The sequence below is a fragment of the Spirillospora sp. NPDC052269 genome (assembly GCF_040679435.1).
Classification (GTDB): Bacteria; Actinomycetota; Actinomycetes; order Streptosporangiales; family Streptosporangiaceae; genus Spirillospora.
The window spans coordinates 228,588-284,201 of record NZ_JBFAUU010000002.1 but is presented as its reverse complement, the minus strand read 5'-3'; the positions used below and the strand labels follow the sequence as shown (position 1 = coordinate 284,201).

General features: G+C 71.2%; 54 protein-coding genes. 29 read left to right on the top strand and 25 right to left on the bottom strand.

Going from position 1 to position 55,614, the window contains the following annotated elements:
* Positions 1-981: 981 nt before the first annotated feature.
* Positions 982-1,395 carry a VOC family protein gene (locus AB0L06_RS04690; RefSeq protein ID WP_500229554.1) on the bottom strand — a complete coding sequence of 138 codons (414 nt, stop codon included), beginning with the start codon at positions 1,393-1,395 and terminating at the stop codon, positions 982-984.
* Positions 1,396-1,573: 178 nt separating this feature from the next.
* Here AB0L06_RS04690 and AB0L06_RS04685 point away from each other — a divergent pair, with 178 nt between their 5' ends.
* On the top strand, positions 1,574-2,467 hold the full coding sequence (locus AB0L06_RS04685; RefSeq protein ID WP_500229553.1) for a LysR family transcriptional regulator: 894 nt from the start codon (positions 1,574-1,576) through the stop codon (positions 2,465-2,467).
* 1,279 nt (positions 2,468-3,746) lie between these two features.
* Here AB0L06_RS04685 and AB0L06_RS04680 read toward each other — a convergent pair.
* Positions 3,747-4,172 carry a MarR family winged helix-turn-helix transcriptional regulator gene (locus AB0L06_RS04680; protein ID WP_500229552.1) on the bottom strand — a complete coding sequence of 142 codons (426 nt, stop codon included), beginning with the start codon at positions 4,170-4,172 and terminating at the stop codon, positions 3,747-3,749.
* 91 nt (positions 4,173-4,263) lie between these two features.
* Between AB0L06_RS04680 and AB0L06_RS04675 the strand changes: the two genes are divergently transcribed.
* Positions 4,264-4,995 carry an SDR family NAD(P)-dependent oxidoreductase gene (locus AB0L06_RS04675; RefSeq protein WP_500229551.1) on the top strand — a complete coding sequence of 244 codons (732 nt, stop codon included), beginning with the start codon at positions 4,264-4,266 and terminating at the stop codon, positions 4,993-4,995.
* Positions 4,996-5,242: 247 nt separating this feature from the next.
* Here the strand turns inward: AB0L06_RS04675 and AB0L06_RS04670 are convergent, their stop codons facing one another.
* Both AB0L06_RS04670 and AB0L06_RS04665 read right to left on the bottom strand, forming a co-directional pair.
* Positions 5,243-5,851 (bottom strand): DUF6879 family protein, encoded by a 609-nt coding sequence (locus tag AB0L06_RS04670; protein ID WP_500229550.1) that lies wholly within the window; start codon positions 5,849-5,851, stop codon positions 5,243-5,245.
* Positions 5,844-6,113 (bottom strand): hypothetical protein, encoded by a 270-nt coding sequence (locus AB0L06_RS04665; RefSeq protein WP_500229549.1) that lies wholly within the window; start codon positions 6,111-6,113, stop codon positions 5,844-5,846. The genes AB0L06_RS04670 and AB0L06_RS04665 overlap by 8 nt, the downstream gene beginning before the upstream one ends.
* Positions 6,114-6,391: 278 nt before the next feature.
* Here AB0L06_RS04665 and AB0L06_RS04660 point away from each other — a divergent pair, with 278 nt between their 5' ends.
* From AB0L06_RS04660 to AB0L06_RS04640, 5 genes are all read left to right on the top strand, one after another.
* Positions 6,392-6,628: a hypothetical protein gene (locus AB0L06_RS04660; protein ID WP_500229548.1), complete on the top strand. Its 237-nt coding sequence runs from the start codon at positions 6,392-6,394 to the stop codon at positions 6,626-6,628.
* Positions 6,609-7,127: a DUF6879 family protein gene (locus tag AB0L06_RS04655; protein WP_500229547.1), complete on the top strand. Its 519-nt coding sequence runs from the start codon at positions 6,609-6,611 to the stop codon at positions 7,125-7,127. Before AB0L06_RS04660 ends, AB0L06_RS04655 begins: the two co-directional genes overlap by 20 nt.
* A 19-nt stretch (positions 7,128-7,146) precedes the next feature.
* Positions 7,147-8,016: a helix-turn-helix domain-containing protein gene (locus AB0L06_RS04650; protein ID WP_500229546.1), complete on the top strand. Its 870-nt coding sequence runs from the start codon at positions 7,147-7,149 to the stop codon at positions 8,014-8,016.
* 195 nt (positions 8,017-8,211) lie between these two features.
* Positions 8,212-9,351 (top strand): adenosylhomocysteinase, encoded by a 1,140-nt coding sequence (locus tag AB0L06_RS04645; RefSeq protein ID WP_500229545.1) that lies wholly within the window; start codon positions 8,212-8,214, stop codon positions 9,349-9,351.
* A complete protein-coding gene (locus AB0L06_RS04640) occupies positions 9,348-9,893 on the top strand; it encodes an NUDIX hydrolase (RefSeq protein ID WP_500229544.1) in 546 nt (181 codons plus the stop codon). Before AB0L06_RS04645 ends, AB0L06_RS04640 begins: the two co-directional genes overlap by 4 nt.
* A 683-nt stretch (positions 9,894-10,576) precedes the next feature.
* Here AB0L06_RS04640 and AB0L06_RS04635 read toward each other — a convergent pair.
* Positions 10,577-11,200, bottom strand: a complete 624-nt coding sequence (locus AB0L06_RS04635) for a 2'-5' RNA ligase family protein (RefSeq protein WP_500229543.1) — start codon at positions 11,198-11,200, stop codon at positions 10,577-10,579.
* 144 nt (positions 11,201-11,344) lie between these two features.
* Between AB0L06_RS04635 and cutA the strand changes: the two genes are divergently transcribed.
* Positions 11,345-11,665, top strand: a complete 321-nt coding sequence (gene cutA / locus AB0L06_RS04630; RefSeq protein ID WP_500229542.1) for a divalent-cation tolerance protein CutA — start codon at positions 11,345-11,347, stop codon at positions 11,663-11,665.
* 606 nt (positions 11,666-12,271) lie between these two features.
* On the opposite strand, the gene AB0L06_RS04625 is transcribed toward cutA, so the two are convergent.
* Positions 12,272-13,543, bottom strand: a complete 1,272-nt coding sequence (locus AB0L06_RS04625) for an NsdA family TPR-like regulatory protein (RefSeq protein ID WP_500229541.1) — start codon at positions 13,541-13,543, stop codon at positions 12,272-12,274.
* A gap of 1,127 nt (positions 13,544-14,670) precedes the next feature.
* Between AB0L06_RS04625 and AB0L06_RS04620 the strand changes: the two genes are divergently transcribed.
* From AB0L06_RS04620 to AB0L06_RS04605, 4 genes are read left to right on the top strand one after another with little or no spacing between them, the layout of a single operon-like run.
* Entirely contained in the window at positions 14,671-15,033 is a 363-nt protein-coding gene (locus AB0L06_RS04620) for a hypothetical protein (RefSeq protein ID WP_500229540.1), read from the top strand.
* A complete protein-coding gene (locus AB0L06_RS04615; RefSeq protein WP_500229539.1) occupies positions 15,030-15,344 on the top strand; it encodes a hypothetical protein in 315 nt (104 codons plus the stop codon). The genes AB0L06_RS04620 and AB0L06_RS04615 overlap by 4 nt, the downstream gene beginning before the upstream one ends.
* A gap of 1 nt (position 15,345) precedes the next feature.
* Entirely contained in the window at positions 15,346-16,230 is an 885-nt protein-coding gene (locus tag AB0L06_RS04610; protein WP_500229538.1) for a radical SAM/SPASM domain-containing protein, read from the top strand.
* An 11-nt stretch (positions 16,231-16,241) separates the two neighbouring features.
* Positions 16,242-17,462 carry a methyltransferase domain-containing protein gene (locus AB0L06_RS04605; RefSeq protein ID WP_500229537.1) on the top strand — a complete coding sequence of 407 codons (1,221 nt, stop codon included), beginning with the start codon at positions 16,242-16,244 and terminating at the stop codon, positions 17,460-17,462.
* Positions 17,463-17,547: 85 nt separating this feature from the next.
* On the opposite strand, the gene AB0L06_RS04600 is transcribed toward AB0L06_RS04605, so the two are convergent.
* Complete coding sequence (locus AB0L06_RS04600) at positions 17,548-19,149, bottom strand: alkaline phosphatase D family protein (RefSeq protein ID WP_500229536.1); 1,602 nt, start codon at positions 19,147-19,149, stop codon at positions 17,548-17,550.
* Positions 19,150-19,407: 258 nt separating this feature from the next.
* Between AB0L06_RS04600 and AB0L06_RS04595 the strand changes: the two genes are divergently transcribed.
* Positions 19,408-19,890, top strand: coding sequence for a cupin domain-containing protein (locus AB0L06_RS04595; RefSeq protein ID WP_500229535.1), 483 nt, complete (start codon positions 19,408-19,410; stop codon positions 19,888-19,890).
* 232 nt (positions 19,891-20,122) lie between these two features.
* Here the strand turns inward: AB0L06_RS04595 and AB0L06_RS04590 are convergent, their stop codons facing one another.
* The 6 genes from AB0L06_RS04590 to AB0L06_RS04565 form a co-directional block, all read right to left on the bottom strand.
* Positions 20,123-22,000: a Vgb family protein gene (locus AB0L06_RS04590; RefSeq protein WP_500229534.1), complete on the bottom strand. Its 1,878-nt coding sequence runs from the start codon at positions 21,998-22,000 to the stop codon at positions 20,123-20,125.
* Between the two features lie 306 nt (positions 22,001-22,306).
* The gene (locus tag AB0L06_RS04585; RefSeq protein ID WP_500229533.1) at positions 22,307-22,819 is read right to left on the bottom strand and encodes a hypothetical protein; all 513 of its coding nucleotides are present in this window, start codon (positions 22,817-22,819) and stop codon (positions 22,307-22,309) included.
* Positions 22,820-23,045: 226 nt separating this feature from the next.
* The gene (locus AB0L06_RS04580; protein WP_500229532.1) at positions 23,046-24,362 is read right to left on the bottom strand and encodes a dicarboxylate/amino acid:cation symporter; all 1,317 of its coding nucleotides are present in this window, start codon (positions 24,360-24,362) and stop codon (positions 23,046-23,048) included.
* 201 nt (positions 24,363-24,563) lie between these two features.
* The gene (locus AB0L06_RS04575) at positions 24,564-24,650 is read right to left on the bottom strand and encodes a putative leader peptide (RefSeq protein WP_407920909.1); all 87 of its coding nucleotides are present in this window, start codon (positions 24,648-24,650) and stop codon (positions 24,564-24,566) included.
* Between the two features lie 91 nt (positions 24,651-24,741).
* Positions 24,742-24,966: a hypothetical protein gene (locus tag AB0L06_RS04570; protein ID WP_500229531.1), complete on the bottom strand. Its 225-nt coding sequence runs from the start codon at positions 24,964-24,966 to the stop codon at positions 24,742-24,744.
* Entirely contained in the window at positions 24,963-26,312 is a 1,350-nt protein-coding gene (locus tag AB0L06_RS04565; RefSeq protein ID WP_500229530.1) for a PspC domain-containing protein, read from the bottom strand. Before AB0L06_RS04565 ends, AB0L06_RS04570 begins: the two co-directional genes overlap by 4 nt.
* 123 nt (positions 26,313-26,435) lie before the next feature.
* Between AB0L06_RS04565 and AB0L06_RS04560 the strand changes: the two genes are divergently transcribed.
* Positions 26,436-27,647: an ATP-binding protein gene (locus AB0L06_RS04560; protein ID WP_500229529.1), complete on the top strand. Its 1,212-nt coding sequence runs from the start codon at positions 26,436-26,438 to the stop codon at positions 27,645-27,647.
* Positions 27,647-28,291, top strand: a complete 645-nt coding sequence (locus AB0L06_RS04555) for a LuxR C-terminal-related transcriptional regulator (RefSeq protein WP_500229528.1) — start codon at positions 27,647-27,649, stop codon at positions 28,289-28,291. The genes AB0L06_RS04560 and AB0L06_RS04555 overlap by 1 nt, the downstream gene beginning before the upstream one ends.
* An 18-nt stretch (positions 28,292-28,309) precedes the next feature.
* Here the strand turns inward: AB0L06_RS04555 and AB0L06_RS04550 are convergent, their stop codons facing one another.
* From AB0L06_RS04550 to AB0L06_RS04535, 4 genes are all read right to left on the bottom strand, one after another.
* Complete coding sequence (locus AB0L06_RS04550) at positions 28,310-29,473, bottom strand: FAD-dependent monooxygenase (RefSeq protein WP_500229527.1); 1,164 nt, start codon at positions 29,471-29,473, stop codon at positions 28,310-28,312.
* Positions 29,474-29,584: 111 nt separating this feature from the next.
* Positions 29,585-30,034 (bottom strand): SRPBCC family protein, encoded by a 450-nt coding sequence (locus AB0L06_RS04545; protein ID WP_500229526.1) that lies wholly within the window; start codon positions 30,032-30,034, stop codon positions 29,585-29,587.
* A gap of 100 nt (positions 30,035-30,134) precedes the next feature.
* Positions 30,135-31,085, bottom strand: coding sequence for a nucleoside hydrolase (locus tag AB0L06_RS04540; RefSeq protein ID WP_500229525.1), 951 nt, complete (start codon positions 31,083-31,085; stop codon positions 30,135-30,137).
* 84 nt (positions 31,086-31,169) lie between these two features.
* Positions 31,170-31,898 carry a PIG-L deacetylase family protein gene (locus AB0L06_RS04535; protein ID WP_500229524.1) on the bottom strand — a complete coding sequence of 243 codons (729 nt, stop codon included), beginning with the start codon at positions 31,896-31,898 and terminating at the stop codon, positions 31,170-31,172.
* A gap of 83 nt (positions 31,899-31,981) precedes the next feature.
* Here AB0L06_RS04535 and dhaK point away from each other — a divergent pair, with 83 nt between their 5' ends.
* From dhaK to AB0L06_RS04500, 7 genes are all read left to right on the top strand, one after another.
* The gene (gene dhaK, locus AB0L06_RS04530) at positions 31,982-32,977 is read left to right on the top strand and encodes a dihydroxyacetone kinase subunit DhaK (protein WP_500229523.1); all 996 of its coding nucleotides are present in this window, start codon (positions 31,982-31,984) and stop codon (positions 32,975-32,977) included.
* Positions 32,974-33,612, top strand: a complete 639-nt coding sequence (dhaL, locus tag AB0L06_RS04525; RefSeq protein ID WP_500229522.1) for a dihydroxyacetone kinase subunit DhaL — start codon at positions 32,974-32,976, stop codon at positions 33,610-33,612. The genes dhaK and dhaL overlap by 4 nt, the downstream gene beginning before the upstream one ends.
* On the top strand, positions 33,612-33,992 hold the full coding sequence (gene dhaM, locus AB0L06_RS04520) for a dihydroxyacetone kinase phosphoryl donor subunit DhaM (RefSeq protein WP_500229521.1): 381 nt from the start codon (positions 33,612-33,614) through the stop codon (positions 33,990-33,992). The genes dhaL and dhaM overlap by 1 nt, the downstream gene beginning before the upstream one ends.
* A gap of 89 nt (positions 33,993-34,081) precedes the next feature.
* A complete protein-coding gene (pcrA, locus tag AB0L06_RS04515) occupies positions 34,082-36,343 on the top strand; it encodes a DNA helicase PcrA (protein ID WP_500229519.1) in 2,262 nt (753 codons plus the stop codon).
* 95 nt (positions 36,344-36,438) lie between these two features.
* On the top strand, positions 36,439-37,074 hold the full coding sequence (locus AB0L06_RS04510) for a hypothetical protein (RefSeq protein WP_500229518.1): 636 nt from the start codon (positions 36,439-36,441) through the stop codon (positions 37,072-37,074).
* A 54-nt stretch (positions 37,075-37,128) separates the two neighbouring features.
* Positions 37,129-37,752: an ABC transporter ATP-binding protein gene (locus AB0L06_RS04505; protein WP_500229517.1), complete on the top strand. Its 624-nt coding sequence runs from the start codon at positions 37,129-37,131 to the stop codon at positions 37,750-37,752.
* Positions 37,749-39,248 (top strand): DUF6297 family protein, encoded by a 1,500-nt coding sequence (locus AB0L06_RS04500; RefSeq protein WP_500229516.1) that lies wholly within the window; start codon positions 37,749-37,751, stop codon positions 39,246-39,248. Before AB0L06_RS04505 ends, AB0L06_RS04500 begins: the two co-directional genes overlap by 4 nt.
* Here the strand turns inward: AB0L06_RS04500 and AB0L06_RS04495 are convergent.
* From AB0L06_RS04495 to AB0L06_RS04480, 4 genes are all read right to left on the bottom strand, one after another.
* On the bottom strand, positions 39,187-39,792 hold the full coding sequence (locus AB0L06_RS04495; RefSeq protein WP_500229515.1) for a pentapeptide repeat-containing protein: 606 nt from the start codon (positions 39,790-39,792) through the stop codon (positions 39,187-39,189). The two genes, AB0L06_RS04500 and AB0L06_RS04495, sit on opposite strands and share 62 nt — an antisense overlap.
* A gap of 9 nt (positions 39,793-39,801) precedes the next feature.
* Positions 39,802-40,704 carry a sigma-70 family RNA polymerase sigma factor gene (locus AB0L06_RS04490; RefSeq protein WP_500229514.1) on the bottom strand — a complete coding sequence of 301 codons (903 nt, stop codon included), beginning with the start codon at positions 40,702-40,704 and terminating at the stop codon, positions 39,802-39,804.
* A gap of 97 nt (positions 40,705-40,801) precedes the next feature.
* Complete coding sequence (locus AB0L06_RS04485) at positions 40,802-41,650, bottom strand: sigma-70 family RNA polymerase sigma factor (protein WP_500229513.1); 849 nt, start codon at positions 41,648-41,650, stop codon at positions 40,802-40,804.
* A 78-nt stretch (positions 41,651-41,728) separates the two neighbouring features.
* The gene (locus AB0L06_RS04480; RefSeq protein WP_500229512.1) at positions 41,729-42,292 is read right to left on the bottom strand and encodes a TetR/AcrR family transcriptional regulator; all 564 of its coding nucleotides are present in this window, start codon (positions 42,290-42,292) and stop codon (positions 41,729-41,731) included.
* Positions 42,293-42,398: 106 nt separating this feature from the next.
* Between AB0L06_RS04480 and AB0L06_RS04475 the strand changes: the two genes are divergently transcribed.
* Positions 42,399-42,818, top strand: coding sequence for a DUF3291 domain-containing protein (locus AB0L06_RS04475; RefSeq protein WP_500229511.1), 420 nt, complete (start codon positions 42,399-42,401; stop codon positions 42,816-42,818).
* Positions 42,819-42,848: 30 nt separating this feature from the next.
* Here AB0L06_RS04475 and AB0L06_RS04470 read toward each other — a convergent pair whose 3' ends face one another.
* A complete protein-coding gene (locus AB0L06_RS04470) occupies positions 42,849-43,697 on the bottom strand; it encodes an amidohydrolase family protein (protein WP_500229510.1) in 849 nt (282 codons plus the stop codon).
* A 65-nt stretch (positions 43,698-43,762) separates the two neighbouring features.
* On the bottom strand, positions 43,763-44,350 hold the full coding sequence (locus tag AB0L06_RS04465) for a TetR/AcrR family transcriptional regulator (RefSeq protein WP_500229509.1): 588 nt from the start codon (positions 44,348-44,350) through the stop codon (positions 43,763-43,765).
* Positions 44,351-44,431: 81 nt separating this feature from the next.
* Here AB0L06_RS04465 and AB0L06_RS04460 point away from each other — a divergent pair, with 81 nt between their 5' ends.
* Together AB0L06_RS04460 and AB0L06_RS04455 are read left to right on the top strand one after the other, a co-directional pair.
* Entirely contained in the window at positions 44,432-44,980 is a 549-nt protein-coding gene (locus AB0L06_RS04460) for a GNAT family N-acetyltransferase (protein WP_500229508.1), read from the top strand.
* Positions 44,981-45,211: 231 nt separating this feature from the next.
* Positions 45,212-45,979: a TSUP family transporter gene (locus tag AB0L06_RS04455; protein ID WP_500229507.1), complete on the top strand. Its 768-nt coding sequence runs from the start codon at positions 45,212-45,214 to the stop codon at positions 45,977-45,979.
* A 19-nt stretch (positions 45,980-45,998) separates the two neighbouring features.
* Here the strand turns inward: AB0L06_RS04455 and AB0L06_RS04450 are convergent, their stop codons facing one another.
* Positions 45,999-47,768: a glycoside hydrolase family 15 protein gene (locus AB0L06_RS04450; RefSeq protein ID WP_500229506.1), complete on the bottom strand. Its 1,770-nt coding sequence runs from the start codon at positions 47,766-47,768 to the stop codon at positions 45,999-46,001.
* 371 nt (positions 47,769-48,139) lie between these two features.
* Between AB0L06_RS04450 and sucC the strand changes: the two genes are divergently transcribed.
* From sucC to AB0L06_RS04435, 3 genes are all read left to right on the top strand, one after another.
* Entirely contained in the window at positions 48,140-49,318 is a 1,179-nt protein-coding gene (gene sucC / locus AB0L06_RS04445; protein ID WP_500229505.1) for an ADP-forming succinate--CoA ligase subunit beta, read from the top strand.
* Position 49,319: 1 nt separating this feature from the next.
* Positions 49,320-50,207: a succinate--CoA ligase subunit alpha gene (sucD, locus tag AB0L06_RS04440; RefSeq protein ID WP_500229504.1), complete on the top strand. Its 888-nt coding sequence runs from the start codon at positions 49,320-49,322 to the stop codon at positions 50,205-50,207.
* 170 nt (positions 50,208-50,377) lie between these two features.
* Positions 50,378-52,012: a Coagulation factor 5/8 type domain-containing protein gene (locus AB0L06_RS04435; protein ID WP_500229503.1), complete on the top strand. Its 1,635-nt coding sequence runs from the start codon at positions 50,378-50,380 to the stop codon at positions 52,010-52,012.
* A gap of 52 nt (positions 52,013-52,064) precedes the next feature.
* Here the strand turns inward: AB0L06_RS04435 and AB0L06_RS04430 are convergent, their stop codons facing one another.
* On the bottom strand, positions 52,065-53,222 hold the full coding sequence (locus tag AB0L06_RS04430; RefSeq protein ID WP_500229502.1) for an alpha/beta hydrolase: 1,158 nt from the start codon (positions 53,220-53,222) through the stop codon (positions 52,065-52,067).
* A gap of 243 nt (positions 53,223-53,465) precedes the next feature.
* On the opposite strand from AB0L06_RS04430, the gene AB0L06_RS04425 reads away from it, so the two are divergent.
* Positions 53,466-55,472 carry a cell division protein PerM gene (locus AB0L06_RS04425; RefSeq protein ID WP_500229501.1) on the top strand — a complete coding sequence of 669 codons (2,007 nt, stop codon included), beginning with the start codon at positions 53,466-53,468 and terminating at the stop codon, positions 55,470-55,472.
* Positions 55,473-55,614 lie beyond the last annotated feature (142 nt).

The window sequence follows — 55,614 nt, the reverse complement described above, 5'->3', positions numbered from 1 at the left end:
CCACCCGAGCGCCCGACTCCAGTTGACCAGCCGGATTTCAGCGACACACCGGGCTCGACCGCACGACCAACGGATCGCTGAAGAACCCGCTTCCGGAAGGCCCCCCTTCCACCAACGCACCTGCAGCTTTACTCTGGGGTCCTCATCGCCCCTACGAGGGTTCGCAACAACCCCATGCGGGTCAGCAGGCCCCACATCGCCGAGTCCTCATCGCCCCTACGAGGGTTCGCAACTACGTCTGCACGCTCGGGGCCTTCGGTCCGTTGCGGGTCCTCATCGCCCCTACGAGGGTTCGCAACACGGCGCCCGCCAGGTCCGGCGCCACCTGCGCGAGTCCTCATCGCCCCAACGAGGGTCCGCAACCCGCAGCGACCCGCTCGTCCCCCCGGGGCCGAGCCGTGGTCCTCAGCGCCCCTACGAGGGTGGCACGGTCATCCACGTGGCCAGCCTGCCAGTTGGTCGCGGCAGTGGATTGGCCACTCGACGCGGACAGAGCCATTCGCTGTCTAGAAGCACGCGATGCGTATCTGTGGGGGCCTGCGGCCTTCGGCCAGCGAGTCGGCGCAGCACTGAAACGAGGACAGCCGCTGTGGCGAGTGCGGCGCCAGCCAGCAGCCATGGTGTTCTCGCCTCTGTTTCTTCGGACTCCTCGTTGGCCGGGAGCTGCGCAGTGTGGCGAGAGGCGTTGACCCGTACTTGACCGTGTCACCCGGGCCACACCGCCTCCCGAACTCGACGTACCACCTGCGCCATCGGGCGCACCCGTCCTAGAGCAGATGGTGCGGACGCGGTACGCGGCCGGTGATAGCCAACGAGCTATAGCCCGTGAGCTGGAGATCGATCGCCGCAAAGTCAAACGAATCGTCGAGTAGAGAGCGTGAGGACATGCTCTGCACCATGGCACGGTGCAGAGCATGTCCTCACGCTGACTGCGTGATGCGCGGCCGGCGTGGATCGGACGCCCCGAGGCGACGACCGCGACTACTCCGCGTAGGGCTGGTCGGTGCTGTGACCGCTGTAGCCGACGCTCCAGATGTAGCCGTCCAGGTCGGCGAAGGCGCCACCGTAGCCACCCCACGGCAGGGCGTCGGCGGGCTTGAGGACCGAGGCGCCGGCCTTCTCGGCCTCCGCCATGATCTCGTCGACCCGGGTCTCGCTCCGGACGACGTAGGTCAGGACCAGCCCGCTGAAGCCGCTGCCCTCCGCTTCGGTGCCCACCATCGCGGCCAGTCCTTCGCGGCTGTAGAAGCCGACGGGCGAGGCGCCGTCCGAGGCGAAGAACACCGAGACGCCGAAGTCGCTCTGAACCTCCCAGCCGAGTCCCTCGGTGTAGAAGCGCTTGGCCCGGTCCATGTCGCGGACGCCCAGAAGGATCGAGCTGACGTGTGCCTTCATGGCATGACTCCCATTAGCGAATGATCGTTTCGCGTGTGCGGCTCCAGCCGCCACGCCGCCGCGGCCAGGTCGTTTACCCCTGTCTGCGTCGTGGTCCAACCCTCGGGCAGGGACGTACGATCATCAACGCCGGGTCAGCGCATGATCCGATCACTCGTACTTATGTTGGGGGGACGGAGTGGACTTCCGGGATATCGAGATCTTCCTGACCCTCGCCGAAGAGTTGCACTTCGGCCGCACCGCGGACCGCCTCCACCTCTCCCAGGCCCGGGTCAGCCAGGCCATCGCGCAGCAGGAGCGTCGGCTCGGCGGCACTCTGTTCGACCGGTCCAACCGCCGTCGGGTCCGGCTCACCGCGCTGGGCGCCTCGCTCAGGGACGACCTCCTGCCCGCCTATGCCAGCCTGCTGGACGGTCTGGAGCGGGCCCGGCGATCGGCGCGAGGTATCACGGAGCGCCTGACGGTCGGCATGATGCCGTTCAACGGTCCGGACCTGCACCACGTCTGGGAGGCCTTCCGGGCAAGTCACCCGCAGTACGAGCTCGTCCTGCGGCACACGTCGTTCGCCGACCCCTTCGGCACGCTCCGCGCCGGCGACATCGACGTCCTCATCACTTGGCTGCCGGTCGAGGAACCCGACCTCACCGTCGGCCCGGTCCTGTTCACCGACTCCCGCGTGCTCGCCGTCTCCGCCTCCCACGACCTCGCCGGGCTCCAGTCGGTCTCCACCGAGGCGCTCGCCGACTTCGCCCACATTCGCGTGTCCGGCAAGCCCGAGGCGTGGGAGGACGGATACCTCCCCTTCCACACCCCGCGCGGCCAGACGATCCCCCGCGTCCAGTCCGTCGCCCACACCGACGAGATCCTGCACCTCGTGGGCACGGGCGAGATCATCCACGCCTTCCCCGCTCACGTCACCCGCTACTGGGCGATGCGTGACATCCGGTTCCTGCGGCTTCCCGACATGGCGCCCCTCGTCTACGCGCTCGTCTGGCGCACAGAAACCGAGAACGACCACATCCGCGCCCTGGCCAGCACCGTCGAAGCCCTCTCTCCGCTCAAGCCGCGCTGAACCGGGTGATGATCAGCCCGCCGTTTCGGAGGGGCGTAGCAGGCTGCCGGCTGTTCGCGCCAGGACGGCGTCGATCACCGCGCCAAGCCCGACCTTCGGCCTCGCTCGGCGAACCCCCATGCCGCAGAAGCAAGAAGCACCAGATTGGAGACCTGGTGCTTCATCAACCCGTCAACCATCGAAGGTCCGCCGAACCGCAGCCCATCCTGCACCGGCACCTTGTAGCCTCATCGCCAAACCGAGCATCCGAGACAAAGGTGATCAAGAGCTTTCAGCGACACGCCGGGCTCGACAGCACTACCGGCGGATCGCTGAAGAAACCGCTTCCAGCGGATGCCTCTTCCACCAACGCACCTGCAGCTCTACCCTGGGGTCCTCATCGCCCCTACAAGGGGTTCGCAACGCGCGGCACGACCCCTCCTAATCCAGTCCCAGGACGTCCTCATCGCCCCTACAAGGGTTCGCAACTGGGTGGGATGCAGGTCCACGGAGGTGACCCGGCCCGTGTCCTCATCGCCCCTACAAGGGTTCGCAACGGGAGGACGAGAAAGGACACGAAGGGCCTCCGGGCATGGGTCCTCATCGCCCCTACGAGGGTTCGCAACCGGTCGAGGTGGATGTGCCCGGCCTCCATGCTCAGGTCCTCATCGCCTCTACGAGGGTTCGCAACGTCGCCTGGTCGTGTCACCCCAATTTGCGGGCGAGGACGGGTCCTCATCGCGCCTGCGAGGGTTCGCAACTCCAGCGCCAGCGTCAGCGGCGGGTCCAGCCGGCCGGTCCTCATCGGCCCTACGAGGGTTCGCAACAGCGGGACCACGTTCTCGGCCGGGGCGTAGTCGGCGGTCCTCATCGCCCTAACTGCGCCGCGCTCCAAGACACCCCCGCTCGGCACCCACTGCCGGGCGGGGCGTCCGCATGCGTCCGGCCGCGTGCCGGTTGCGCGGGCATCGAGCCCACGCAACCGAGCTGCCGCCCGCCAGTACAGCACTGCGCCTATCCACCGTGCCCGTCGCGCGGTAGGGGACCGCCCGCCATCGAGGAATACAGACGCCCCTGCTCGCCTAGCATCTGCCGAGGTAGACGGCGTTAGACGCGTGCCAGCGGCAGTCCCCGATCGCCGTTGTCGCCGTCACCATTGCCGTCGGCGGTGGCGTCCGAGGTCCGGTGTAAATCGGGGACGTGGTTCCGGTTTCCTGGTGAGGCTACGCAGTGCGGTGGCGGTTCGGTGTGACCGGCTTGGGGGTTGTGGCGTGTTGGGGTCGGAGCTGGGCCGCTGAGATCAGAGGCGTAGTGCTGTGGTGGCGGACTGGAGCAGATGGACGAGGCTGTCGCGTTGAGTGCTGGGCCAGGAGCTGAAGCGGGTGGCCAGTGTGGTGTTGATGGCCTGCTGGAACTGGCCGGTGACCGCCTCGCCCTCGGGGGTGAGGTGGACGCGGGACATCCGGCGGTCGTTGGCGTCGGGTTGGCGGGTGAGCAGGCCGCGTCGCTGAAGCCGGTCGACCAGGCCGGTGATGTTGGTCTTGTCGCAGTGCAGCAGGGTTGCCAGCTCGCCGAAGGACGGCTGCAGATGTTGTGCGAAGCACAGCAGTTGCGCTTGCTGGGGGGTTAGTCCCAGGCGACGGCTCGCCGTGCTGAACAGGCCGTCGATCTCCATGAAGGCGCCGATCAGCGTCTCGACGAGTTCGTCATCGGATGCAGTGGCCATGGCAGGCAGGTTACTACCTGGACAGTTGACACCCTCTACCAAATTAGTCGATGCTATGGACTGTCCATAGAATCGACCAATTGGAGGGGTTGTGCGTATCGAGGATCGGGTCGCGGTCGTCACCGGCGGATCACGCGGCATCGGACGGGCGATCAGCGACCGGCTCGCCGCGGCGGGAATGCGCGTCGTCATCGGCTCCCGTGACCAGGAGACGGCCGCGCAGGCGGTGGACCAGATCAAGGACGCGGGCGGGCAGGCCACCGCGGTCCGCACTGACATCACCCGCCCCGAGGCGGTAACGGAGTTGTTCGATGCGGCCGAGAGTCAGTACGGCCGGGTGGATGTGTGGGTGAACAACGCGGCCATGGCGACCGCTGGGCCGCTGGCCCGCGCCACGGACGAGGACTTCGACCAGTACCTGCACACCAACGTGCGGGCCACGTTCTTCGCCCTGCGCGAGGCCGCGCAGCGCATCAGCGATCACGGCCGGATCATCTTGATCTCTTCCGCCCTGACCGTGTCGCCGCTGCCCGGCATGGCGTTGCTGGCCGCCAGCAAGGCCGCCGGTGACCAACTCGCCCGTACGCTGGCCTGGGAGGTGGGCTCCAGATCCGTCACGGTCAACAGCGTCCTGCCCGGCCTGACCCGCACGGACGTTATCGCCACCGTGCCTCCGCACGTCATCGACGACGCCAAGACCCGCACGCCGCTGGGCCGCCTGGGCGAACCCGCCGACATTGCCGACGTCGTCGCGTTCCTGGCCTCCGACGCCGCCCGCTGGATCACCGGCCAGACCATCAACGCCGCCGGAGGCATGATCTAACGGAGTTGGCGGCGGGCCAGGGCCGGATGCGCACAATCCCGGAGACCTGGTATCCGTTGGCAAGCGGGCCCGGGCGCCGGAAGCCGCGCGGCGCCTAGTGGGACCAGCGAGCCTCGAACCACAGCAGCGCTCTGCGTTCGCGAGGGCTGATCTGATCGAGTGCTGCGACGGCCTCCACTGCCGCGGTCACGTCCGGGGAGCCGGGGGACAGTTGATCGCGCCAGGGGGCCGCTATGCGACAGGCTCCTCAGGCGTGCCCTCCGGGCGCGGGCAGCGGCGCGATCTCCCGTTCGAAGTAGGTCGGCAGTCGCTCGCCCGCGTCGTGCAGTTCGACGAGCTGCCCATGGCAGGCGTGGATCACTTCCGGGTCGTCGTGGCGGCGGCCGCCCGAATGCGTGCCGTCGCTGTCGTAGAGGACCTCGTACATCACTGCACTGCCAAGGAACACAAGCTCAGGTAGCTGATGTTCGGCCTCCAGGGGGCTGACCTCCGCGGCGTCCAAGATCCGAATGTCTTGGACGCCCGCTTCGGCTCTCACCTGAAGCACGTGCAGTTCCCACTGGAGGTAGGGGCTGACCGGCTGTTCGACGATCCGGAGCCGGTGGCTCTGCCGTCCGCTTACCGTTGCGGGCGTTGCCCCAGTGGCGGATCGCTGCTCCTCGATTAGGGAGAGTGCGCGTCCCCAGTCGCCGCTGCTCATCGCGACCCAGCCGGGTTCGTCGGGCTCACGGAAGGACTGACGCCGCTCCAGTTTCCAGAAAGCACCCTCGGTACGTTCGTGGTACCGCCAGAAATCATTGAGATATCCCTGGGCGTCCAGTTCGACGGCGGGGAGATCTCGAACGCGATCAAGCATCGGGGATGTCAGGCTTGGCGGCGATCACCATGCTTCGGAGAAGCACGACGAGCCGTTCGTTTTCCCCAACCGATACATCGGCCGGTAGCCGCTCGGAGTGCTGCTCGGTGAGGTCCCGGCCGATCACCGCGACGTCACCGTTGTCCAGCTCCCAAATATCCGGACACGTCGGATCTGCATTGGTGCCCCCCAACTCGACTGCGGACTTGCCGAGCCTGCGCTTGAACCCGGTCGTCGGGTCGGCCTCCCACGGTCGAGGCATCGTGAGACTTCCCTACCGGAAACGAGGACGTTCAAAAACGGTCTCACGCGGTCTGAGGGCAGGCAATCCTCCGCGCAGTGCGACGCTGCTACCGGATGCCCAGGGGCCAATGTGCCTGCACACGGACGGGCGTAACGCTTACCCCCCGAGGCGCGTCCCCGCCCTCGTGAAGCTGCGGGGTAAGTCTTGTGCCCAGGTACCTTGCTCACGTGGCGCACTAGTAGCGAGGCTTGCTACACGCGCGCAAGCCAGCGCAGTCCCCCTCGCTGGAGGAGACCATGCGGATACGGTTCGTTGGCATCGACCCCGACACCGGGGGCAACAACTGCCCGGCGGTGTTCGTGGACGAGGACACAGGCGACATCTGGTTCCAGGGCGACGCGGTCACCGACCCCGCCGCTTTGGCCGAGGTTGCCAAGCACAGTCCGCTCGGGGAGTCGGAGGTGGTCGTCAAGCTCCCTCCTCGCATGGCAGCGATCATCAGGGAGGCGGTAGATGACCACGGATCCGAATGAGGTCTGGAATCGGCTGATCAAGTCGACCGCCTCCTCGGCCGTTCACCTGGAGATGCGGGACGCCTACACCCCCGAGGATCCGGTGTTCTTGGAGTGGAAGGCCGGGAAGCTGGACCTGAGCAGACCGGCCTACCCCGAGTGGTTCGCAGAGGTGCGCGAGCACATGGCACGCGGGGTGGAGTTCCGCAGAGCGCGGATCGTGTCAGAGCCGGTCACCGACTTCATCCGGTTCGAGTACGAGATCACCTCGGCGCTGAACGTGGCTGCGGGAGAGCAGGTGCGATGGCTTCAGCGCAGACACGCTTCGGATATCAGTCTGCCGGGGAACGACTTTTGGGTCTTCGACGACCAGGCCGTGAGGTTCGGGTACTTCGCGGGCGACGGAACCTACATCGATGACGAGGCCGTGGAGGAGCCGTCAACCGTCGCACTGTGCGCCTCGGCGTTCGAGGCCGTGTGGGAGCGCGCCATCCCGCACGAGGTGTACAGGCCGCGCTGAGACCGGTTGCCGATCCTCAATGCCCTCGAAACCGTCGCCGTCGTCTAGCGTCCAGCGCGCCAGGGAGGAACTGGCCACACGCCTGCGAGAGCTCCGGCTCGATGCCGGGCTGACCGGGCGGGCGCATGCGACGGCGGCGGGGTGGCATGAGTCCAAGACCTCGCGGATTGAGTCTGGCAAGCAGGCTCTCACCGATACCGACATCCGCACCTGGTGCCGCGTGTGCGGTGCTGACGAGCAGGCCACCGACCTCATCGAGGCTAACCGGGTAGCCGACTCCATGTATGTGGAGTGGCGGCGTCTGCATAGGGCTGGGATGAGGAGAGCGCAGGAGTTGCGCATCCCGCTGTACGAGCGGACCCGGTGGTTCAAGGTCTACTGCTCCACCGTCATACCGGGCTTCTTCCAAACCCCCGGATACGCAACAGCGCTCATGACCGCGATCACCCGGTTTCAGGACACTCCAGACGACGTCGCCGATGCGGTCACGGCCCGGATGGCCAGGAACCACGTTCTTCACGGTGGTGAGCGGCGTTTTGCTGCGATCGTCGAGGAGTCGGTTCTCCGCGCCAGGCACGGAGACGCCCAGGTCATGGCAGCCCAGCTCGGTCATCTGCTCGCGGTGTCCGGTCTGCCCGCGGTCTCGCTCGGCATCGTCCCTCTCGCCGCGCCAGATCGGCCCATCTGGACGCTGGAGGCGTTCAACATCTTCGACGACACGCGCGTCGAGGTTGAACTGCTGTCTGCGCAGGTGACCGTGACACAGCCGAGCGAAGTGGCCGTGTACGTGCGCGCGTTCGAGCAACTCAGCCACATGGCCGTCTACGGTTCCTCCGCAAGATCCCTGATCACTCAGGCGATCGAGGCCCTCGACCAGCCCCGCGACTAGGGCGCAAACCGGCGCAAGGTTGTGGCCGGTTGCACGCACCGCTTCCTAGCGTGCTTGCAGGCACAGGCACTCGGTAGGGGGCGTTCAGATGGGGTCGTTGGGCAAGTCGTGTGAGGCCGACACCGAGCAGGCGGACGACCCGCGTGGCGCGGCGTTCACGGCCGCACTGCGCCGGGTGACCGGGTGGGTGGGATCATGACTGCGCTGGAGGACTTCGAGATCTCACGCACCGAGGCGTTCTTCCGCAAGATCACCGCTCGCTACCCGGCCGACGACGCCGTGTCAGCAGTCGTGATCACGCATCTGCTGGGCGAGCGCCCCGCCTTCCTGCGTGCGGTCGGGCGGGTGGCCGAGGTCGCCGCCGTGCTGCCCAAACCCAAATCGATCGACCCGGCCGCGCTGGAGGAGATCACCGGCCTGATGCCGGTGGACGAGTTGGACCGCGCCGCGTTCGCCGACCCTGCCCGCGCGCTGGAGTACCTGGAATCGCGGGCGGCGGGCCGGCCGGTAGTGCTGCTGGACATCGGCGGGTACTTCGCGCCCAGCCTGGAACACGTGTGCGGGCGGTTCTCCGGCCAGATCGTGGGGGTGGTCGAGGACACCGAGAACGGACACCAGCGATACGCGGCTGCCGGCAAACTGCCGTGCCCGGTGTTCAGCGTCGCCCGCTCTCCGCTCAAGGACCCCGAGGACTACCTGGTGGGCCAGTCGGTCACCTTCTCCGCCGAGGCGCTGATTCGTTCGCGCGGCGACATCTTGCAGGGCCGTCCGGCGGCGGTGATCGGGTACGGCAAGCTCGGCCGGTCGATCGCGGCGATGCTGCACGCCAGGCACGTCAGTGTGACCGTGTTCGACTCCGATCCCGTGCAGCGCACGCAGGCCATGTCCCAGGGGTTCCGCACGGCCTCGACACTGGCGCAAGCCATCGCGGGGGCTGGGCTGATCGTGTGCGCCACGGGCAACCTGGCGCTCAAGGAGGAGGATTTCGCGCGGGTCGCCAACGGTGCGTACATCGCCAGCGTCACCAGCAGCGATGACGAGCTGGAGTTGGACGCGCTGGACGAGCTGTACACGCGGACGCCCAGCGGGCCGCACGTCACCCGATACGCCCGGACCGGACACTACTTCTACCTGCTGGCCGACGGCAACGCCGTCAACTTCCTCCACGGCGCGAGCGTGGGTGCTTTCATCTTCCTCGTACAGGCCGAGATCCTGGCGGCGCTGAGCACCCTGGTCACCGCCGACAGCCACGAGCCCGGCCTGCATGAGTTGAACACGACCGAACGCAGCCTGATCGCCGCGACCTGGTTGCGCTACTTCGATGGGACGCCATGATCAGCAGCGACGAGATCCGCACGACTGTCACCCGCTACCTCGCCCAGCACCCTGCCGAGGCCGACCACCTCAAACCGCTCACGGACGCGTTGGCGAGCGGAGCCGACCTGACCTCCCGCAAGGAGTTCAACGGCGGGCACGTCACCTGTGGCGCGGTCGTCATCGACGACACACGTCGCCTGCTGCTCATCCAGCACATCGCGCTCGGCCGGTGGCTGCTGCCCGGCGGCCACCTGGAGCCGGAGGACACCGCGCTGCCGCACGCGGCGCTGCGCGAACTCGAAGAGGAGACCGGGATCTCCTGGCACGGCGCGGTCTCCCCTCCCGGACACGACGTCACCCCGGTGGACATCGACGTCCACACCATCCCCGCCAACCCGGCCAAGGGCGAACCCGAACACTGGCACGCCGACTTCCGCTGGGCGTTCTGGGTGAAGGAACCCAAGGTCGTGCTCCAAGCCGAGGAAGTGGAGGGCTACGCCTGGCGGGCACGTGACAACGCCCCCACTCCCAAGCTCGCGGCCAAACTCACCGCCTTGTAGGGGTGAGGTTGCGCGGTGCGAATGCTGAGGTGTCCGTAGCCGTCCCAGCTTGGCCATGCCAGGCCCCGAGTACGGCGGTGGCCCGGCGCGCGGACACGCGTCGCCCATAGGCTTGGCCGGGCCACCGTATCCAGGCCCGGATAGTGAGGTGCCTCGGATCTTCCGAACGCCACCCGAGTGGTCCGCACCAAGTTGAAGGAGCGGATTTCAGCGACACGCCGGGCACGACAGCGCTACCGGCGGATCGCTGAAGAAACCGCTTCCAGCGGATGCTTCTTCCACCAACGCACCTGCAGCTTTACCCTGGGGTCCTCATCGCCCCTACGAGGGTTCGCAACTGCACCGTCAGGTCCCCCGCCTGGAGACCCGCGCGGTCCTCATCGCCCCTACGAGGGTTCGCAACGCGAACAGACCGTTCGCCGCGCGTTGGTCGACGAGGTTCTCATCGCCCTACGAGGGTTCGCAGCTCCCAGGCTCCTGGCGTGACCCGCCAGACGGCGGCGGTCCTCTCGCCTTATCAGGATTCGCAATAGTCGAAGTAGCGTCCGTGCCCTGCTGGCGTGATGGGTCCTCATCGCACCTATAGGGGTTTGCAACCTGGCCTGGACCATGTACCCCGCACGACGGACGGCCGGTCCTCATTTCCCTGCGAGGGTTGCACCGATGGGTGGACGCCTGTTGAGCTAGGCGCCGAGCACCGTCTCAGTGAGTTGGTCCCACCTGTACAAGCGGCCTACTCTCTCCTGACTGACCAGGTGCACCGAGCGGACGGTGAACGGGTGCTGTGGGGATGGCTCGCTGAATGCCTGAATGATTGGTGCTGCTGGGCCGGACGAGTTGCTGTAGGCGACCGAGACGTGTGGCGTCCACTCGGGCTCGTCGGCGAGCTGGTGGTGGGTGACCGTCCCGGCGACCGCCGAACGTATTGCTTGCCGCACAGGATCAAGCGCACGACCCGGCCGGACGCCGAGCATCGCGGCCTCGCTGTGGAACCACAGCCTGCCGAGATCCACACTGATCGGGTCAAGGCATCCCAGCCGTTCCCCGGCCGCCGCGATCATCGCGCCCACCTCGGTCTCGGGGATCTCATCGGCGAACCCCACGATCTGCGTCGTCATGTGGAGCCACGCCTCGGGCACCAGATCGAGCCCGCCCACATGCGCCAGGGCGCTCTGGCACCTGGCCACCGGAGCGCGGGCGTCCGGCTGGTCGTCCAAGAGGACGTGCCAGACCAGTAGGTGACGTCCAGGACGCATCCCCGGACGCCGCCACCAGTGGTCGGCCAAACGCTCGGGCGACGGACTCATGACACCTCCGAGGTGGTGGTCTTGGGGGCGGGGTGTGGGCTTCGATCAGGCGATCGGTCCCGGAGCCACTCCCGCGCTGTTGCGGCACGTCAACCGAACGGGCACGCCTTCCGTTGCCCGAGCCGCCAACATAGAGTCACGCCCATGACCGATGTGTTGCAGGTCTCGACCACCGCTGAAAGCCGGGAGGTCGCGCTGCGCCTGATGCAGTCGGCTGTCGCCGCCAAACTCGCCGCCTCCGGACAGGTCAGCGGTCCCGTTGAGTCCGAGTTCTGGCATATGAACAAGCTTGGCTCTGGGGAGGAGTGGCAGGTCCACCTCCGCACGACGAGGGATCGCTACGAAGAGTTGGAGAAGCACCTCATCGAGCAGCATCCCTGGGACAACCCCGAGGTGACGTACACGGTCCTCGCCGGTGGGGCCCCGAGCTATCTCGCTTGGGTCAGGCAGGCGACCACCGCCTAATCCGTCAACCATCGAAGGTCTGCGGAAGCGCAGCCCATCTGCACCGGCATCTTGTAGCCTCAACGCCCAACCGAGCGTTCGACCTCAAGTTGATCAGGCGGATTTCAGCGACTCGCCGGGCTCGATAGCGCTACCGACGGATCGCTGAAGAATTCGCTCCCGGCGGATGCGTCCTCCACCTACACACCTGCGGCTTTACCCTGGGATCAGTCCTCATCGCCCCTGCGAGGGTTCGCAACCGGAAGTGCCTGCGCAGGTCGAGCGTGATGTCCGCCTGTCCTCATCGCCCCTACGAGGGTTCGCAACACAGCGACGGAACCGTCCGCGCCTTCCGGGCCGACAGGGTCCTCATCGCCCCTACGGGGGTTCGCAACCCGGTGGGGGTTTTGGACAGGCTGCTGCGGGAGCGGTCCTCATCGCCCCTACGAGGGTTCGCAACGGCACTCTCGCCGCTATCCGGCACCGCGTCACCTCGGTCCTCATCGCCCCTGCGAGGGTTCACAACCCATAGGCGTGCCACCACCCCTTGGCCTTGGTCTCGCCCTCATCGCCCTTGGAGATGGCGTGATGGATTGCGGGGGCGCTGGGCCTTGATGCATCGGGAGCTCAGCGTTGCTTTGGGTTTCCCGTTCTGGTGGCCTGGCGCAGGAGTTCGGCTACTGGCGGGGACGACCTGTATGGCCTGAGGCGTTCGAGGACGACCTGGGCGCGCTGTGCGGTTCGGTCGCTGGCGACGTCGGCTGACAGGTCCAGCATTCTGTTGGCGACGGTGGCCGCTTCCTCTGGTTCGTTGGCGTCCGCTAGGGCCACTGCGAGCCACGACAAGTACAGCGCGAGTTCGCGCGCATGGGTCGCGTCGTACCGGCCGAGGACTTCCGCCAGGAGTGGGACGGCACGTAGTGGACGGTGCAGTTCCGTATATGCCCGTGCCTCCATCACCTGCAATTCGCCTGCGTCCACCCAGTAGAGGTAGCCGGGATCGTCCTCGGCTTGGTCGTTCTGGGCAAGAGCCGTGCTGGCCTCGCCGAGCGCTTCGATGGTGGCGGGCGCGTTCTGGGTGCGCGCGGTCGCCCACGCAATGCGATCCCACGCGAGCGCCCGGGCGCGTGCTGGGGCGTCGGGGCCTGAGACGTCGAGGGAGGCGCGGGCGAGGTCGACGCCTTCGGCGGCGTCGCCAATATTGGCGACCTGGTAGGCCAGCGACCCCAGAAGGTTGCCCTCCAAAGTGCGGTCGCCGGCTTCGCGTGCGGCGTCGATCCCGAGCCGGTAGATCTCCTCGGCGCGGGCGTGCTGTCCGGCGTCGCTGGCGATCCATCCGGCGATCTGGGCGTACTCGCCGATGAGGGCGAGCAGGGCCCTGCCAGTGCGGTCGTCGTGGCTTGACCCGCGGTAGACGCGTCGGGCGTTCTCCAGTTCGCGGACGGCTGGGACGAGCAGATCCCTGCCCGCGAGCACGTCGTCCGCGAGACGGAGACCGTGGACGCGGGCGGCGAGGTCGGCGACGATCCCGGTTCCTACACGTCGTCCGGAAACTTTGGCGAGCCGCGCCGTGAGTTCTTCCCCGGCCAGCGGGGCGGTCCCCGGCAACGGGTAGTGCTCGGGTGCGGGTTGGGTTCTCGTCTGTGTGCCGAAGAGGTCGTCCTCGGGCTGGTTGGTTGCGGTGGCGTACAGGCGTCGGTAGCGGGCTCCCGGGGCGTGCTTTCCCGCCTCCCACTCTTTGATCATGTGTGTGAGGGCCGGGACGTGCGGTAGGCCCGGGAGATCGCGGGGATCGGCGGCGGCCCGGAGTCGTCGTGCCATCTCGGGCCGCGACCAGAATGGCGGTGCTTCTCGTGCGGCGCGCAAGCGCGCGCCCAAAGCTCGCTTTTCGGCGGACATGTTGCGATGCACCTCTCGCCGGGGAGGGGGAGACGGCGACCGCCACCCCTGATAGCCCCCATTCTCCCCGTTCCTATGCGCCACGGCTCTGGCTTCACTGGAAAAGCGGGCGTGCACTCACTGCTGAGATTTCCTCGCGTTATTTGAGTCGCACCATTCGATGCCGGAGTGCGCGCCCACGCAACCCGAACGCGGGTGGTGGGCGTGGTCGTCTTGGGGCTTCCTGGTCCTCGGCTGCGCGCCCGCCGAATACGCGTTGATCGCGGCGATGTGTTGCCTTCGGGCGTCGCGTCCTGCGGCCAGCGTGCCTTCGCAATATCAGAGCGGCCCCGGCCCGCTGCGCTAACAGCGGGGGACCCGGGGCCTTGATCGGACGTGGAGGTCCGACCCAATGGGAGAGCCTAGGGGCAATCCGGGCGTATCTGGGCTGAACGAGCAGGAGCGCAGAGAACTGGAACTCCTGAGTGAGGAGTTCTCTGCCGGGAGGGGGCGGTACTCCGCTGGGCGGCCTGCCCTGGAGTGGGGTGCGCGGCGTAAAGCGGGCGCGGGGTGGGGCGCGAGTGCGGGTGGCGTGTGCGCGCTGATCGCGGTGGACGCTCGCGGGGTGCGGTGGATGCTCGGTCAGGCGGACGCCTGGGGCACCACGGCCGCTGGGGCGTGTACGTCATGAGCCTTGTTGTGGAGGCCGATCCGGACGTTCTGTTGGCGGCGCTGCAGCGTCAGTATCCGGGAGTGCCGTCGTGGCGCGGTGAGTTCACGGGGACCTGGTGGGCGCTGCTCGGCGACCGTCTGGTCGAGGCCCCGACGGCGAGGGAGCTCGCCGCGTGCATCCGGCAGACGCTTCTTCCGTCATGGCCTCCGCGTCGTCCGCAGATGGACGTCCGTCGCGTCCGGGAGGTGGCGCCGGGGCCGCCGCTTGTCACGGTGGGGGCTCGGCTCATGTCGGCGGACGTGCCTTCGGGGTCTCGGCCGGTGGGGGTGGTTCGGGCTCGGGCGGCGCGCCACTGCGAGGTTCGTCCGTCGCGGAGGTCTGGGCGGCAGCGGTTCGCAGATCGGGTGTTGGTGCTGCTGGCGGTTGCTGTGGCTCTGGTCGGCGTGGCGTGGGATGTGGTGAGTCTGCTGTGCGGATGACTCGGGCTTCTTCGCGCGAGCGGTATCTGAACGAGCTGGCTGAGCTGCTGACGGCGGCGGGGTGGACGATCACGCCTCGGTACGAGCTGTCGCCGCCGCTGGTGCGGGTGACTCATCCCGCTCTGGATCGGACGGGGCTGTCGGTGCACGTCGAGCCGCTGCTCTGCGGGGACGGCGAGGTCGCTTGGTTCTGCGACTCGTCCGGACGGTTCCTCGGCACTCGTTTCCAGTTGCCGCACGTGCTTGCGGCCGTCCATGACGCCTTGGGCCCGCTCGTCGCTGATGCGGGGTGGCCCGTTCCGTCCGACGAACCGCCGGTGCGACGTCCTCGGCCACGGCTCAGGAGGAGGGCGTGGTGACCGACTTCGGGAGCCCGGGTAGGCGGGCGCTGGCAGGGCTGAAGCCGCAGCTCTCCGTCCACGGATTCGCGACCGAGTGGGGCGACGACGGCTTGCGCGTCATGGTCCGTCCTGCCAAGTCCGATGCCCTCGATCAGCCTGCGGAGGTTCTCGCCGAAGGCTTGGTCACGTGTGCGCGCCGTGAGGACGACGGCGATCGGTGGTGGTGGCACCTGGACGGCGTCCCCCTCGCCGAGATCGACCATCCGTACGAGGCGATCACCGCGCTCAAAGGCGCGTTCGCCACCCGACTCGACGCCGCAGGAGCGTGAGATGACCGTCCCCGCAATCACTCCGACGTCCACGTCCCGAACGGGATGGGATCGGCTGTGGCTGGAGATCACCCGCCGCTGCCAGCTGGCCTGTCACCACTGCTACAACTCGTCCGGGCCTCGTCAGACAGCCGGGACGATGACGTCGGCCGACTGGCATCGCGTCGTCGATCAGGCTGCTGAACTGGGTGTTCGGGAGTTGTGCGTGATCGGCGGCGAGCCGACCATGTACCCGGGACTCGCCACGTTGATCAACCACGCCATAAGTCTCAGTCTCGGCGTCGAGGTGTACTCCAACCTCGTCCACATCAGCGACGACCTGTGGCGCGTCCTCGCCCAAGACGGCGTTCGGCTGGCGACGTCCTGGTACAGCGACGATCAGGACCAGCACGTCGCCATCACTGGACGCCCGACCTGGCGGCAGACCCGCGCCAACATCGACCGCGCCACCGAGCTGGGTATCCCGTTGCGCGTCGGGATCATCCGCGTACTGGACGAACAGCGCGTCGATCAGGCTCGCGACCAGCTTCGCCTTATGGGTGTCGCGAACATATCGACCGACCGAACTCGGCACATCGGACGCGCCGCACAGCCGAACATCGACCCGTCCACCGAACTCTGCGGACGGTGTGGGGACGGACGTGCCGCCATTGGCCCCGACGGCGAGGTCTGGCTGTGCACGATGGCTCGCGCCATCTCCGCAGGCAACGTCCGTGACCACGCCCTCCGCGACGTCCTGACCGGGCAGGCTTGGCGTGAGCTGCGCGAACGGCTACCGCGCCGAACCACCGACGCTAACCGCTGCAAGCCGAACGACGACAGCAACGACTGTGCGCCCGCCGAGACCGAGTCCTGCAACCCGTCCTGCTGCAACCCCGACAGCTAGGAGGACAGCCGATGCCGACCACCTGGGAAACACACGCCCAAGCCCTCGCCGCCAAGGTCACTCACCCGGGTTCGCGCTGGTGGGGCGCGGTGTGCTCGACGCCCCGCCACCTGCTGGTCCCGCGCTGGTGGGAGGACGACGACACCAGTTGGACGCTGCGCGACGACACCGACGACGAGCCCGCATGGCTCCGGACGGCCTACAGCGACCGCACCCTCGTCACCAAGGTCGGCCTGCGCCACGCCGACCACGCCGCCCCGGACGGCACGACGACCGGCCGTCCGACCTCGTCCTCCACGCTGCCCAGCCTCCTGCTGACCATGTACCGCCACGCCCACCTCTACAGCGGCGCGGACGTCCTGGACGTCGGCGTCGGGTCCGGCTACGGCACCGCCCTGCTGTCCGCCGCGCTCGGCGGCCGCACGCTCACCGCCATGGACGTCGACCCCTACCTGGTCGAGGCCGCCGCCGAACGGCTCGGCAACCTCGGAATCAGGGCCCGCCTGATCAGCGGCGACGCGACCGGCCCTCTCCCCGACACCTACGACCGGATCGTGTCCACGGTCGCCGTCCGTCCCATCCCACAGTCCTGGATCGAGGCACTCCGCCCCGGCGGACGGCTCGTCACGACCCTGACCGGCATCCGCGCGATCCTGACCGCGACCAAGACCGGCGACCCGAACGCGATGCCCGCCGAAGGACGCATCGAATGGGACCGTGCCGGTTTCATGTCGACCCGCCACGGCCCGGACTACCCGCCCGAACCCACCGCACAACCGGAAGGCGAAGGCGACGAGACCCAAGGCCGCTATCCGATCGTCGACGTCGAGGAGTCCTGGGAGCTGCGCTCGATGCTCGAAATCGACCACCCCGGCCTCACCCACCGCTTCGAACGCGACGGCGACCGCCGAACGGCCTGGATGATCCATCCCGACGGTTCCTGGGCCCGAGCCACCGCAACCGCCGATGCCGCCCCGCGAGTCCACCAGGCAGGCTCTCGCCGCCTCTGGGACGCCCTGGACGATCTTCGCCACCGCTGGCTCCTCGACGGCGAACTCCCGCTCTACGGCGCCCGCGCCTGGATCTCGTCCACCGGCACGATCCACCTGGCCCGCGGCTCCTGGCGCGCCCGCATCGGCACGGCCGAAGCCGCGCGCATCGGCACGGCCGAAGCCGCCCGCATCGGCACGGCCGAAGCCGCCCGCATCGGCACGGCCGAAGGAACGAGCTGACCCCCGTCCGCGCATCGCGGTCGGGGGTCAGCCCTGGAAGGTCCACTGGCTCGCAGCCGGGAGACGGGCCCGATGCTGCGGCGGCCTAGCGGACCGGGCTCAGCGGCTTCGTGAACAGAGCCTTGCCGTCCAGATCACGCAGCGTCACGGTCAAGGTCTCGGACGCGGCGTCGATGGCGACCTGGCCGAAGAACTGGAAGCCCTCGGCCGGGGACGTGTTGGCGTGCGGCGGCGCCGACTGGAACTTCAGCGTCGCGCCGAACGTGGAGTCCAGCGCGTTCGGCCCGAAGGCACCCGCGTTCAGCGGCCCGGACACGAACTCCCAGAACGGGTCGAAGTCCGAGAACGAAGCCTTCGCGGGGTCGTAGTAGTGCGCCGCCGTGTAGTGGACGTCGGCGGTCAGCCACACCATGTTCCGGACGCGGTGCTTCTTCGCGAAGCTCAGGATGTCGGCGAACTCGCGCTCGCGGCCCAGCGGCTTGCCGTTGTCGCCCTGCGCGACGCCCTCGATGTTCGGCTTGCCCTCCGTGCCGTCCGGGACGATCAGCCCGAGCGGCAGGTCGTTCGCGATGACCTTCCAGGTCGCCTTCGACGCGCGCAGTTCGCGCTTGAGCCAGGCGACCTGCTCCGGGCCCAGCAGCCCCGGGCCGGACTTCTCGGCCCCGGTCGTGTTCGGGTTCTTGTACGTGCGCATGTCGAGCATGAACACGTCCAGCATCGGCCCGTAGGAGACCTTGCGGAAGATCCGGCCGCCGACCTGCGCGCGGACGGCCGTCGGCGTGTACTCGAACATCGCGCGGCGGGCGCGCGCGGCCAGGACGTCCACGCGCTTCTCGGTGTACCCCGGACGGTCGATGACCTCGCCCGGGTACCAGTTGTTCAGCACCTCGTGGTCGTCCCACTGGTAGAGCATCGGGACGCGCGCGTTGAAGGCGCGGAACGCGGTGTCCTCGAGGTTGTAGCGGAACTGGCCGCGGTACTCGGCGAGCGTCTCGGCGACCTTCGTCTTCTCGGGCGTCACGAGGTTGCGCCAGGTGCGGCCGTCCGGCAGCGCGACGGTCGGCGTCATCGGGCCGTCGGAGTACACCAGGTCGCCGCTGCACAGGAAGAAGTCCGGGTTCACCGCGGACATCGCGTCGAAGATCCGGTAGCCGCCCAGCTCGGGGTTGATGCCCCAGCCCTGCCCGGCCAGGTCGCCCGACCACACGAACGAGATGTCGGCGCGCTTGCGCGGGGCGGTGCGGAGCCGTCCGGCGACGGGCGCGGACGTCACGCCGTGCCGGTCGAGGTCGGCCAGCAGGACCCGGTAGTGCAGCTCCTCGCCCGCCGGGAGGCCGCGCAGGAACGTCTTGCCGGTCAGGTCGGTGTCCGGGGTGAGCACCGGGCCGCGGACCCGGTCCGCGCCGCGGAAGTCCGGCCGCCGGGACACCTCGACCAGCATCCGCGCCGGACGGTCCGACCGCGCCCACACCACGGCCTCGCGCGCGGTCACGTCACCGGCCTGGACACCGTGCGTGACACTCGCCCGTCCCGAACGCACGAAGGCCGGGGCCGTCGGCCCGGGCCTCGCGCTCGCCGTCCCACTGGACAGCAGGCCGAGCGCCGCGCCGCCGCCCGCCACCAGCCCGCCGCGCAGCAGATTCCGCCTGTCCAGCTCCATCGCCGACTCCGATCGTCTTTCGGTCATGCCGATCCGCATGTTCTCCACGTCCGGAAGCGGATACCGGGACCGGACATGATCAATCGGTGAACAAAAGGAGAAAGCGGACTCCGCACCCGGTCGACTTGACAACGGGCGGTCACGGAGTGTGTTCTGGTGTGCATGTCAGCGCGCGTCCCGCAGGGAAGCCCCGTGGCCTTCGGCCGCGCGGCCAGCGCGCTGTGTCCTTCGTGTTGTTGTCGCTGATCTCAGGCCGACCACCCGACACGGCCCCGATCCTTCCGCATGGACGGGGCGAAGCCGAAGGGCACCTCTCTCGTGGATCTCGATCTTGCTCCCGACCTCATGATGCGTGGTCAGGACGACCCGCACGGCCGTGACCTGCTGAAGCGTCCGCCGACCGTGGGCCAGCTCGCCGCCCGCATCCGCGACCTCGCGGCCCGTCCGGACGGCTGGTGGCACCTGGTCGGCTTCGACCCCGCCGGGCCCGTCCGCGTCCCGCTGGACGAGGTCGACGGCGTCCGGCTGTGGCTGACCACCTGGCCGCCCGCCCACCGCACCGGCGTCCACGACCACGTCGGCACCGAGGTCAGCATCGTCATCGCGGGCGAGCTCGTCGAGGTCTCCATCGCCGAGGAGGGCGTCGCCGAGCGTCCCCTGCGCGCCAACCGCGTCCGCGTCCACGGCGGCACCCACACCCACGAGCTGACCAACCCGGGCCCCGCCTTCTCCATCACCCTCCACGCCCAGCTCAGCCCGGCCGCCTGACCCCGCACCGTCCGGCCCATCTGAGCTTGAACCGCCCGGCCGCCTGCCCCCGAACCGCTCGGCCGTCTGGCCCCGGGCCGTCCGGCCATCTGACCTCGCATTGCCGGGCCGTCTGACCCCGGGCGACCGGCCGTCTGAGCTCGCAGCGGCCGGAAAACGCGGCGGTCCGCCGCCGTCCGCTTGGAAGCGGACGACGACGGACCGGTCTGACGGGTCGCGCTGGGTGCGCGGGTCAGTGACGAGCGGTCAGGTGGAGCTTGACCTTCGTCGGCGCCTTCGCGAAGGAGCGCGCCTTGGGCTTCTGGACGAGCAGCTTCTGCAGCGCCGGGGACATCGTGGACTTGGCCCGCATTCCGGGCTGGTTGTCCGGGTTGGTGCCGCCCGCGAGGGAGAAGACGCCGTTCAGGGTCATCATGTTCTTCGACGCGTCCGACGGCAGGCCCATGAGCTGGTTGACGACGCCGTTCAGGAGGCCGAGCGGGCCGCAGCCCTTCGCCGACGGAACCGCCACCGGGGCCTTGATCGACACCGGCCCGGCGTTCCAGCCGAGCGCGGGGTCGGAGGCGAGGCCGCCCGCGGTCATCTCCGGCTCCAGGGACGCCTTGACCGGGCCGATCACGCAGGTGCCGCCGAGCAGCGGGTTGTTGAGCTTGAGGTTCAGCGACAGCCGCGCCCCGAGCCCGCCCGACGGGGTGAAGTAGGCGGTGACCGGGCCCGCGAGGGACTGCGTGACGGTCAGCTTGTTGACCGACAGCATCGCGGCGGGCGACTTGCCGAGGATCGGGCCGACCAGCGGCAGCTGGCCGATGAGGCCGCCGGGGACCTCGAGCTCCTTGCCCTCGAGCTGGGAGCCGGTGACCGGCTTGTTCATCGGGATGTTCGACATGTCGCTCAGGTCGTTGATCCCGCCGGTGACGCGGATCGCGCCGGCCGGCAGCTTCTGGGTGAAGCTGCCGATCTTCATCTCGCCGCCGGTGACGACCTGGGTCTGGCAGAGCTCACCGACCATGCAGCGGGCCGAGTAGGCCGGGGCGGCGGACGGGAACGAACCCGTGGTGAGCGGCGGGGTCGCCGCGTGCGGGGCGCCGGCCGGCGGGTTGGCCGGGTCGAACGCGCCGACGCGGCCGCGACCGGGCGCGCTGTACCAGATCTTGCCGCCCGGGCCGAGCATCAGGCTGCGCGGCGCGGAGAGCGTCGCGGGCAGCGGGTACTCGGTGATGTTCCCGGACGCGTCGATCGCGCCGATGTTGCTCGCGGCGGTCTCGGCGAACCAGATCCGGCCGTCCGGGCCGGTGAGCATGCCGGTCGGCTTGGAGTCGGGGGTCGGCGGGCTGATCTGGTTGACGGAGCCGGTCGCCGGGTCGACGTAGCCGACCTTGCCCACGGACGGCTCGGTGAACCAGACCTTGCCGTCGGCGCCGATCGCGATGTCGGAGAGCGCGGGCATTCCCAGGGTGGAACCGGGCACATCGAACTTCTTGACCGCGCCGGTCGCGGGGTCGAGGCGTCCGACGGAGCCCGTCATGTCGGGGTACCAGAGCGCCCCGTCCTTGCCCACGGCGACGGCCGAGGGCGAGCCGCCGGCGGCGTAGAGGGTGACGTTGCCGGACGCGTCGATCTTGCCGATCGCGCCCGAGTTGATGCCGGAGAACCACATCGAGCCGTTGGCGCCCGGCACGATGGAGTTGACCAGGCTGTAGTTGAAGTTCAACGCCCCGGACGTCGGCAGCTCGAACAGCGTGGACTTGCCGGTCGCCGGGTCCACGCGGCCGATGCGGGGCGAGGTCTGGGACATGTCGGTGTACCAGATCGAGCCGTCGGTTCCGTTGGCCATCCCGCTGGGGAGGCCCTTGAGGTTCTTGGAGTTGTTCGGGACCGCGTACTCCGTCACCTTCCCGGCGGAGATCTTTCCGATGCCGCCCGCGTTCTCGGTGAACCAGACCGCACCGCCGGGGCCCTTCGCGAGCCCGGAGGGGGCCACGTCGGGGATCGGGACGGAGTACTCGGTCACCGGCGCGGCGTGCGCGGCGGTGACCGAGGCGGTCAGGAACGAGGTGGTGCCCAGGGCGGCGGCCAGTGCCGCCGCCCCCGCGCGCGTCGTACGACGCATGCTTCGCCTCCTTCTGGGACCCCGGCCGAACACGCAGGCAGAACGTGGGTGGGGTGGGGGTCCGGGCGGTCAAACAAAACGTGAAGGCCAATACAAACCGGTCAGTAACTACTGATGTCAACAAGATCGTTTCGTGGTGGCCGGATCCGGCCACCATGCCAACCGGACAGCTGACCTGTACGTCTTCGCCCGATCCAGGCCGGAATCGGCCGAACGGCCGCCATCGGCGGACGGGCGTCCGCCATGAACGCACGAAGGCCCCGCACCCGGAGCGGGTGCGGGGCCGTTCGCCGGGGTTCGCCGGGCTCAGCTCTTGCGGGTGAGGGTGTCCACGGTCCCGCCCGTCCAGGTGACCTTGAGGGACGTTCCTGACAGTTCGGCCTTGCCCTGGGTGCGCGTGGTGGAGTGGTCCGCGCAGGTCAGGGTGATGGCGTTCTGCGGGGTGACGGCGCCCGTGCAGAAGTTCGGCGAGTTGAGCGCCGCCGCGCCCCGGTAGAAGAACAGCTTGACCTGGCCGGACGTCCATGTTCCGTCCAGCTTGGACGGTGCCGCGCGGCCAGGCTGCACGCCGTTGATGACCGGGGCTCCAGGCGCGCCGGACGAGGGCTCCGGCGTGGACCCCGCGGGACCGCTGCCCGGCTCGGTGGAGGGTTCCGAGGTGGAGGGCGCCGAGGACGAGCCCGGGGCCTGGTCCGCGCCGGAGGAGGATGACGGGTCCGAGCCCGCGGCCCGGTCCGTCCCGGAGTCGTCGCCGCCCCCGCCTCCGCAGGCGGTGGCCAGGGCCAGGATCAGCGCCGTCGCGGCGATCGGTCGGAGCAAGGTCGGCCTCCTCGGGCAGGGGGTGGAGCCGCCGTCCGCGCACCCGGACGGCGGGCCGCTCAGACTAGCGCCGCCTCCGCCCGGCCGGACAGAGCCCGGATCACGCCGGTCCTGGTGACGAGGACGCCCGCCCGGACGGCCGTCCGGGCGGATGCGGAACGGCCCCGCGTCCGGGTGGGGACGCGGGGCCGTTCGCTTCGGGGGGTGGTGCCGTTCGGGCGGGCCGTCAGGCGGGGACGGGGACCGTCTCGCGCGGGGCGGACGGGACGTCCTTCGGGGCCGCGCCGAGGTCGCCCTTGGGGGCGTTGTAGAGGTCCTCGTCGAGGAGCTTCTCCGAGCGGGCCACGATCACCGGGATCGCGATCTGGCCGGTCACGTTCAGCGCGGTCCGGGCCATGTCGATGATCTTGTCGATGGCGATCAGGTAGCCGACCGCGGTGAGCGGCAGGCCGACCGTGGTCAGCGTCAGGGTGAGCGCCACCAGCGCCGGGCCGGGGGTGCCGCCGGTGCCGAGCTGGCCGATGACCGCGGCGAACGCGATCAGCAGGTAGTCGGCGAGGCCCAGGTGGATGTTCATGTACTGGGCGACGAAGACCGCCGCGACCGCCGGGTAGATCGCGCCGCAGCCGTCGAACTTGATGGTCGCGCCGAGCGGCTGGGCGAAGCTGGCGTACTCGGGCTGGACGCCGTTGCGCTCGATCTGGACGCGCTGCGCGATCGGCAGCGTTCCGATCGAGGACGAGGAGATGAACGCGAACTGCAGCGCCGGCCAGGAGTTGCGGAAGAACCGCAGCGGCGAGACGCGGCCGAACACGCGCAGCAGGACCGGGTAGCCGATCAGCAGCATGATCGCGACGGCCAGGTAGATCGCGCCGGTGAACTTGGCCAGCGGCGTGAGCGTGGACGGCCCGTAGGTGGCCACGACCGAGCCGATCAGGAAGAACGAGCCGATCGGGGTGAGCCGGATGACCCACCAGACGATCTTCTGCATCACGCCGTACAGGTCGTCCACCAGGGCGGTGATGCGCTCGCCGCGCTCGCCGATCGCGACCAGCGCCGCGCCGAACAGCACCGCGAAGGTCACCACGCCGAGGACGTTGCCCTCCGCCATCGCCTTGACGATGTTGGACGGGACCAGGTTGTGCAGGACCTGGGTCCAGGTGACCGGGTCGGTCTCGGTCTTCTCGCTGGCGAGCTGGCCGAGGCCCTTGCCGGGGTTGATCAGGAAGGCGACCCCGAGGCCGACCGCGGTGGAGATCGCCGAGGTGATGACGAACCAGCCGAGGGTCTTGCCGGTCAGGCGGGCGACGTTGCCGACGTTGCGCAGCTTGCCGATGCTCACCACGATCGCGGCGAACACCAGCGGCACGACGACGATCTTCAGCAGCGACATGTAGACGTCGCCGAACGGGTCCAGCCAGTCGGTGGCGATCTTGCTGCCGTCGGCGGCGGTGTTGTTGATGACGGCGCCGACGGCGACGCCCAGCACGAGCGACAGCACGATCTGCTGCCAGAACTGCCACTTCCAGACGCGAAGGTTCACAGGCGTTAGCTCCAGGGACGGTTCACCTGCGGCCGGCAACGCGGGCGCCCCACGCCGTCCGGACGGAAGGGTCCGGGGGCGGAAGCAGGCGGGCGTTGACCCGTGGGCGGGCGTGCATCAGGAGGCACGATCCGTGGGCGCGCGCGGTCGGGCGCGTCCGCCGACGGCGGGTGAACGAGGGTAAGGACGAGAGAGGGGGCGTCAGCCGTTACACAGCACGCTGGCGAGGCGACACAGGTCGACGTGCAACCTGGCCACGAGCCAAATCTTCTTCTCGGAGAACCTCACGAGAGAATTTAACCTCAATGTCCGGTTTACATGTTCCCCTGGAGCGGGGTGATTGTCATCACATTTCGGAAATGGCCGTCACGAAACGACCCTAGGCCCGGTCCCGGCGCTGGCTCTTGATCACTGCCTGGACGATCCCGAGCAGCCCCATCAGGACGAGCACGACCCCCGCGACGACCATCGGGTCGCCCACCGAGCGCCCGCGCACCGCGCCCGCCACGAACAGCCCGGCGACGGCGAGGTAGAACACCCCGGCGAGCGGGGCGGCGGGGTCGAGGCGGCGCCTGGTCCGCGTGTTCTCGTTCCTGTCGTTCATCGGTTCACCTGTACGTCTCCGAGGGTTCCGCGGATCTTGAGGGTGATCACGGCCGGGTCCGAGCCGCCCGCGGTCGGTTCGAGCACCTCGGTCGTCCGCGCGTTCGGGCCGTTGACCGTGCGCTCCTCCACCCGGATGTCACCGAACTTGACCCGCGCGTCCAGCTTCACCCGTGCGGTGGCGGGCAGTTCCACCCGCAGCTGGCCCGTCCAGACCGCCGCCGAGACCTCCAGCCGCTGGCCCGGCTTCACCGGCAGCGCGGTCAGGTCGAGCGTTCCGTTCCCGATCGTCACCCGGTAGTCCTGCGCGGTCTGCGCCACGTCCGTGGGTCGCCACATGATGTCCCCGTACTCTCCGCCGCGTGGAGCAGTCGCGGCCACAGACGTCGTCAACAGCGCGAACGTGAGCAGGCATGCCACGGTCGCCAGGCCTCGCACCCGGTAGCGGACGCCTGCCAGCAGGCCCGCTCCGACCACGGCGAGCGCCGCGGCGAGGACGAGGGTCCAGCCGTCCCAGTCGTTCCGGCCGGACAGTTCGAGGTTCGCGGTGATCCCGCCCGCCAGCGCGGCCAGGCCGATGAAGAACCAGGTCAGGGGCGACTTGGACCGGTTCCGGCAGTGCGGTGCCGCCGGGGCCGGGGCCGGGGCCGTCCCCGGACCGTCCTGCCCGCCGTATCCGCCGAGGTCGACCGCACCCGGGCCGTGCCGGTGGGGCGTGTCGTCGAACACCGAGCCGGGCGTGTCCGCCGCGCCGGGCGCCCCCGAAGAGCCCAGCGTGGAGAGGTCGATCATGCCGTCCGGCATCGGCGCGCCCTTGGGCGGCGGTGAGCGGAACTCGGTCTCGGCCGGGGCCGTGGGCGGATGGCCCGCCAGCCGCTCCGGCAGTGTCCGGGCGACGCTCACCAGGTTGACGCCGCGTGCGTGCGCCACCAGCAGGATCAGGCCGAACACCGTCAGCACCGCGACGGCGTCCGTCGAGACGCCCGAGCCGATCACGCTGAGCACCACGCTCGCGCCGAGCAGCAGACCGAGGACGGCCAGCACCCCCGACGCGTCGAACCGGCGCCGGAACAGCCGCTCCGCCACCGACGTGGCGGCCGGGTGGTCCGGCATGAACAGCACCGCCAGGACGTAGAGCAGGATGCCCTGCCCGTGTGCGAGGGTCAGGACGCCGAACCCGACCCGGTACACGACCGGGTCGATGCCCGTCCGCGCGCCCAGTCCGGAGCACACCCCTGCGAGGAAGCGTCCCTCGGCGGAGCGCGACAGCCGCGTCACCCGGCCGGACGGGGCCGCCTCGCCGGGCGGCGGCGCCACGCCGGCGCCCTGCTGCTGATCGGTGTCCATGTCACCATCGTGGCCCCCCGGCCCCGCGCGCGGTATCGGGGACGCCCCTGAGCCGACCCTGAGAACGGCACTGGGGGATGTCCCGGATGGCGTATTCCTCCCGGTCGTGTGACCATCGTTGACGTGGGAGAACGCGACGAGAGCGGGAGTGACGCGGCGCCCGCCGCGGAGCGGCCGGAGCGGCCGCGGCTGGAACGCGCGCGCCAGGGCCGTCTGGTCGCCGGAGTGTGCCGCGGGCTGGCCGAGCACCTCGGCATCGACGTGCTGCTGGTGCGGGCCGCCTTCGTGCTGCTCACGGTCGCCAGCGGCATAGGCGTGGCCGCCTACGGCGCGTTCTGGGTGCTGGTGGCGTCCACGCCGCCGCCCGACGCCGCCCTGAACGCGAGCGCGCCCCGCAAGCCGGGCCGGGACTGGCGGCAGCTGCTCGCCTACACCGCCGTCGCGGGCGGGCTGTCCATGCTGACCTGGGGCGCCGGGTTCACCGAGGTCGCGCTGTGGCCGTTCGTCGCGGGCGCGATCGGCGCCGCGATCCTGTGGCAGCAGGCCGACCGGGACCAGCGGCAGCGCTGGGTCCTGCCGCTGCGCCAGCGCTGGTGGCGGACCGTCCTCGGGCTGCTGCTGGTGGTCGGCGGGATCGGCGGGTTCGTCGTCCGCAACGTGGACGCGGCGCAGGCCCGGTCCGTGGTGATCGCGATGCTGGTGATCGCGACCGGCGTCGCGGTGATCGTCACGCCCTGGATCGTCCGGCTCTGGCAGGACCTGGAGGCCGAGCGGTACGAGCGCGTCCGCTCCCAGGAGCGCGCCGAGCTCGCCGCGCACATCCACGACTCGGTGCTGCACACCCTCACGCTGATCCAGCGGAACGCGCACGACACCCCCGAGGTGCAGCGCCTCGCCCGGTCCCAGGAACGCACCCTCCGCGCCTGGCTCTACCAGCCGAAGCCCGAGGAGGGCGGCACCTTCGCCAGCGTCCTGAAGGACGTCGCGGGCGAGGTCGAGGACGAGCGCGGCGTCCAGATCGAGATCGTCGTGGTCGGCGACTGCCCCCTGGACGACAAGGTCGGCGCGATCGTCCAGGCCGCCCGCGAGGCCATGGTCAACGCCGCCAAGTACTCCGGCACCAAGGACGTGTCGGTGTTCGCCGAGGTCGAGGGCGACGAGGTGAGCATCTTCGTCCGCGACCGCGGCAAGGGATTCGACCTCGACGCCGTCCCGGAGGACAGGATGGGCGTGCGAGGGTCCATCATCGGACGTATGGAACGCAACGGCGGCACGGCGAAGGTGCGCACGGCCCCGGGCGAGGGCACCGAGGTGCGTTTGGAGATCAAGAGGTAATGAGCGAGTCCCCGTTGCGGAAGGTCGTCCTGGTGGACGACCACCAGATGTTCCGGACCGGCGTGAAGGCCGAGCTGGGCGGGTCGGTCGAGATCGTCGGCGAGGCCGGCGACGTGGACGAGGCGGTCGCGGTCATCCGCGCCACCACGCCCGACGTCGTCCTGCTGGACGTCCACCTGCCGGGCGGCGGCGGCATCGAGGTGCTGCGCCGCCTGACCGGGGCGGTGCCGTCCCGGTTCCTGGCGCTGTCGGTGTCGGACGCCGCCGAGGACGTGATCGGGGTCGTCCGGGGCGGCGCGCGCGGCTACGTCACCAAGACCATCTCCGGGCCCGAGCTGACCGCCGCGATCGACCGCGTCGCGGACGGCGACGCGGTCTTCTCCCCGCGGCTGGCCGGGTTCGTGCTGGACGCGTTCGCCGCCAGCGACGTCCCCTCGGTGGACCCCGAGCTCGACCAGATCACCCAGCGGGAGCGGGACGTGCTGCGGCTGATCGCGCGCGGCTACGCCTACAAGGAGATCGCCAAGGAGCTGTTCATCTCGGTCAAGACGGTCGAGACGCACGTCAGCAGCGTCCTGCGCAAGCTCCAGCTGTCGAACCGGCACGAGCTGTCCCGCTGGGCCGCCGCGCGCCGGCTCGTCTGAGGCCGCGTCCCCGGCGGGTCAGTAGTCCTTGAGGACGTAGGCGTTGGTCAGGGCGGCGAAGTCGTCGTCGAGGCCGGCGGCGTTCTCGGCGATCAGGTCGGCGGCGTCCTTGTCCTCGCCCTCGGCCGGGAGGCCGCGGAGCGCGAACGCCTGGTTGCCCTTGACCCAGTCGCGCAGCTCGTCCTCGTAGACGGCGAACGCCTTCTCGTGGTCGCCGTCCGCGGCCTTCAGCTCTCCCGCCAGGACGTACGCGCCGACCATGGCCATGCTCGTGCCCTGCCCGGACGCCGGGGACCCGCAGTACCCGGCGTCCCCGAGCAGCACGACCCGGCCGCGCGACCAGCGGTCCAGGCGGACCTGCGCGAGGGCGTCGTAGTGGAAGTCCGGCGCGTCCCACATGTGCTCCAGGAGCCGCGGGACCTCCCAGGACGCGCCGGCGAGGCCGTCGGCGAGCAGGCGCTTCTGCTCGGCGACGTCGCGGGGCAGCGGCTTGCCCTGGTCTCCGAACATCGCGTAGGCGCGCAGCTCGGTGTTGTCGCGGACGGTCATCACCATCGCGCCCGCCGTGCCGGCGGCGTCGGAGAAGTGGCCGATCTGCCACCGGTCCAGGCCGAGGACGTTCGGCATCGTCCACACGGCCATCGCGGCGGAGCGGAGCGGGACATACCCGGCGTCCGCGCCGAAGACTAGGCGGCGGGTCGTGGAGTGGACGCCGTCCGCGCCCACGACCAGGTCGAACGTGCGCGGCCCGGCCTTCTCGAAGGTCGCGCGGATGCCGTCCGGGCCGTCCTGCAGGCTCGCGACGCTGTCGCCGAAGACGTACTCGATCCGGTCGCCGGCGGCCTTCACGATGATGTCCGACAGGTCGTCCCGGAGGACCTCCACGTCGGGGGAGTCGAGGGGGCCGCCGCTGAGCGTGTGCTCCTCGCTGCGGTGGAGCTCGTTGCCGTCGCCGTCGACGATCGACATGCCGCGCAGGTTCGTCGCGTGCGCCCGGATCTCGTCCAGCACGCCCATCCGCTCGGCCACACCGAGCGCCGTGCCGCGCACGTCGATGGCCTGCCCGCCGGGACGGAACCCGTCCGCCCGCTCGACCACGGTCACCTCGAAGCCGTACCGGTCCAGCCAGTACGCCAGCGTCGGCCCGGCGATGCTCGCCCCCGAGATCAGCACCTTCGTCATGGTCACGTCCCCTTTCGTTCGGTACGTGACCAGCCTGCCGAGCGGCCCTGACGCGGCGGTGAGCGCGAGCTGAGCCCCGCTGACATCCCGCTGACAGCCTGGGAGGCGCGGTCAGATGTGGCCGGGGCAGCCCGGTTCGCAGTGCTCGCAGTGCCGGGCGACGCGGCGGGCGAAGTCGTCGAGCATCCGGTGCAGCAGCGCGGCGGTGAGGGCGCCCGTCCCGGGGATCAGCGGGACGATCTCCGCGCTCCACCGGATCACCGTGTTGTCGCCGCTCGGCACCAGCCGGACGTCCGCGCGGTAGTGCCGGATCGGCAGGCCGGACTCGGCGACGTACGCGTAGTGGCCGGGCCGCTCGAACGTGACGACGCGTTCCTTCGCCGGGCCGATCCGGCGGACGGCGCCGACGCCGTCCGGCTCGCTCTCACCGGTCTGGACGCGCCGGGACGCGAACGGGAACCAGCCCCACGCGTTCCACGCCTCCGCGACGGCCAGATGCTGGAAGAGCAGCTCCGGCGGTGCGGCTGCGGTGGCTGTGGCGGCGAAACGGCGGACGGACATGGGGCGGCTCCCGGGACGGCGGTACGCAAACGGTAGTCAGACCGTCCCGGAAGCGACAACAGCGGGTGAGAAGGAGCTGGTCGGTGAGGCTAGGGAGGGGCTAGAAGGACAGGACGGCGGCCAGCAGCCGGTCCTGGAAGGCGGTGACGTCGGAGCCGACCGCGACCCGCACCGGACGCCGGTCGTCGGACGCGGGCAGCGACCGGGCGTCCCAGACCGTGGCGCCGCGGGTCAGCTCGCCGCGCAGCTCCACCCGGACGGGCCGCTCGACGTACTCGCCCAGCTCCGGGTGGAGCGCGAGCATCGCGGCGAGCGCGTCGTGCACGACCGCGCCGCGCCGCTTCAGCGTCGGGGTGTAGGCGTCGGCGTACCACTCCATGATCTGCGAGGCGAACCGTCCGACCGGGCTCTCGTGCGCGGCGAGCCGGGCCAGCCAGTCCGCGCCGACGGCGGTCGGGTGCGTGGCGTCGAGCGGGACGAGCACGACGGGCCAGTCCGCCCCGAACACCAGGTCGGCGGCCTCGGGGTCGTGCCAGATGTTCGCCTCGGCGTGCGTGGTGATGTTGCCGGGGTGGTCGAACGCGCCGCCCATGATGACGACCTCGCGGACCAGCGACGGCAGCTCGGCGTCCAGCAGCAGCGCGGCGCCGAGGTTGGTCAGCGGCCCGGTCGCCACGATCGTCAGCTCGCCCGGGTGCTCCCGCGCCAGCCGGGAGATCTGCGTCGGGGCGGACTCGCCGGTCGGCGCGCCCTGCGGCTCGGGCAGGTCGAGGCCCGCGAGCCCGTTGGAGCCGTGCCAGTCGAGCGCGAAGTGCACGTCCTGCGCCATCGGACGGCCCGCGCCGATCGCGACCGGCACGTCGTCCAGCCCGGCCAGCTCCAGCACGCGCAGCGTGTTCAGCGCGCCGGTCGGGGAGTCGATGTTGCCGTGGACCGTTCCCACGCCGAGGAGCTCGGCCTTCCCGGCGCGCACCTCGGCGGCCAGGTAGAGCAGCATCATCGCGTCGTCGATGCCGGTGTCGCAGTCGAAGAGGATCTTCGAGGGGGTCAAGCGTTCTCCTGGAGGTCACACGCCCTTCCGGGGGCACCCGGAAGGGGCGAACGAGTCCCGGACGGTCGAGCGACCTCCGGACGGTCAGGCGGTGTCGACGATCTGGAAGGACTCGGCCAGGCGGCCCTCGCCGAACCCGGCGGCCACGGCGCTCGCGCCCATCCAGCCTCGCAGCATGTTCTCCAGTCCGTCGCCCATGTGGGCGGTCTGGGAGGCGTGCGCCTTCAGCGCCGCGAGCTTCCGGTCGAACTGCTCGGTGACGTCGAGGTAGAAGTCGGGGGTGGGGCCGCCGGACATCCACACCTCCCGCGCCGTCCAGGCCTCCAGGCCCTCCTCGCGCAGCTCGGGGAAGGCGTAGGGGTTGCGCGCGTCGGGGTAGACGGCGTCCAGGGTCGCGCCGCCGACGACCCGGTGGTCGGGGTGGCTGGGGGCGATCCGCTGGTAGTTGCGCTCCGGGCTGTGCGTCATCACCCGGTCGGGCCGCACCTGCCGGATCACCCGGGCGATGTCGCGGCGCAGGCCGAAACCGGGTTCGAGGCGGCCGTCCGGGTAGCCGAGGTACCGCACGTCGGTCACCCCCACCGCCTCGGCCGCCGCGCGCTGCTCCTTGCGGCGCAGCTCGGCCATCTCCGCGCGGGTGACGCCGTCGTCGAACCCGCCCGCGTCCCCGTCGGTGACGATCAGGTAGGTGATCTCGACGCCCGCGTCGGTCCAGGACGCCATCGTCCCGGCGGACCCGAAGTCCACGTCGTCCGGGTGCGCCAGCACGGCGAGCACGCGGTTGATTTCGCTCAGATCCAGGACAGTCCTCACGAAGCTCACCCTAAACGTCTGGATCAGGGTCTGGCACGGCCCGGCCCGCCTGGTCGAGGCGGAAACCTGGGTAGAGCAGGAACATGCGCAAACTCATCAACGCCCCGTCCGACGTGGTCGCCGACGCCCTGCGGGGGCTCGCCGCCGCGCATCCCTCACTGCGGGTCGATCCGGAGGCCCGGACGGTCGTCCGCGCGGACGCGCCGCGCGCGGGCAAGGTCGCCCTGGTCTCCGGGGGCGGCTCCGGGCACGAGCCGCTGCACGCCGGATTCGTCGGATTCGGGATGCTGGACGCCGCCGCGCCCGGCGAGGTCTTCACCTCGCCGACCCCCGACCAGATCCTCGCCGCGACCCTCGCGGTCGGCGGCGACGCCGGGGTCGTCCACATCGTCAAGAACTACACGGGCGACGTCCTCAACTTCAAAATGGCCGCCGACCTGGCCGACGACGAGGACGTCCAGGTCGAGCAGGTCCTCGTCGACGACGACGTCGCGGTCGTCGACAGCACCTACACGGCCGGACGGCGCGGCATCGGCGCGACCCTGTTCGTGGAGAAGATCGCGGGCGCGCTGGCCGAGGACGGCGCGCCGCTCGCGGCCGTGGCGGGCGTCGCGCGCGAGGTGAACGAGCGGTCCCGGTCGTTCGGGGTGGCGCTGTCGCCGTGCACGGTCCCGGCGGCGGGGCGTCCGACGTTCGAGCTGGCCGAGGGCGAGATGGAACTGGGCATCGGGATCCACGGTGAACCCGGCCGCGAGCGCGTCAAGGCCGGGACCGCCCAGGAGATCGTGGACGCGTCGCTCACCGCGATCGACGCCGACATGCCGCTCTCCGGGCAGGAGCTGATCGTCCTGGTCAACGGGATGGGCGGGACGCCGCTGATCGAGCAGTACGTCGCGGCCGGGGCGGTCGCCGACTGGCTGTCCGGCCACGGCGCCACGGCCGTCCGCACGCTGGTCGGCCCGTACGTGACGAGCCTGGAGATGGCGGGCTGCATGATCTCGGTCTGCCGCGTCACCCCCGAACTGCTCCGCTTCTGGGACGCCCCGGTCGAGACCCCGGCGCTGCGGTGGGGCCGATGAGCGCCGCCTTCACCTCCGCAAGCGCCGCCGCCTGGATCCGTCGCGCCGCCGAGCTGATCTCCGCCGACGCCGACCGGCTGACCCGCCTGGACGCCGCCATCGGCGACGGTGACCACGGCCTCAACCTGGACCGCGGCTTCACCGCCGCCGTGGCCGCCCTCCCGGACGACGACACCCCGCCTGGAGGCGTTCTGATCGCCGCCGGACGCGCGATCATCTCCAAGACCGGCGGCGCGTCCGGACCCCTCTACGGGACGGCCCTGCGCCGCGCGGGCAAGGCCCTCGGCGACACCGGCGAGGCGTCCGCCGAGCAGCTCGGCAAGGCCCTGACCGCCGCGGTCGCCGGGATCAGGGAACTGGGCGGGGCCCAGCCCGGCGACAAGACCATGCTGGACGCCCTGACCCCCGCCGCCGAGGCCTTCACCGCGTCCGCCTCCACCGGCATCCCCGAAGCCGCGAAGGCCGCGGTGGCGGCGGCCGTCCAGGGCGCGGAGGCGACCGTCCCGCTCGTCGCCCGCAAGGGACGCGCCAGCTACCTGGGCGAACGCAGCGCCGGGCACCTGGATCCCGGCGCGGCCTCGTCCGTGCTGCTGATCCGCGCCCTCGCCGACGCCACGACCCGGACGGAGGCCTGATGGTCGGAATCGTGATCATCTCCCACAGTCGCCCGCTCGCCGAGGGCGCCGCCGAACTCGCCCGCGAGATGGGCGTCGGCAAGGCCGTGGTCGAGGCCGCCGGGGGAGGCCCCGACGGTGGCCTCGGCACCAGCCCCGACCTGGTCGAACAGGCCGTCGCCACCGCCGACGACGGGGACGGCGTGCTGCTCCTGGCCGACATCGGCTCGTCCGTCCTCGCCGCGAGGCTCCTCGTGGAGGACTACGAGGGGCGGGCCGTCCTCGCGGACGCGCCGCTGGTCGAGGGCGCGGTCGCCGCCGCGTCCGCCGCCGCGGCCGGAGTCGACCTCGACGGCGTCCGCGCCGCCGCCGAATCCGCCCGCGACCTGCACAAACGCTGATCCTTCCCGTCCGGGCGCGGCGGACGGGCCGCAAGCCCCCCGCCGCGTTCGGACGCGTATGTCGGTGGCGGACCGTAGACTCGCGAGTGATGTCGAAGACCGAAGCTCACCCCTTGCTGGACGGCCTGAACCCGCAGCAGCGCGCCGCCGTCGAGCACGCCGGAAGCCCTCTGCTGATCGTCGCGGGAGCGGGTTCCGGCAAGACGCGCGTGCTCACCCACCGGATCGCCCACCTGCTCTCCGAGCGGGACGTCCATCCGGGCCAGATCCTCGCGATCACCTTCACCAACAAGGCCGCGGCCGAGATGAAGGAGCGGGTGGACGCGCTGGTCGGCCCGCGCTCCCGCGCCATGTGGGTGATGACCTTCCACTCCGCCTGCGTGCGCATCCTGCGCCGCGAGGCCGGGCGGCTGGGCTTCCCGTCGAGCTTCTCGATCTACGACCAGGCCGACGCGCAGCGCCTCATGGCGCTGGTCTGCCGCGAGCTCGACCTCGACCCGAAGCGGTACCCGCCGAGGTCGTTCAGCGCCCAGGTGTCGAACCTGAAGAACGAGCTGATCGACTACGAGACGTTCAAGGCGCGGGCCTCCACCCACATGGAGCAGACCCTCGCGCAGGCGTACGAGATGTACCAGGCCCGGCTGCAGCAGGCCGGGGCGATGGACTTCGACGACCTGATCATGCTGACGGTCAACCTGCTCCAGGTCTTCCCGGAGGCCGCCGAGCACTACCGGCGCCGGTTCCGGCACGTCATGGTCGACGAGTACCAGGACACCAACCACGCCCAGTACGAGCTGGTCCGCGAGCTGACCGCGCCGGTCGAGGGCATCGGCCCGGCCGAGTTGTGCGTGGTCGGCGACGCCGACCAGTCGATCTACGCGTTCCGCGGCGCGACGATCCGCAACATCCTGGAGTTCGAGCGCGACTACCCCGACGCGCGCACGATCCTGCTGGAGCAGAACTACCGCTCCACCCAGACCATCCTGTCGGCGGCGAACGCGGTGATCGAGCGGAACGCCGACCGCAAGCCCAAGCGGCTCTGGTCCGACCAGGGCGAGGGCCACAAGATCACCGGCTATGTCGCCGACAACGAGCACGACGAGGCCGCGTTCGTCGCGAGCGAGGTCGACAAGCTCACCGACGCGGGCGACGCCAAGCCCGGCGACGTCGCGGTCTTCTACCGGACCAACGCCCAGTCCCGTGTCTTCGAAGAGATCTTCATCCGGGTCGGGCTGCCCTACAAGGTCGTCGGCGGCGTGCGCTTCTACGAGCGCAAGGAGGTCCGCGACCTGCTGGCCTACCTCCGGGTCCTGGCCAACCAGGAGGACACGGTCTCCCTCCGCCGCATCCTGAACGTCCCCAAGCGCGGCATCGGCGACCGCGCCGAGGCGTGCGTCGAGGCGTACGCGTCCCGCGAGCGCATCTCGTTCTGGCAGGCCCTGCGCCGCCCCGAGGACGTCCCGGGCATGGCGACCCGCTCGATCAACGCCGTCCGCGAGTTCGTCGCCCTGCTGGACGACCTGCGCGCGTCGGCCGAGACGTCCACCCCGGCCGACCTGATCGAGCGGGTCCTGCTGAAGTCCGGCTACATCGCCGAGCTCCAGGCCTCCAAGGACCCGCAGGACGAGACCCGCGTCGAGAACCTCCAGGAAATGGAGTCGGTCGCCCGCGAGTTCGAAGAGCGCCTCGACGGCGAGTCCGCCGAGGGCCGCCTGCCCGACTTCCTGGAGCAGGTCGCGCTGGTCGCCGACGCCGACTCGATCCCGGGCGGCGCGAAGTCCGGGGCCGTCCCGCCCGGGGAGCGTCGCGACCAGGACGACCAGGGCGTCGTCACCCTGATGACCCTGCACACCGCCAAGGGCCTGGAGTTCCCGGTCGTCTTCCTGACCGGCATGGAGGACGGCGTCTTCCCGCACCTGCGGGCCATGAGCAACCCCAAGGAGCTGGAGGAGGAGCGCCGCCTGGCCTACGTGGGCATCACCCGCGCCCGCCAGCGCCTCTACCTCTCCCGCGCGACCATGCGCAGCTCGTGGGGCGCCCCGCAGGTCAACCCGCCGTCCCGGTTCCTCGCCGAGGTCCCGGCGAACCTGCTGGACTGGGAGCGCGAGGCGTCCAGCGCCTTCGGCTCGGCCGCGACGCGCGTCGCCGCCCGTCCGGCGGTCCGCGCCCCCGGCGCCCGCGCGATCCCCAACCTGGCCCCGGGCGACAAGATCACCCACGACTCCTTCGGCCTCGGCACGGTCGTCTCCGTGGAAGGCGCCGGGGACAAGGCCGCCGCCACCGTCGACTTCGGCGGCAAGGACGGCGAAAAGCGCCTCATCCTGCGCTACGCCCCGATCGAAAAGCTGTAGTTTGCCGCGAAATGCCGTCTGACCTGGGCGAACCGGGCGGACGGATCGGCCCGTTCGACTGATCTCGGGCCCTGCGCGCTGTAACGATGGCGCGCATGGAGCAACTGCGATCAGCCGAGCGGGCCCCCGACCACGGGCACGGTCCCCTGGGCAAGGTGGCGCACTCGGTGGCCGCCGAGAACCTGGCCTCCCCGCCCGGCGAGCCCGCGATCTTCTTCTGCTACAACACCCTGCCCGACCCGCCGTTCCCGATGGCGGGGCACATCCGCCTGGGCGTCGTGCCGGGCGCGTTCGCCGCGTCCGGCGGAGACCTACTGCCGTTCCTCGAGGCCGCCGCCGGGAGCATGCGCGCCCAGCCCGTCCCGCCGCCCTCGTCGTTCGACGAGTCGTACCACCGCCTGCAACGCATGCTGCGCATCGACGCCGTGGCGCTCTGCACGCGCGCCCATCTCGTCCGGACGAGGGAGACCGCGGCCGGTGCGGCCCTGGCCGCCAACATCGCCGAGGGCTACCTGCGGCCCGGTGACCTGGAGGCGTCCCCGGCCGCCGAGGCGCACACGGCCGTCTGGCTGGTCGACCGGTCGGGCGGGTCGCTGCTGGCCGTCGCGCCCGAGGCGTCCGGGGAGGGCGACATCGCGGTGCGGGCCTTCGACACCGATCCCCTCACCGAGCGTCTGGCCGATCTCCTCGACGCGCAGTACACGTGGACGGCCAAGGCCTTCGGGCTGTAGGGCCGCCGAAGCCCTCAGGCCGCAGGTGCCTCCGGGCGTCGCTAGGTTGGGCGTGTGGCGGAGAATGTCGTTGAAGTCCGAAATGTTGCCGTGGGGCTGGGCGGCGTCCCGATCCTGGACGGCCTGGACCTGACGGTAGGCCGCGGCGAGATCGTCGCCGTGCTGGGCGAGAACGGCGTCGGCAAGTCGACGCTGCTGCGCTGCCTGGCCGGTTTGCAGACGGGCTCGTCCGGCGAGATCGAGGTGCTGGGCCGACCTCCCGCGGACGATTCCGAGTTCTGGCGGGACGTGGTGCTCGTCGCGGACGAACCGGCCTGGTATCCGGGGGTGACCGTCCTGGAGCACCTGGAGATGCTCGCCTCCGTGCACGCCGGGACGCGGATGAGCCCGGACGAGGCCCTGGAGCTGTTCGGGCTCGGAGATCGTCGCGACCATGTGCCCTTGGCGATGTCGACCGGTCAGCGGCAGCGGCTCTCGCTGGCGATGGGGTTGCTGCGTCCGAGTCGCGTGCTGCTTCTGGACGAGCCGGAGCGCGGCCTGGACGCGGCGTTCCGCGTCCGGCTGGCCTCGTTCCTGGCCGGGTACGCGGCGGACGGCGGGACGGTCGTGATGGCCACGCACGACCCCGGGTTGGCACGGAACGCGGGCGCCGGCGTCGTCGAACTGGAGTCCGAGTGAGCGCCGGAGTTCGAGTCGGCGCCGCCCGCCGGACGTCCTCGAGTTGGGGCGACCGCTATGCGCTCGGCTTCGGCGGGCTGGTCGTGGTGCTGCTGCTGGCGCCGGTCGTCCTGGACACGCTGAAGGTCCTCGGACACTCGTCCGACCCCGCGCGGGCGGGGGCCGGGGTGGCGCTGCTGGGCCTGCTCTATGCGGGATTCCTGATGCTGGCCCGCGCGTACGGGCCGATCTCGGTGTCCGCCGCCGACGCGGCCTGGCTTCTGCTGTCCCCGCTGCCTCGTCGGCGGGTGCTGGGGCGTTCCGCGCTGATCCTCGTTGGCGTGGGTGTGGTGGGCGGCCTGGCGCTGGGGATGGGGTTGCTGGCGGCCTTGGGTGCGCCTGACCAGGGCGTTCTTCGGCTGGTGGCAGCTCTGACGCTCGGATTGGCCGCGACGGTCGGCGGGCTGGCCCTGGCGGTCCTGGGGCAGGCGTCCGCCGCCTGGGACGGACGTCTGCGCACCGCGATCCTGGCGGTCGCGGCCGCCGCCGTTCTGGCTGCCGTGCTCAGCCGTCCCGTGGGACGCGCCGTCCAGGCGATCCCTGCTTCGTCGGCGGCGACCGCCGCGGCGGTCTGCGCGCTCGCCGCGGCGTTGGCGGCCCGGCTCGCCTGGTCTCGGCTGGAACGGATCCACGCGCGCGACCTGCTGGAGGCGTCCACGCGGGTCAACCGGGTGGCGACCGCGACGACGCTGCTCGATCCCGGTTCTCTCACCTGGACGGTCGAGGACGTCCACTGGCGTGGCCGGACCCTGCGGTCGCACGCCTGGCCGAGGCTGCCCGCGCCGCTCGCCGTGGCCTGGCAGGACTGGGTGCGCCTCGGCCGCCGGCCCGGACGGCTGGCCGTCGTGGCGGCGTCCGCCGCGCTGCCCGCGCTCGCGGCCCGGGCGGCGGACGGGACGTCCCCGATGGCGATGGCGTCGTTGGGGGCGCTGCTCGTCGCCGCGTCATGCGCGGCGGGGGCCCGCCGGGACGCGGGCGACCCGGCGCTGTCCCGGCTGACCGCGGTCGGGCCGCGGGCGACGCTGGCGGGACGGGCCGTCCTCCCGGCGCTGGTCGGCGGGCTCTGGCTTGCGCTGGCCCTGGCCGGGCTGCAGGCGGTCGGCGTGCTGTCCGGCGGGCCCTGGTGGCCGCTCGCGCTGCCCTGCGCGCCCGCCCTGGCCGCCGGAGCCCTGCGGATGGCGCGGAGGCCGCCGGTGGATCACGCGATGCCGGTGATCGCGACCCCGGTCGGCGCGATCCCGACGGGCCCGTTCCTCTGGGCGATGACCGGCGCGGACATCGCCCTGATCGGCTGCGCTCCCGCCCTGAACGCCCTCGCGAAGCCGCCCGCGGGCCTCGGCCCGGTGCTGGTCGCGCAGGCCGTCGCCGGGGTGGCGGTGCTGGGGCTCTACCTGCTCAAGGGCGGACGTCCAGTCCGAGCGCTTCTGCGACGACCATGGCCTGGGGGATGTCGATGACGGCCCCCTTCAGGTCCACGGTCAGGAGGTGTTCGGCCGGGAGCGCGCTGCCGCGCAGGTCCGCCTGACGGAAGTTGGCGTTCCGGAGCCACGCGCCGCTGAGGTCGGCCCGCTGGAACGTGGTCTTCTCGCAGGTGGAGCCGCTCAGGTCGGCCTCGCGGAGGCGGGTCTCCTCGAACGTCGCACCGGAGAGCTTCGCGCCGGTCAGTGTCACGAACGACCAGTCGCCGCCGCGGACCTTGAGCAGGTCGAACGAGCAGTCGCTGAACGCGCTGCCGACGAGTTTGCACCCGTCGAACGTCGCGTCGAAGAACGAGCAGCGGACGAACGTGCAGTTCAGGAACGCCGCCTCGCTGTGCTCGGACACGTTGAACTTGCAGCCCCGGAACAGGCACTCGGTGAACGTCCCGGACGAGTCGCGCATCTCGGTGAAGTCGACGTCGGAGAACAGGACGCGTTCGAATGTTTCGCCCTCGATGTCCCGCCCGTCCCAGTCGCGGGTCGTGATCGTCGTCTCGGTGGGCGGGAGTCTGCGTGCGGCCATCCCCTCACGCTAGTCGCGCGGCGGCTTGGCGAGCTCGACCGACGCGAGGACGTCCGGGTCGGCGACGAGGTCGATCGCGACCACGCGGCCGTCCCGGACGGTGAAGTCGAACACGACCTGCGGAACCCCTCTGAGCTGCCACATTCCGCCCGCCACGCCGTCCACGAGGACCGGCAGGACGGCCTTGGCGCGGCCCGACCAGAACGCGGCCATGGCCTCCCCGCCCTCGATCCGCCCGGGCCCGCCCATCCCGGCCGCGGTCCGGTCGGCGCGCTGGACGGCGTCCGGGTCCAGGAGGGTGACCAGGGCCTCGAAGTCGCCCTCGCGGGACGCCGTCAGGAACGCCGTGACGACCTCGCGTTCGCGCGCGGCGGTCGCGTCGGCCCGTCCGCCCCGGACGCGGCGGCGGGCCCGGCTGGCGAGCTGCCGGGCGGCGGCGGGCGTCCTGTCGATGATCGGCGCGATCTCGTCGAACGGGACGGCGAACATGTCGTGCAGGACGAACGCCAGCCGCTCGGCGGGCGACAGCGTCTCCAGGACGACCAGCAGCGCGAGCCCGACCGAGTCCGACAGGACGACGGCGTCGGCCGGGTCCTCGGGGGCCTCGGCCGCGGGGCCCGCCGGCGCGTCCGGTTCGGCGGGGGTGTCCGGCTCGTCCCAGGACACCTCGCGGCGGGTCGTCCGGGCGCGGAGCATGTTCAGCGCCACCCGTCCGACGATCGTGGTCAGCCAGCCGCCGAGGTTGCCGACGCCGTCGTCCCCGGCGCGGCTCACCCGGAGCCACGCCTCCTGGACGGCGTCGTCCGCCTCGGAGTTCGATCCGAGCACCCGGTAGGCGACCGCGTGCAGATGGCCGCGGTGCTCCTCGAACCGCGCGGCCAGCGACTCCTCGCCCTTCACATGCGCCTCCAACCCGTGGGCCTACGCAACCCTGACCCGCGCGGTCCCACGGATGTGACGGCCGGTGCGGAGGCGACGGCCGGTGTGGGATGTGACGGCCGGCGCTGGATCAGAGCCCGAGGTCCCTGAGGCGGTCGGGGTCGGCGATGATGTCCATCGTCGTGATCCGGCCGTCCACGACGGTGAGCGCCATCAGCGACTGCGGGCCGCCGCGGGTCATGTCCATCGCGCCGATCGTGCCGTTGACCAGGACGGTCTCGATGTTCAGCGCGATCTGGCGGAACATGAGCGCCCGGCCGGCGACGTTCCGCGCGCCCTTGACGACCTGCAGCGCGCCGCCCGCGCCCATGTCGACGCGCAGCACGACGTCCGGGTCGAGGATCGCGACCAGGGCCTCCAGGTCGCCTTCGCGGGCCGCCGCGAGGAACGCCTCGACGGCCTGCCGCTGCCGGTTCAGGTCCGGATCCGGCGCGGGCGCGGAGTCCTTGACACGGCGGCGGGCCCGGCTGGCGAGCTGCCGGGTCGCGGCGGGCGTCCTGTCGATGATCGGCGCGATCTCGTCGAACGGGACGGCGAACATGTCGTGCAGGACGAACGCCAGCCGCTCGGCGGGCGACAGCGCCTCCATGACGACCATCAGCGCGATCCCGACCTGGTCGGCGACCAGCACCTCCTGCTCGGGGTCGTGCGACACGATCGGGTCGGGCAGCCGCTCGTCGCCGAGCTCCTCCCGCCGGGACCTGCGGGTGCGCAGCATGTCGAGGCACACCCGTCCGACGACCGTGGTCAGCCAGCCCGGCAGGTTCTCGACGTCCGACACGTCGGTGCGGCTGAGCCGGAACCAGCCCTCCTGGACGGCGTCCTCGGCCTCGCTCAGCGAGCCGAGCATGCGGTAGGCCACCGCGCGCAGGTGACCGCGCTGCTCCTCGAACCGCTCGGCGAGCGCATTGTCGTCCACCCGCTCCACACTCCCACCGGGTCCGTCCACTGAACAGTCCGCAAGATAGACGATCAGGGAAATCCCGGCGCGGGCGCGTCAGGGGGCCGACCGGACGTCCTCCCGGTCGGAGAAGAGCTTGGCGAGTATGGGGCGGGCGGCGGTCGCCGGGTCCTCGGCGAGGTTCGGGGGGAGGGCGCCGCTCAGCCAGAGTCCGGCGAAGCCGTGGGCGATGGACCAGGCGGCGAGCGCCGCGTCGGAGTCGGGGGACCCGGCGCCGACGGCGCGGTCGAGCAGGGCGGCCGTGCGGTCGCCGGCGGCGGTGACCTCCGGGTCGTCGGCCCGGTAGAGCTCGGGACGGAACATGACCTCGAAGTGGGCGCGGTGCTCGGCGGCGAACCGGACGTAGGCGACGCCGAGGTCGAGCAGGTCGTCGCCGGCCTCGGTGAGGGCCGCGGCGAGCAGGTCGAAGCCCTCGGCGGCCAGCGCGGTCAGCAGGCCGGCCTTGTCGCCGAAGTGGTGTGCGGGCGCGGCGTGCGAGACCCCGGCGCGGCGGGCCAGCTCGCGCAGGCTCCAGCCGGACGGCCCGGACTCCTCGATCGCCGCGACGGCCGCGGAAAGGACGGTGCGGCGCAGGTCGCCGTGGTGGTAGCTCGAACTCACCCTGCCAGCCTAGGGCAGGTCACCCCGAACTTGCCATTGACAAGTTCGGGGTCGCGACTAAAACTTGTCAATGACAAGATGAAACGAGGAGCAAGGGAGGGGCGCCATGCCCACGATTCCCTGGAGCACGCCCGAGGCCCCCGAGTCCGGCGGGGAGGCGCTGGTCATGGCGTCGCGGCTGGAGGTGCGGTCGCTGCGCCACGTGCCCGGCTTCTTCCTGGCCTCGATGGCGCTGCTGCGGCAGGCGAGGCGCTCGCGGGGCGCCTGGGGGCTCTCGCTGCGCGCCGAGCCGCTGAGCCGGACGTTCTGGACGCTCTCCGCCTGGTCGGGCCGGGACGCGCTGAACGCCTACGCGGCCGCGGAGCCGCACAAGTCCACGATGCGGGCCAAGCGGAACGTCATGCGGGACTCGACGTTCGTCTTCTGGAACGTCCCGGCGTCCGACCTCCCGATCACCTGGGAAGAGGTCGAACGCCGGATCGCAGAAAAGCGGGGTGAAGCGGAGCTGAAGGCGGGTGAGAGGTGAAGGGGAGCCTGGTTCGGAAAGGTGGTCCGGTCAGTTCAGCCGGTAGCGCCGGGTCGCGTTCCCGACGAACAGTTTGCGTCGCTCATCAGCGGAAAGATCCGATGTGACCTCCTGATAAGTGGCCATCAGATCGGCGTAGCCGCCCGAAAGGCCGTCCACCGGGAAATTGCTGCCGAAGAAGCAGCGGTCGATCCCGAAAAGGTCGAGGCAGGTCTCGATGTAAGGGCGCAGCGCGGCGGTGTCGAGTCGTCCGAGCGGCATTCCGAGGCCGGAGATCTTGCAGTCCACGCGGGGGAGCGCGGCCAGCTTGGCCAGGCCCCGCCGCCAGTCGATGAAGCCCTCCGGGGAGCCCGTCTCGGGCCAGCCCGCGTGCTCCAGGACGACCTGGACGTCCGGGGCCTTGGCGAGCGCGGCGAGATAGGCGTCCACCTCGGGCGCGCGGATCACCTGGTCGAAGACGAGGTCGCGTTTCCCCAGCTCACGCAGGAGGGAGGCGGCCGTGTCGCCCTCCGGGGACAGGCCGGTGAACACCCGGACGCCCCGGAACAGCGGACTGTGCGCCTGCTCGTCCAGCTGCGCCTCGACGACCGGCGGCGACACGTCCGGGTCGACCGATCCGATGATCGCCGACGGACGGTCCGGCGCGTCCATGGCGTCCAGCCAGCGCGTCTCGTCGAGGAAGGCGCCCGGCACGGTCGTCGCCGACACGTGCACGGCGCCGAGCAGCCGGACCCCGGCGGCCTCCGCGTCCGCCCGGAATCGCGCGGGCGGATAGTCGCGCGGCACCTCCGGTAGCGTGACGTGAAGCATCGGATACCAGTCGTGCACGCTCGACTGCCAATGATGGACATGGGCGTCCACGAACTCCAGAACGGTCACCAAAGACCCCTTTCGGCTCTGGGTGGACATCTTGGCCGAAAAAGGGGTTCGAGGTCGATGCCGCGCTAGACGGACAAAGACGTCAGGATTCCGTCGAGCAGCGCGAGCTGCCGCTCCGCGGGATAGCGCTCCGGATCGAACAGCACCTGCACCACCAGCCCGTGCGCGAACGCGACCAGCGTCGTCGTGACGGTGTCGACGTCGACGTCCGCCGGGAACTCGCCCAGCTCGCGCGCCTGCTCGACGAACGGACGCAGCCGCTCGGTGCGGAACCGCTCGTACCGGTGCGTCTCGCGCTCGCCGAGGTCGGCGTCCGCGAGCGCGGCGTCCCAGGAGCTGACCCAGACCCGGTTCATCTCGACCGCCTCGGGCAGGATCGGCAGGATGTCCGCGAGGAGTTCGCGCAGCGCCGCCCGGCCCTTCCCGGACGGGGTGAGCCGGCCCCTGAGCGTCCGCTCCTCGGCGAGGTCGAGCGCGTGCGCGACCAGCGCCTTCTTGTTCGGGAAGTAGTGCGTGAGCAGGCCCGTGGACGAGCCCATCTCGGTGGCGACCGCGCGCAGCGTCAGGCCGTCGAAGCCGTGTGCGGCCAGCACCCGCCACACGGCCGCCGACACGTCGCGGCGCCGGGCGTCGTGGTCTCCCTTGGCGGGCACGGAAACCGGTTTCCTTCCGCTCGACGGCACGGTCTAGGGTGCATAACAAACGTTCGGTATGCACCCTACAGGAGGTCGTTGATGCTTTCCCTGACGTTTGCCGAGGGGGCCGAGCTGCGCGCGCTGGAGCCCTGGCAGGCCGCCGAGTTCTATGAGCAGGTGGAGAAGGTCCGCGACGACATCCGCCCGTACATCCCGTTCGCCGCCAGCCTGTTCGACGTGGACGCCGCCCGCGACTACCTGCAGCGCTTCGCCGAGTCGGCGGCCGCCGACGGACCGCGGATCTGGGGCATCTGGGTGGACGGCGTGCTCAGCGGCGGCACCTTGTTCCGGGTCTTCGAGACCCAGCGGGGCGTCTGCGAGGTCGGCGTGTGGCTGGACCCGGACGTGCGCGGCCGCGGCCTGATCACCAAGGCGGTGGGCGCGATGATCGACTGGGCGATCCACGAGCGCGGCATGCTGCGCGTGGAGTGGGGCTGCGAGCCGTCGAACGAGGCCAGCATCGCCACGGCCAAGCGCATCGGCTTCACCTATGAGGGCACCATCCGGCAGGGCTTCAACTTCGACGGACGGCAGCGCGACTACCAGGTGTGGTCCATCCTCGCCGACGAGTGGCGGCCCAAGAGCTGATCTTCCTGGGGTGTGGGCGCGGGCTCGGCCCGCGGTGCGGTGGCCGGTCGCGGCGCGCGGGGCGCGCAGGCGGCCGGCCATTGTCGTGCAGGCGGCCGGTCACGGCCCGGCTGAGCTGCGGCGATGCCCCTCCGAAACGATCGGGCAGCCGAAAAGGCTGGTGATTGTCCCGCTTCGTCCCGCTAGGCTAAGCGCCGTTCTTCTTTTAACCCTTACAGGGGAGGGCGCCGGGTGGGGATCGAGCACGTCGTCATGCTGCTGGCGGCCGCGCTGGGCGCGGGCTGGGTGGACGCGGTGGTCGGCGGGGGCGGGCTCATCCAGCTGCCCGCGCTGATGCTGCTCAACCCCGGCCAGCCGGTCGCCACCGCGCTCGCCACGAACAAGGTCGCCTCCATCGCCGGGACGACCAGCGCCGCCTACGCCTACCTGCGCCGCACCAAGATCGACCGGACCGTCGCGTTCACCGGCGCGGGCCTGGCGGTCGCGGCCTCGGCGGCGGGCGCGCTGTGCGCCTCGGCGATCTCCTCGGACGTGTTCAAGCCGGTCATCATGGTCGTGCTGCTCGCGGTCGCGGCGCTCGTCGTGTTCCGCCCGAGCCTCGGCCGCGAGCCGAGGCTCGTGCTGCGCACCCGCCGCCGGGTCGCCGCCGCGATCCTCGTCCCCGGCCTCGCCATCGCCTTCTACGACGGCATCCTCGGCCCCGGCACCGGGACGTTCCTGGTCGTGGTCTTCACCGCCGCGCTCGGCATCGACTTCGTCCACGCGTCCGCGCACGCGAAGGTCATCAACGTCAGCACCAACTTCGGCGCGCTGCTGGTCTTCGCCGTCCAGGGCCACATCCTGTGGGGGCTCGGCCTCGCCATGGCCGTCGCGAACGCGACCGGCGCGCAGCTCGGCGCGCGCACCGCGATCAAGCGCGGCTCCGGGTTCGTCCGGGTCGTCCTGCTGTGCGTGGTGACGCTGCTGGTCGCCAAGCTCGGCTACGAGCAGTTCGCGTAGCCCCGGAGGACGGGCCGGGTCAGCCCTCGTCCGGGACGGGGAGCGGCTTCTCCAGCGCGGACAGGCTCAGCACGACCAGCGAGGACGTCCAGCCGAGCGGGGCGACCGCCGCCGGACGCCCGTACTCGTCCACCTTCTCGGGCAGCGCGCCCAGCGTGGTGCGGTGCGCCGACAGCCAGTCCAGCCGGGCCATCGCCTCGTCCGGACGGCCCGTCGCCGCGGCCGACAGCGTGAACAGCGCCATCTCCGGCGTCCAGGCGACCTTCGCGTTCCCCGACCAGCGCTCACCAGGCAGGACGCCCCCGTTCGGCAGCGTCAGCTTCCCGGCGGCCGACAGCACGGCGTCGGTCACGCCTTGGTCGGCCGGGCCGAACGGCGGGCTGAGGAAGGTCACCGAGGTGTCCATGAGCCCGCCCCGGAGGGGGGAGCGCGGGTAGCCGAGCGGCGCGAACCTCGTCGCGATCCCGCCCTCGACCCGGTGCGCGGCCACCCGGTACCGGTCGGCCCTGTCGGTGTGGCCGAGCTCGCGGGCGAGCGCGGAGGCCGCCCGCAGCCCGGCCAGGACCGGCCCGACGACGCCGAGTGTCGCGCGCTTCGGGTCCTGCTCGGACGAGGCGGCACGCTCCCAGTAGTCCGAGGACGGCGGCGGCAGGCCGTCCGAGCCCAGCGAGGTGGTCAGCTGGTCGGCGGCCCGGCGCACCATCGTCCACAGTTCCGGCAGGTCGGCGGCGGCGTCGGGGTTCTCGCTGTGGAAGAACCACGCGGCCCACAGCACCCAGCCGAGCGAGTCGAGCTGCGCGTGTCGCCCGTCCGCGACCGGGCTGCCGTCGGGGTTGTAGCGCGCGGCCCACATCCCCTTCGTGGTCTGCACGCGCGCGAGGAACCGCAGGATCCGCCGGGCCTCGGCCGGGTGGTCGGTCACGGTGAACGCCGCCGCCGCGAACGCCGAGTCGCGCGGCCACGAGTACCGCCACGCCCCGTACCAGGACGCCAGGGACGCGCCGTTCGGCCTGGTCAGAAGCCTCAGGTCCTGGAGCGCGCGAGCGGCCATGTCCCGGTACGCGGTCGCCTTGTCGGCGGCGGATCCGACCGTGAGCCGGTCGTGTTCGCCGTTCTTCTCCGCCTTCTCCGAATCCTCCGAAGGAGTCGGCGTGGGCGTCGCCGTCGGCTTGGGCGGCTTCCCCGCGGTGGACGGACGGTTCGGAGCCGGGGCCGCCGGCCCCACCCCCGGAGCCTTCGGACGCGCCTGGACGGGCACGCACCCCTTCGCGACGACGGCCTCGTCGCTCAGCCCGCCGCCGTCCGCGGGCCGCGTTCGGCCGGTCTGCGCGGGCCCCTCGGGCCCGGATGGACGGGGCTCGGCTGCGCCGATCTTGTCCCGGGTGCTCTGGAGGACGTCGTCCTGACGCGGTTTGCGGCTCTTGCCGGCAGGCGGGCACGGCTTCAGCCAGGGGATCAGGCGCCCGGGGACGGTCCCGCGCGCCAGCCAGGTCTGGTCACCCCGGACGGCCTCGGCGACGCGGGGATCCGATCCGGAGACGGTGATGGCGTCCTCGCCGCCCGTCGGGACGAGCCGGACGCGCCCGTCCGCGAGCCGGACGACGGACGAGTCGGGCAGGTAGCGCGCGCCGTGGGCCTCGGAGACCGGCAGCGGGTCGCCCGCGAACGGCCAGCCGCCCCCGCCGACGAGGCCGGGGCTGGCCCATTCCGGGGTGCCGGTCTCCGGAAGCGTGACGCCGCAGGTCGCGGCCAGTGCGGAGACGAGAAGGAGCGCGGAGGCACGGCGCACGCGACCGGGCCATGACGTCGGCCACACCGTCGGCCCGACTCCGCTGTCCGCCACCGCACCTCCCCCTTGAGACGGGCCTAAGTACATCAAACTCAGCCAAACGCCGCAGTGCGCTCAGGGGGTGAACGCGGCATTCGACGCATGGTTTCTACCTCCTCACATACCCACCTTCGCGCCCCCGGGAGGGCGGGGAATGAGTAACCTCACACCCCGTCCGGGAACACGGCGGCCCCCGGCGGCGTGACCACGCGCGGAGGTTGACTAGGCTGCTTCGACGGAGCGGACCGCAGAGTGGCGGCCGGACGGCGCAAGAGTCCCGTGCCCCCCACTTGCCCCGCGGTCGTTGGCTGTCGATCCGTTAAGGACGCCTCGTGGACCTGTTCGAACATCAGGCAAAGGAACTCTTTGCCGAGTACGGGGTACCGGTGCCTACCGGCAAGGTCGCCCATACTCCCCAGGAAGCGCGTGCCATCGCGGAGGAGCTCTTCTCCGCTGGCAGCAAGAAGGTCGTCGTCAAGGCCCAGGTGAAGACCGGGGGCCGTGGCAAGGCCGGTGGCGTGAAGCTGGCCGACAACGCCGACGAGGCGGAGTCCCTGGCGACCGACATCCTCGGCATGGACATCAAGGGCCACACGGTCCACAAGGTCCTGGTCGAGGAGGGCTCGGCGATCGCGCAGGAGTACTACTTCTCCTTCCTGCTCGACCGCGCGAACCGCACCTTCCTCTCCATCTGCTCCGTCGAGGGCGGCGTGGAGATCGAGGAGGTGCCGCACGACCAGCTGGCCATGGTGCCGGTCTCCCCGCTGGACGGGATCGACCTGGCCAAGGCCCGGCAGATCGCCGAGCAGGGCCGGCTGCCCGAGGAGGCGCTGGACGGCGCCGCCGCGATCATCGAGCGGCTCTGGGCCGTCTTCACCGACGAGGACGCGACCCTCGTCGAGGTGAACCCGATGATCCTCACCGCCGACGGCCAGGTGAAGGCCCTCGACGGCAAGGTCTCGCTGGACGAGAACGCCTCGTTCCGCCAGGAGCACGACAAGCTCGAGGACAAGGCCGGCGCCGACCCGCTGGAGGCCAAGGCCAAGGCCCTCGACCTGAACTACGTCAAGCTCGAGGGCAACGTCGGCATCATCGGCAACGGCGCCGGGCTGGTCATGTCCACCCTGGACGTCGTCGCCTACGCCGGCGAGAAGCACGGCGGCATGAAGCCCGCCAACTTCCTCGACATCGGCGGCGGCGCGTCCGCCGAGGTGATGGCCAACGGCCTGGAGATCGTCCTGTCGGACGCCGACGTCAAGTCGGTGTTCGTCAACGTCTTCGGCGGCATCACCGCCTGCGACGCCGTCGCGAACGGCATCGTGTCGGCCTACAAGCTGCTCGCGGACCGCGGCGAGGCCGTGGACCGCCAGTTGGTCGTCCGGCTCGACGGCAACAACGCCGAGCTCGGCCGCCAGATCCTGAAGGACGCGGCGCTGCCCGGTGTCCAGCAGGTCGAGACCATGGACGACGCGGCCGAGCGGGCCGCCGAACTCGCTGCGGCAGGTGCGTGAAATGGCCATCTGGCTCACTGAGAACAGCAAGATCATCGTCCAGGGCATCACCGGCTCCGAGGGCTCCAAGCACGGCCGCCGGATGCTCGCCTCGGGCGCCCAGGTCGTCGGCGGCGTGAACGCGCGCAAGGCCGGCACGACCGTCGAGTTCGACGGCACCGAGCTCCCGGTCTTCGGCACCGTCAAGGAGGCCATGGAGAAGACCGGCGCGGACGTGTCGGTCGTCTTCGTGCCGCCGAAGTTCACCAAGGACGCCGTGGTCGAGGCGATCGACGCCGAGATCCCGCTGTGCGTGGTCATCACCGAGGGCATCCCGGTGCACGACACCGCCTACTTCTGGGCGTACGCCGAGTCCAAGGGCAACAAGACCCGGATCATCGGGCCGAACTGCCCGGGCATCGCGTCCCCCGGCAAGTCCAACGCGGGCATCATCCCGGCCGACATCACCACGCCCGGCCGCATCGGCCTGGTGTCCAAGTCGGGCACGCTGACCTACCAGATGATGTACGAGCTGCGTGACTTCGGGTTCTCCACCTGCGTCGGCATCGGCGGCGACCCGATCATCGGCACCACGCACATCGACGCCCTCCAGGCGTTCCAGGACGACCCCGACACCGACGCCATCGTCATGATCGGCGAGATCGGCGGCGACGCCGAGGAGCGCGCGGCGGCCTTCATCGAGAAGAACGTCACCAAGCCGGTCGTCGGCTACGTGGCGGGCTTCACCGCCCCCGAGGGCAAGACGATGGGCCACGCCGGCGCGATCGTCTCCGGCTCCGCGGGCACCGCCCAGGCCAAGAAGGAGGCGCTGGAGAAGGTCGGCGTCCGGGTCGGCAAGACCCCGAGCGAGACCGCCCGCCTCATGGCGGACATCATGCGCAACCTCTGATCCACCCGATCAGGGCCACGAAGGACGCCCGAGCCGCACACCGCGGCGCGGGCGTCTTTCGTTTTCCGCATGCGCTTCCGTTTTGCGTCGTCCCAGCTCAGGGGCCCTGGGACGTGAACAGTGTTCATGTTCTAATGAGGGGCGCATAGCCCTCACCCCCTGGAGCGGCCATGAGACTCCCGCGTGTCCCCCGCATCCCCCGCCCCGTCACGGCACTGCTGACCGCCGTCCTGTGCGCCCTCGGAACGGCCTCCGCCGCGCACGCAGCCCGCCCCGCCTCCCCGCCCGTCCGGACGTCCGCCACGTCCGGGACCGTCCGCGGCCTCCTCGACGCCCACACCCACATCGAGGGCGCCGACGACATGGGCGGACGGATGATCTGCGGCGAGCCGTTCGACCCCGACGGCATCGCCGCCGCCCTCCACGACTGCCCGGACCACTACCCGAACGGCGAGTTCGCGGTCTTCGAGAACTTTCTCAAGAACGGCACCCCGTTCGGCACCCACGACCCGGTCGGCTGGCCCACCTTCAAGGACTGGCCCGCCCACGACTCCCTCACCCACCAGCAGGTCTACTACACCTGGCTGGAGCGGGCCTGGCGGGGCGGACTCCGGATCATCGTCGACCAGTACGTCGCGAACCGGGTGCTCTGCGTGCTCTACCCCCTCAAGAAGAACCCCTGCGACGAGGACGCCACGATCGACCTCGAACACGGCAAGGCCGTGCGGATGCAGAGCTACATCGACGGCCTGAGCGGCGGCCCGGGGAAGGGCTGGTTCCGGCTCGTCCACACGCCGCAGGAGGCGCGGGCGGTGGCCGCGTCCGGGAAGCTCGCCGTGGTCGAGAGCATCGAGACGTCCGAGCCGTTCGGCTGCCGGGAGGTCCGGGACGTCCCGCAGTGCAGTGAGAGGCAGATCGACGCGGGCCTGGACCACATGAAGGCCCAGGGCGTGACCAGCATGTTCGTCTGCCACAAGTTCGACAACGCGCTCTGCGGCGTCCGGATGGACAGCGGGACGGCCGGCGTCGCCGTCAACATCGGCAACTTCGTCGGGACCGGACGGTTCTGGAACGTCGAGACCTGCACCGGCCCCGCGCACGACAACACGGTGACGCCGCAGGTCACGCTGCCCGCCGCCGTCCGGCTCGCGCTCGGCCTGCCGAACCTGCCCGCGCCCTTCTACCCGGCCGCCCCGCACTGCAACACGCGCGGCCTCACCGCGCTCGGCGCGCACATGATCAAGGGAATGATCAAGCGGAAGATGATCGTCCAGATCGACCACATGAGCGCCAAGGCCGCCGACCAGACCCTCACGCTCCTGGAACAGGCCCACTACCCCGGGGTGATCTCGTCGCACAGCTGGGTCGACCCGACCTACTACGAGCGGATCTACAGGCTCGGCGGCATGATCACCGAGTACGCCAACCCGGCCGACCAGTTCGCGGGCGGCTGGCGTGACGCGAAGCAGGCGTTCCAGAAGTCCGGCGCGACGGGGACGTTCGGGTTCGGCTACGGCCTGGACGCCAACGGCTTCGGCCACCTGCCCGGCCCGCGCAAGGGCGGCGACGTCCGGTACCCGTTCACCGCGCTCAGCGGCGTCACGCTCGACAGGCTCAGCACCGGCCGGCGCACCTGGGACCTCAACGTGGACGGCGTCGCCAACTACGGCCTCGTCCCCGACTGGATCGAGGACGTGCGCAGGACCGTCGGCCCCGAGTTGACCGACGACATGGCGAACGGCGCCGAGGCGTACCTGCGCATGTGGGGCCGCGTGGACGCCTACAAGCCACCGCCAGGCTTCTGACCTGCGCAAATGCGGACGCCCCGGCACGTCGCGCCGGGGCGTCCAGGTCGGTTCAGAAGCGCTTGATCTCGTGGACCGGGGCGGTCGGCATGCTGCCCGGCGGACGCTCCGGGCCCTTGCCCGGTTTCGGCGTCTGGGCCGCTCCCTGGGTGGGGTTGCCGAGCAGGTTGGTCGCCCAGGTCAGGAACTTTGGGAACGCCGGGTTCCAGGCCGCGTAGGTGTGCCGGGCGTGCGGGATCAGGACCAGCGGACCGTTCTGCCCGTGGCTCTGCAGGACGCTGTGGAAGAGCTTGGCGTCCGACACGTCCCCGCGGTCGGACTGGCCCGCCATCAGCCAGAACGCGGGCACCTTCGCGCCGGCCGGCCAGTTGGTCAGCCGCCACAGCGGGTCGTTCTGCAGCCGGGCGCGGGCGTTGCCGTCGAACGGGTCGGCGCCGTGCTCGGGGAGCGGCTGGAAGTAGCCGCTCATGACGCCGGACAGGCCGAACACGCCCGGGTGCCGCAGCGCCAGGTTCGCCGCGCAGAACCCGCCCTCGGAGAACCCGGCGACGCCCCAGCGCGCGCCGGGCGGGTCGGCGCGGAACGAGGTCTCCACGTCCGACGGGACGTCCTCGGCGAGGTAGGTGTCGTTCCGGTCGCCCTTGGGACGGTCCAGGCACTGCGAGCCGCCCGCGCCGTGCGCGTTGCCGTTGATGTTCGGCATCACCAGGATCGAGGGCTTGGCCTCGTGCTTGTCCAGCATCGTCTTGTAGGTCGAGGTGACGTGCAGGCCGCGCTGCCAGTCCTCCGGCTCGCCGGGGGAGCCGTGCAGCAGCTCCAGCACCGGGAACCGCGCCGAGGCGTACTGCGACTGGAAGTACTGCGGCGGCAGGTACACCAGGCCCTCGCGGCTGAGCCGGCTCTTGGACCCCGCGAACGTCGTGGTCACCAGCAGGCCGTCCCTGGCCGGGGTGCCGCCGATCTTGAGGCTCTTGCCGCCGCCGGGCGGCAGCGCCTGCACCCCCGGATGGTGCCCGGCCAGGTCGTCCACCAGGTCGGTCCAGGTCTGGTAGTAGTCGTAGAACCGGTTGACCAGCGCCATCCCGAAGACGGACGAGAGCGCGAACGCCAGCACCCCCGCGCCGATCCGCAGCACGATCGGCGGCCCCTGCCTGGCCAGGACGTAGGCCAGGCCGCCGACGGCCGCCACCATCAGCAGCAGAATCAGCACGCTCTGCGGACCGAACAAACGGATCCCTCCCCGTGGGACATCGGACGGCCCCCTCCCCGCTGAGGGCGCGCCCGCTCCTGTCGCGCACAACGCGACGGAGCCGTGTGAGGATCCAGGGTTATCCGATCGTTGCGCGCGCTGTGTCCATCCTGCCGTGCCCGGACACCCGTTCGCCCCTCCCGCTCCGCCGCAAAGGCGACACGCCGGGCCGGGGAGGCCGGAGCACGAGGTGAGGGTGCCAGCATGGACGCCGTGAAAGAGACGGGACGGCAGCGGGCGGCGACCGGCACGGCGGCGGGCACCTCCGCGGGCCCTCCGTCAGGGGATTCGTCCGGCACGGCGGAGCGCCCGGCGGCCGGCGCGGGGGAACGCCCCGCGAGCGGCGCCGCGGAGCGTCCGGCGACGGGCCCGCCGGGGGAGTCCGGCGGCGCGTCCCGCGTCCCGGTCACCGCGGGGCAGCGGCCGCAGTGGGTCACGGGCCTCATCGGCGCGGTCTGGTGCATCGGGATCGGTCTCGCCGTCCTCACCACGGTCACCCTCATCGGCTGGATCGCCGCGCCCCGCACCGCCTTCGGCCACGGGCTCCCCGGCGTGTTCCGGACGGCCGTGAACTTCTGGCTGGTCTCCCACCACGCGGGCTTCTCCGTCGACGGCGGACGCGTCGGGCTGCTGCCCCTCGGCGTCCTGCTGATCCCCGGCACGCTGCTGTACCGCACCGGCGGCTGGATGATCCGGCGCGCCCTGCCGAAGGACGCGTCGGGACGTCCGGTCGCCTCCGGCCCGGAGGACGCGCGCCGCGTCGTCGTCGGGGCCGCGATCGCGCTGGCCGTCCCGTACGCCGGGCTCGCCGGGCTGCTCGCGCTCGCCGCCTCGTCCTCGGTCGCGCGGCCCTCGCCCGGGCAGGCCGTCGTCGCGTGCTTCGTGGTCGCGGCCATGGGCGGCGGCGCCGGGGCGGCCCGCACCGTCGTCGCGGCCCGGACGGGACGGCGCGTCCGGTCGGGGCTGGGAGCCCTCGTGCGGCTGCTGCCGGACCGTCCGCGCTCCCTGGTGATCGGCGTCGCCGGGTCGGTCGCGGTCCTGGCCACGACGGGCGCGGTGCTGGTCGGCGCGTCCCTGGCGGTGCACTCCGGGGAGGCCGCCCGCCAGTTCGACCTGCTCGCCCCCGGGGTCGTCGGCGGCGCGCTGCTCGTCCTGGTCCAGCTGGCGTTCCTGCCGAACGCGGTGATCTGGGGGATGGCCTACGCGATCGGCCCCGGCTTCGCGGTCGGCTCCGGGACGAGCGTGGCCGCGACCGGCGTCCTGCTGGACGTCGTGCCGGTGTTCCCGCCGCTCGCGGCCCTGCCGCAGCCGGGCCCCGCGCCCGTCGTGTCCCTGGTGGCGCTGGCCGCGCCGTTCCTCGCCGGGGCGGTCGGCGGCGTGCTGACCGTCCGGTCGATGCCGAGCACGGCGTCGGAGTCCGCGCCGCTGTGGGGCTTCGCGTCCGGCGCGCTGACGGGCGTCGTGACGGCCGTCCTCGCCGCGCTGTCCGGCGGACCGCTCGGCGGCGCGCGGATGGCGACCGTCGGGCCGTCCTGGTGGCAGGTCGGATTGTTCGCGAGCCTGGAGGTCGGGATCTCGGCCGCCATCGCCGCCTGGCTGGCCAACTGGCGCATCCTGCGCCGCGCCGACGGGCCGGACATCCCCGCCACAGGGCCCGCCCGGCGGGAGGGACCCGAGCAGGCCCGGCGGGAGGGCGCCGAGCCCGTCCGGCGGGAGGGCCGCCGCGAGCGCCGTCGCCGCGAAGCCCCCGAGGGCGGCGTTCCCGCGCCGTCGGCGTCGCGGTCCGCGCCGTCCCCACGGCTTCAGGGCGACAAGCCCGCCCCGCCGCAGGCCCCCCCGCCGGAACCTGCCGCCTCGCCCTACGCGTCCGGCGCGCTGGAGTTCGAGGAGGCCGAACCCATCCTCGCCCCGCGCCGTCCGACCAGGTCGAGGCCCCGTTTCGAGGACGACCTCCCCGACCTCGCGGGCGAGCCCACCCCGCCCCCGGCTCCGGCCCGGCCCCCGGCGCCCACCCCGGCCCCGCCTCCGCCTCCGCCGCCGCGGGCGCCGCGGGTCGTCGAACATGCGTCCGAGCCCGAGATCACACCCGAGCCCGAACCCGGGCCGATCGAGACGGACGTCCCACGGCAGCGCCACGACGAGCCGGAACGCACCGAGAACCGCGGCGGCGCGATCTACGTCCTCCGGGACGACCCCCGCGACGACGCCTGACCCCGCTGGGTCGGCCTGCCCCGGCTGAGGCGGCCTGACCCGCCAAAGCAGGACGGGGGGGGGGGGGGGGGGCCGGGTCGGGGGGGGGGGCGGGCCGCGCCAGGACGCGGTTCAGCCTGGACGGCCGTCGGGTCGCCGGTCA

What these genes read in the sequence shown, in the direction of transcription:
- AB0L06_RS04690 (WP_500229554.1), bottom strand. Translation starts at nt 1,395, where the DNA reads ATGAAGGCACACGTCAGCTCGATCCTTCTGGGCGTCCGCGACATGGAC.
- AB0L06_RS04680 (WP_500229552.1), bottom strand. Translation starts at nt 4,172, where the DNA reads ATGGCCACTGCATCCGATGACGAACTCGTCGAGACGCTGATCGGCGCC.
- AB0L06_RS04670 (WP_500229550.1), bottom strand. Translation starts at nt 5,851, where the DNA reads ATGCTTGATCGCGTTCGAGATCTCCCCGCCGTCGAACTGGACGCCCAG.
- AB0L06_RS04665 (WP_500229549.1), bottom strand. Translation starts at nt 6,113, where the DNA reads ATGCCTCGACCGTGGGAGGCCGACCCGACGACCGGGTTCAAGCGCAGG.
- AB0L06_RS04660 (WP_500229548.1), top strand. Translation starts at nt 6,392, where the DNA reads ATGCGGATACGGTTCGTTGGCATCGACCCCGACACCGGGGGCAACAAC.
- AB0L06_RS04655 (WP_500229547.1), top strand. Translation starts at nt 6,609, where the DNA reads ATGACCACGGATCCGAATGAGGTCTGGAATCGGCTGATCAAGTCGACC.
- AB0L06_RS04650 (WP_500229546.1), top strand. Translation starts at nt 7,147, where the DNA reads ATGCCCTCGAAACCGTCGCCGTCGTCTAGCGTCCAGCGCGCCAGGGAG.
- AB0L06_RS04645 (WP_500229545.1), top strand. Translation starts at nt 8,212, where the DNA reads ATGACTGCGCTGGAGGACTTCGAGATCTCACGCACCGAGGCGTTCTTC.
- AB0L06_RS04640 (WP_500229544.1), top strand. Translation starts at nt 9,348, where the DNA reads ATGATCAGCAGCGACGAGATCCGCACGACTGTCACCCGCTACCTCGCC.
- AB0L06_RS04635 (WP_500229543.1), bottom strand. Translation starts at nt 11,200, where the DNA reads ATGAGTCCGTCGCCCGAGCGTTTGGCCGACCACTGGTGGCGGCGTCCG.
- cutA (WP_500229542.1), top strand. Translation starts at nt 11,345, where the DNA reads ATGACCGATGTGTTGCAGGTCTCGACCACCGCTGAAAGCCGGGAGGTC.
- AB0L06_RS04625 (WP_500229541.1), bottom strand. Translation starts at nt 13,543, where the DNA reads ATGTCCGCCGAAAAGCGAGCTTTGGGCGCGCGCTTGCGCGCCGCACGA.
- AB0L06_RS04620 (WP_500229540.1), top strand. Translation starts at nt 14,671, where the DNA reads ATGACTCGGGCTTCTTCGCGCGAGCGGTATCTGAACGAGCTGGCTGAG.
- AB0L06_RS04610 (WP_500229538.1), top strand. Translation starts at nt 15,346, where the DNA reads ATGACCGTCCCCGCAATCACTCCGACGTCCACGTCCCGAACGGGATGG.
- AB0L06_RS04605 (WP_500229537.1), top strand. Translation starts at nt 16,242, where the DNA reads ATGCCGACCACCTGGGAAACACACGCCCAAGCCCTCGCCGCCAAGGTC.
- AB0L06_RS04600 (WP_500229536.1), bottom strand. Translation starts at nt 19,149, where the DNA reads ATGACCGAAAGACGATCGGAGTCGGCGATGGAGCTGGACAGGCGGAAT.
- AB0L06_RS04595 (WP_500229535.1), top strand. Translation starts at nt 19,408, where the DNA reads ATGGACGGGGCGAAGCCGAAGGGCACCTCTCTCGTGGATCTCGATCTT.
- AB0L06_RS04590 (WP_500229534.1), bottom strand. Translation starts at nt 22,000, where the DNA reads ATGCGTCGTACGACGCGCGCGGGGGCGGCGGCACTGGCCGCCGCCCTG.
- AB0L06_RS04570 (WP_500229531.1), bottom strand. Translation starts at nt 24,966, where the DNA reads ATGAACGACAGGAACGAGAACACGCGGACCAGGCGCCGCCTCGACCCC.
- AB0L06_RS04565 (WP_500229530.1), bottom strand. Translation starts at nt 26,312, where the DNA reads ATGGACACCGATCAGCAGCAGGGCGCCGGCGTGGCGCCGCCGCCCGGC.
- AB0L06_RS04555 (WP_500229528.1), top strand. Translation starts at nt 27,647, where the DNA reads ATGAGCGAGTCCCCGTTGCGGAAGGTCGTCCTGGTGGACGACCACCAG.
- AB0L06_RS04550 (WP_500229527.1), bottom strand. Translation starts at nt 29,473, where the DNA reads ATGACGAAGGTGCTGATCTCGGGGGCGAGCATCGCCGGGCCGACGCTG.
- AB0L06_RS04545 (WP_500229526.1), bottom strand. Translation starts at nt 30,034, where the DNA reads ATGTCCGTCCGCCGTTTCGCCGCCACAGCCACCGCAGCCGCACCGCCG.
- dhaK (WP_500229523.1), top strand. Translation starts at nt 31,982, where the DNA reads ATGCGCAAACTCATCAACGCCCCGTCCGACGTGGTCGCCGACGCCCTG.
- dhaL (WP_500229522.1), top strand. Translation starts at nt 32,974, where the DNA reads ATGAGCGCCGCCTTCACCTCCGCAAGCGCCGCCGCCTGGATCCGTCGC.
- dhaM (WP_500229521.1), top strand. Translation starts at nt 33,612, where the DNA reads ATGGTCGGAATCGTGATCATCTCCCACAGTCGCCCGCTCGCCGAGGGC.
- pcrA (WP_500229519.1), top strand. Translation starts at nt 34,082, where the DNA reads ATGTCGAAGACCGAAGCTCACCCCTTGCTGGACGGCCTGAACCCGCAG.
- AB0L06_RS04510 (WP_500229518.1), top strand. Translation starts at nt 36,439, where the DNA reads ATGGAGCAACTGCGATCAGCCGAGCGGGCCCCCGACCACGGGCACGGT.
- AB0L06_RS04495 (WP_500229515.1), bottom strand. Translation starts at nt 39,792, where the DNA reads ATGGCCGCACGCAGACTCCCGCCCACCGAGACGACGATCACGACCCGC.
- AB0L06_RS04475 (WP_500229511.1), top strand. Translation starts at nt 42,399, where the DNA reads ATGCCCACGATTCCCTGGAGCACGCCCGAGGCCCCCGAGTCCGGCGGG.
- AB0L06_RS04460 (WP_500229508.1), top strand. Translation starts at nt 44,432, where the DNA reads ATGCTTTCCCTGACGTTTGCCGAGGGGGCCGAGCTGCGCGCGCTGGAG.
- sucD (WP_500229504.1), top strand. Translation starts at nt 49,320, where the DNA reads ATGGCCATCTGGCTCACTGAGAACAGCAAGATCATCGTCCAGGGCATC.
- AB0L06_RS04435 (WP_500229503.1), top strand. Translation starts at nt 50,378, where the DNA reads ATGAGACTCCCGCGTGTCCCCCGCATCCCCCGCCCCGTCACGGCACTG.
- AB0L06_RS04425 (WP_500229501.1), top strand. Translation starts at nt 53,466, where the DNA reads ATGGACGCCGTGAAAGAGACGGGACGGCAGCGGGCGGCGACCGGCACG.